Here is a 57,671-nt window from a genome sequence, read left to right as displayed (position 1 = left end):
CTGAAAATCTTGTTTTTCCGATTCAAGATTATACATTAGGTTCTGAAGAAGAACTTTATCAAATTATCCAGTATTATGAATAAGTATTTAAAGAAGACAAAAATCATCGCAACACTCGGTCCGGCTTCATCGTCGAAGGAAGTAATGTTAGGGTTAATGAAAGCAGGTGTTGACATTTTCAGAATCAATTTTTCACACGCTGACTACGACTTAGTTCGTTCAAATATCGACATTATCAGAGAACTCAACAAAGAATACGGCTTCTCCGTCGGAATTTTAGGGGATTTACAGGGCCCTAAATTACGGGTAGGGGTTGTAAAGGAAGGTTCTTACCTTAATCCGGGAGATATCCTTACTTTTACCAACGAAAAGATCGAAGGCGATTCTACAAAGGTGTACATGACGTACCAGCAGTTTCCACAGGACGTAAAAGTCGGGGAAAGAATCCTGATTGATGACGGAAAACTGGTATTGGAAGTAATGGAAACCAACCTTACCGATACCGTAAAAGCAAAAACCATCCAGGGAGGACCGCTGAGTTCTAAAAAAGGAGTTAACCTTCCGAACACCAATGTTTCCCTTCCCGCTTTAACGGAAAAGGACATCCAGGATGCCAACTTCATGCTTGATCAGGAAGTGGACTGGATCGCCCTGTCTTTCGTTCGTCACGCCCAGGATATCATCGATCTTAAAGAACTGATCTCCAAACATCCGAACGGGAAATTGAAAACCCCGATCATCGCAAAAATCGAAAAGCCGGAAGGTGTAAAAAATATCGACGAAATTCTTTTGGAATGCGACGGGCTGATGGTGGCGCGTGGAGATTTAGGTGTTGAGGTTCCGATGGAAGAAGTTCCCGCTATCCAGAAAACCTTGGTAGAAAAGGCAAGATTCTATTCCAAGCCGGTAATTATCGCGACCCAGATGATGGAAACGATGATCAACAGCTTAACACCAACGAGAGCGGAAGTAAACGACGTTGCCAACTCGGTACTGGACGGAGCGGATGCCGTTATGCTTTCCGGGGAAACTTCCGTGGGAAGGTATCCGGTGCAGGTAGTTGAAAACATGGCGAAAATCGTGAAAAATATCGAAACTACCCATTTTTACCAGCATAAGAACGAGCCGATTGAAAAAGACTTCAACTGCATCGACGAAAGGTTCATTACCAACAGGGTGTGTCTTGCAGCTGTAAGAATTGCAAAAACAACCAATGTTTCCGCAATTGTTACATTAACCAGCTCAGGATATACGGCGTTCCAGCTTTCAGCACACCGTCCGAATTCCCACATCATCGTATACAGCGGTAACAAAAGGGTCATCACCATGCTGAACCTTCTCTGGGGTGTTCACGCCTATTACTACGACATGAAGAAGTCCACTGATGAAACGATTATCCAGGTGAATATGCTCACCCACAACTACGGGTATATTGAAGCAGGAGATTTCGTAATCAATATCAATGCGACTCCATCTTACGAAGGAGGAAAAACAAATACGTTAAGACTGACAACGGTTTAATTGAACTAAACCTTTTACAAATACAAAACTCCCGGAAATCCGGGAGTTTTTATGTTTAATAATGATTCTTTAAATTAATTCCCGACGATCGTCTTTGCCGTCACAAATTCCCTCAATGCCAATAAAGAAAGCTCGGTTCCGTACCCCGAAGTCTTGGTTCCGCCAAATGGGAAACGCGGATCGGAGCTGGTCATCCTATTAATGTTTACCGTTCCGGATTCCAGGTTTTCGATAAAAAACAACTGCCGGGTTTTATCTTGGGTCCAGACGGAATTGGAAAGACCGAACGGGATATGGTTGGCCATTTGTAAAGCTTCTTCATCATCCCTGGCGATCATTATCATTCCAAGAGGGCCGAAAAGCTCTTCCTGAAGGATAGGATTGCCTTCTTTTACACGGATCAGACCGGGTTTAAATTCGTTATCGGAAATCCTTTCCAACGGAAGAATAATTTCTGCTCCATGTTCCAAAGCTTTCTCAAACTGCTTTTCCAGGTCATCCGCCAGGTCGGGCCGTGCCATTCCGGCAATTTTCGTTTCCTTATCCATCGGATCCGCCGGAACGAATTTTTTATATTCTTCGATAAATTTCGGAAGGAAGGCGTCTTCTATTTTTTCATCGATGATGAATCTTTTAGCCGCCACACAGGTTTGTCCGCAGTTCTGTAGTCGGGCCAATGCGCCTACTTTTGCAGCTTCATCCAGGTTGGCATCATCCAGCACGATGAAGGCATCACTGCCGCCGAGTTCCAATAAGGACTTTTTGATGTTCTGTCCGGCAATGGAAGCCACTTCGGCTCCGGCCTTCTCGCTTCCGGTAAGGCTTACGCCGGCAACGGCCTTATGCTCAAGCACCTCCTTTACATCCTTATGCCCGATTTCAAGATTCTGGAATACCCCTTCCGGAAAACCGGCTTCCAGAAGAACATCCTCGATCGCATTTCCGCTGCCGAAACAGATGGAAGCATGTTTCAGCACAACGGTATTCCCTGCGAGGATGGCCGGAACGGCAAACCGAAGTACCTGCCAGAATGGGAAATTCCATGGCATAACGCCCAGGATCACCCCTTTCGGAACATAATGAATTTCGGAATAAGCATATTGGGAATCGATGTGTTCAGGTTTTAAAATATTTTCCGCATCAGCGTAATAATTCATCATTAAGGCGCACTTCTCCACCTCAGCCATCGACTGGGCAATGGGTTTGTTCATTTCTTTGGTAATGATCGTACCGAATTTTTCCGCGTTGTTCTTCAGAAGTTCCGCCGCTTTGGAAATAAGTTTTTGTCTGTCTTCGAATGGTACCTTTTTCCATTCTGAAAATGCCTTATCCGCTTTGATAAGTTTATTTTCAATTGATTGTTCCATAATATAATTTCTGTTTTTAAATCCGGTCCTGCCGGATCTAATTATCGCTCCGTTAAAAGCATTTTGTAAGCAACAAACTTTGTTCCTTGGAATTGAATAAAATAGTGATTTTTTCTATCAGACTATTATTTTGCATTGGTTAAACAATAAACCATTCATTCACTAAAGTAGCAGCAAGCCTTGCCGTTCTTTCCTGAATGTCATACACAGGATTTACTTCAGCCACATCCAGCGCCAGCAGTTTTTCACTTTTCAGGATATGCCTGTAAAGATGCATAAATGCCGCATCGGCAAAGATTCCATTATAAGCCGAAGCCGAAACCCCGGGTGCGATCGAAGCATTAAAAACATCCATGCAGACCGTAAGATATACATAATCCACACTGTCCAGAAGATCGTCGATTCTCTGATAAATAGAAGGCAGATTCTCGAAGAAAAGCTCGTCGGCCAGGATGTATTTCATTTTGTAATGATGGGCAGTATCGAATAATTTCAGGGTATTGGAGTTTCGCTGGATCCCGATATGCAGGGAATTAATATCTCCTTCCTGGGCAATCTGCCAGAAACCGGTTCCCGAGCTTGCACCTACTCCGTCTTCAGGCTGCCGGTTATCAAAATGGGCATCGATGTTGATGATCCCTATTTTCTGTTCCGGAAAGGCTGTTTTCAATCCCAGATAATGGGCATACGTTACCTCATGTCCGCCACCCAGCACCACAGACCGTCCGCCTTTCAGCAGGACTTTGGAAACATTCTTTGCCAGTTCGTACTGGGTATCCTCCAGCATTCCGTTTTCACAGGTTATATTTCCGAAATCCAGCAGCGAAAAATCCGGACGGATGACCGGGAAATTAGCCATATTTTTACGGATCATATCCGGAGCGTCTTTTGCGCCCTGCCTGCCTTTATTCCTTCTGACACCTTCGTCCACGGCAAAACCATGTAAAACGAAATCCTTAGTTGAAATAAAATCATAATTGTTTTCTTCTTTTACCCGTTGGAATATCCTGTGATAAAGCAACTCTTCCCCGTCTAATCTTCCCTGCCAGATGGTATTCATATTATTTTATTTTTTTGATGTGGTTAGTCTTTATATCTGTAAATACTTATGAGAAATTTAATAAAAAAATAAATGATGGCTACTGCGCCGCCCAGCCAGATCAGTATAATTAAAACATCCCTGACTTCAGATGACGGATGACCAACTCTTTTTGTGGCAATCTGAACAATCAGCAGGATTGACAAAAAACACCGGACTATCATCAGTGCAACCATCATCATAAAATTACCGGCAATCTTTCTCATCAGATTTGTACCCCGCCAATGTAGATATGTTCGCATTTCAGGCTTCCCTGATGATAAAGGATGTTTTGAAAATTATCGGTTTTAAATGTTATATAGTCGGCTTTAAATCCGGCTTCCAGCTTTCCCCTGTTTTCAAGGCCCAGTGCAAATGCCGAACGGAAGGTGATGCCTGCCAGAACTTCAGCGGTGGTCAGTTTCTCAAAAGTTGCCAGAATCGAAGCCTGGGTAATTAAATTTCCCATCGGTGCCGAACCGGGATTCCAGTCACTGGCAATGGCAACAATGGCTCCTGCATCCAGTAATTTCCTGGCCGGTGTGAATTTTTCGCCTAAACCTAAACTTGCCCCCGGCAAAGCGGTAGCTACCGTTTCCGATTGGGCCAAGAATTCAATGTCTTCATCAATGGTTGCCTCCAGATGATCTGCAGATTTTGCGCCAACTTCCACGGCAATCCTTGAGCTTCCCGGCGTGAACTGGTCGGCATGAACCGTAATGTCAAAACCAAGGTCTTTTGCCTTCAGCAGGAAATTTTTGCTTTCTTCCGGCTGGAAGGCTGATTTCTCGATGAAGATATCCACCCTTTTGGCCAAATCTTCCTCTTTTACTTTCGGGAGAATTTCAGTTAAAATATATTGTAGGTACTCTTGATTGCTTTCTTCGAAATCTCTAGGCTTCAAATGTGCGGAAAGGCAGGTGGGAACCAGGGTTACCCTTGTGCTCTCCTGAGCTTTTTTGATAATGCGGAGCATTTTCAGCTCGTTTTCCACATCCAGTCCATAACCGCTTTTTATTTCGATTGTCGTAATGCCGAGCGCCAGTAAAAAGTCGATTCTTGCCAGCAGGGTTTTCAGCAGTTCTTCTTCCGTTGCTTTCCGGGTATGCTGTACGGAACTCCAGATCCCCCCTCCGCTTTCGGCGATTTCAAGATAGGATTTCCCGGCATTGCGCATGGCAAAATCATTGGCCCGGTTGCCGCCGAAGCAGATATGGGTATGGGAATCCACGAAAGCAGGAATTGCAACCTGCTCGCCAATTATATCTTCCGTTTCCGCTTCCGGATGTTCCGATTTTAAAGCTTTATAATTACCGACTTTCAGTATTTTATCCTGATCTGTTAAAATTCCGCCTTCAGCTATAATTTCAAGCTGATCGTCTGAAAGTTTTCCTCTTAAAGGTAGGTTGGCAAGTGTTACCACCTGCTTAAAAGGGCCTGTTAATTTCATAAATAAGATTAAGGTGAAGGTTGAGGTTTAGATTAAGCCTGCCCCTTATTTAAACTGTTCGTAATTTTATTTAAATCGTGTATTACATCATGAATCAGATTCTCTATCTCTAAACACTCGCTTTCTGAAAAATATTTAACACTGTTTCCGTATATCAAATGACTTTCGGTTTCAAAGCCAGATCCTACTGAAATATCGTAAAATCCGCTTTATCTTTTGCTGTCCTTCTCCCAAAGCCTCCTGTAATGCTCGCAGATATACTTTCGGCAGAGCTTCCTAATGGTGAAGCCGCTCACTTAAAATGAAACATCTTTCAGCAGCATCCATCGCTTGTGCCATATGGCATTCCGGTAAAATCTTTTATCATCTGTTGTTTGTTATTCTTCATCTCAAAAATACTCAAAATATCCCAATCTTGTTAACGCTAAAAAAACATCCTGCCTAATATCCACCTTTGCCTTAGCTCAGCTTCCAACCTCACCCTCAACCCCATCCCGAAATTATTCTTCATCTTAACCTCAATTTTGCTATCTTTACGGTAAATGAAATTGAATTAATGCCTGACTTTTTACATCCAGACAAAGACAATTTTTCCCGTGAAGAACTGGCACAGGAAGAGCAGATCCGTCCCCAGAGCTTCAAGGATTTTGCAGGGCAGCGGAAAACACTGGACAACCTTGAAGTGTTCGTCTCGGCGGCCAAACGGCGCGGCGGTGCACTCGACCATGTCCTGCTGCACGGGCCTCCCGGCCTGGGAAAAACGACCCTGGCCAATATTATTGCGAATGAACTCGGGGTCAACTGCAAGATCACCTCAGGCCCTGTATTGGATAAACCCGGAAGCTTAGCCGGATTGCTTACCAACCTTGAGGAAAACGACGTGCTTTTCATCGACGAGATCCACAGGCTTTCGCCGGTCGTGGAAGAGTACCTGTATTCCGCGATGGAAGATTACAAGATCGATATCATGCTGGAAACCGGGCCGAATGCCAGAAGCGTGCAGATCGGGCTGAACCCTTTTACCCTGGTGGGCGCAACGACCAGAAGCGGAATGCTGACAAAACCGATGCTGGCCCGGTTCGGGATCCAGAGCCGGCTGGAATATTATACGATTGAGCTCTTATCAATGATTATCATCCGGAGCGCCAGGGTCCTGGGTGTAGTTATCTATGAAGATGCCGCCATTGAAATTGCCCGCAGAAGCCGCGGAACCCCGAGGATTGCCAATGCATTGCTACGGAGGGTCCGGGATTTTGCCGAAATTAAAGGAAACGGCGAGATCGAGATCAATATCACCAAATATGCATTGGATTCATTGAATGTAGATGAATACGGCCTTGATGAAATGGACAACAAGATCATGCGGGTGATGATCGAAAATTTCAAAGGAAAACCGGTAGGCATTTCGGCTTTGGCGACTTCAATTGCCGAAAACCCGGAAACCCTGGAGGAAGTCTATGAACCTTTCCTCATCCAAGAAGGATTTATCATCAGGACCCCGAGGGGCCGTGAAGTAACGGAAAAAGCCTACAAGCACCTGAATATTGCCGTCCCCAGAAATCCGGGTGAGCTGTTTTAGAAAATAGGATCATGTATATACCCAAACTATATAAAAGTGAAGACCTGAACCTGATGAAAGATATTATCCGGGAAAATGCATTTGCTTTATTAATTTCCTCCGGAGAAAAAATCCGGGCCACCCATTCGATGATGATCCTGAATGAAGACGACCCGGAAAACAGGTATATCGAAACCCATATTTCCAGGGCCAATCCGCAGGCAAAACTCCTGAAAAACGGAAGTGAAGTGCTTTGTGATTTTCTGGGCGCCCATGCTTATATTTCAAGCAGCTGGTACGACCATATCAATGTTTCCACCTGGAATTATGAAGCCGTGCAGGTTTATGGAAAGGTAGAACTGATGAATCATGATGAACTGTATCATCATCTGGACAAACTTACCGCCAAATACGAAAAAAACCAGCAATGTCCGGTGATGCTGGACGATATGGGAAAAGCATTTGTGGAAAAAGAAATGAAAGGTGCTTTCGGCATGAAGATTTTCCCTACTGAAATTTTCATCGCCCAAAAGCTTTCCCAAAACAGGAAAGAAAATGATTTACGGAACATTACTGATCATCTGGAACAGGGTGGTGAAAATGCAAAGCAGATGGCTGAAAAAATGAAACATTATGAATAATCAATACATTACAGAAACTTAATATTATATGAAACTATATCCGATACAATGTGGGAAATTTAAACTGGACGGCGGTGCTATGTTCGGCGTCGTCCCGAAGAGTCTGTGGGAAAAGACCAATCCTGCAGACGAAAGAAACCTGATTGAGCTGGGAACCCGTTCCCTGCTTATAGAAGACGGAAAAAAACTGATCCTCATCGACTGTGGGCTCGGCAACAAGCAGGACGAAAAGTTCTTCGGCCACTACTCGCTGTGGGGCGATGACACTTTAGACAAAAACCTCAAAAAATACGGTTTTGTAAGGGAAGATATTACCGATGTTTTCCTGACCCACCTTCACTTTGACCATTGCGGCGGTGCCATCGAATGGAATGACGATAAAACCGGCTATCGGCCCGCCTTTAAAAATGCCCATTTCTGGACCAATGAAAACCACTGGCAATGGGCAACCGAACCCAACGCCAGGGAAAAGGCCAGCTTCCTAAAAGAAAATATCCTCCCGATCCAGGAAAGCGGACAGCTTAATTTCTTACCGCTCCCGGCAAACGGAAACTACGGTTTTGCGCCGGATCTTAAGATGGACGTCATCTTTGTTGACGGCCATACGGAGAAACAGATGCTGCCTGTTATTCAATATCAGGAAAAAACAATTGTTTTTGCAGCCGACCTCATTCCTACTGCCGGACATATTCCCCAGGTTTATGTGATGGGATATGATACCCGCCCGCTTCTTACGATGGAAGAAAAAGGAAAGTTCCTGAAGCAGTGTGTGGATAATGAATACCTGTTATTTTTCGAACATGATGCCCATAACGAGCTGGCCAGTCTTAAAATGACTGAAAAAGGCGTAAGGCTTGACGAAACTTTTAGCTTTAATGATGTTTTCGGATATTAATTGTTAGATATGGAAGAACTGCATTCAGAAACTCAGCAAGCGGAACCGGATCCGTTACCGGCGCCCAAGATCATCGGACTCACGGGAGGCATCGGCTCGGGTAAGACCACCGTTGCCCGGTTTATCGAAGAATTCGGGTTTCCCGTTTATTATTCGGATGAAAGGGCAAAAGATATTGTGAATGAGAACGGTGATCTAAGGTCAAAAATCAAAGATCTCCTGGGGAATGGGGCTTATGACGAAAAAGGGCTTTATAACCGGAAATTTGTAGCGGAAAAAATTTTTAACGATAATGATCTGCTGGAAGGTCTGAACGGGATTATTCATCCTGCCGTCCGGAACGACTTTGAAGATTGGGTAAAAGCGCAGAAAAAGTATCTGGTTTTTAAGGAAACCGCCCTGCTGTTTGAGCTTAAGCTTAACCTCCAATGCGACCGATCCGTTCTCGTTACGGCAGAAGACAACATCCGGATGAAAAGGGTGATGGACCGGGACGGCAAAACCTACCGCGAGGTACAGGCCATCATGGAACACCAGATGCCGGAGAAGGACAAGATCAAGCTGGCCGACTGTATCATCTACAACAATACCAATTTGGAAGATCTAAAGGAACATACCGAGAAAGTCATCTTCGACATTGAATAAATCAGACAAAATCCCGTTGGAATTTTCCGGCGGGATTTTTTTATGGGTTGTGAGGCAAGGCTGGAAGATAGATTACGGATGCAGGAATCTTCCTTTGTCAGAAATAGGGTCACAGGTCCTGATGATCAAAATGAATATGAATCAGATACGTCTGAATGCACATTAATTTTAGCAAACCCAAAAGCATCCAATCATCCAATAAAAAAGGCTCCCATTTCTGAGAGCCTTAAATAGATTAATAATTAAATGTTATCCGTTTATTCTTTGATAAATTTCTTCTGGGCAGAAACTGAGGTTCCGTCCTGAATGTCTATCATGTAAACTCCGTTGATCAGAGCATGGACATCAATCTTGTTATTTAAGATAATTCCGCTTGACACCAACTGTCCTGCTGCACTGTAGATCTTATAGTTCGCTTTTTTGCTGATATTTTTCACATACAGTACGGTACTTACCGGATTAGGATAGATCATAATATCCGTCTGGTTTACAGGGTTCGGTACCGGAAGTTTAGAAATCCTTACGGTATAGTCTTCTACCTCACCGTTCGGGAAGTTGGTACAGTTTACCGGAATGGCATCTTTCGACATGGCCACTCTCATCACTACATATTTGTAATCGGTTAAGCTTACAAATGCATCTGCAGGTACGGTAAATGTTCCGCTCACCGTCTGATCCGTATTCGGTCCGGAAACAAAGATTCTCTCATTGATATCAAAGTATCCGTTTCTGTTGAAATCGATCCAGACCGCAACCCCGGCATTTCCTGAAGTTTTATCGATGCTGATCTTATTATCTGCAGATCCCTGGATCAGTTCGATGAACTTGTTGGTTACCCCGGTATAATCGGTATAGTTTGATGCTAATGAAGGGTTGGTCATCACCGGTTTGCCATTTGGCGTCACGGTTACTTTTGAAATGTAGTTCGAACTGGCCGTTGTCGCCTGCATCTGGCAGTATACTACCGTTGGGGTCGTAAACAGATACGGAAGCGTATAGGCGCCCGGTGTTCCGCTACAGATGTTGGCTACCTGCATTTCATATTGCGTCAGCTCCAGCAGACCGGTTAAGGTAATGGTGTTGGTATTGGAAGTTACCGTTGTCCAGCTCGGAATCCCTACTTTTCTGTATCGCAGGATATACGTAGCACCCGGGAAGGCATCCCAAACCACTACTGCCGTTGTCGGTGTAAGATTGGTAATGGTTAATCCAGGCGGCGGCAATTCACAGGTTCTCTGTGTCGTAAACACTTTAGGATTAGACCAGGTATTTACCGTTGTCTCGCCGTTACAGATATTGGCCACCTGTACTTCGTATGTGGTGTACGGGCTTAAACCGGTAAGGGTATACGTATTTAAAGGAGCTGCCGTAACATTGATTGTCGTCCACAGGGTTGTTCCTGCAACTCTGTATCGTACGACATAAGTTGCACTTGGTACAACCGGAGCCCAGGTTACTACCGCAGAGTTTGTTGTCACATTGCTGATGGTCACTGCCGGAGGTGTAGGATCACATCTTGTAGTGAAGGTCTGGGTCGGTGTGTAAGTACCGGCAGTCGTGCCGCAGCTTGCTGCAATCTGGACTTCGTAGGTGGTTGCCGGCGTTAATCCCGTTAAAGCCAAGGGCGGATTACCGCTCAGCGTTGAAACTACAACTTCGGTCCATGTTGTTGTACCCTGAACCCTGTATCTTACGATGAAAGTCAGACCGCCTGTCGGTACTGTCCAGGTAACATTTGCGGAAGTGTGGGTAATGGTATTGAATGCGATATTCGTCGGTGCGGTTGCTGAACAAGGTCTCAGTTTCACCTGATAATCTTCCACTTCCCCGTTTACTGCATTCTGGCACATTACCGGGGCACTTGTACGTTTCAGGACAACCCTCATGGTCGTCGTTAGCGGACCGTTATAGGCATTCGCCGGTACGTTGAATAAGGCGGTTACCGGAGTCGTGGTACTTGCCGCAGAAGTCATGATTTGTTCGGAAGCTTCAAAAACCCCGTTTCTGTTGAAATCAATCCAGGCAGATACGGCATCGCTTTGTCCGCCTGCTTTAGCTACTGAAATCTTATTCCCGTTGGAACCGATTTCCAGATTGATCAGGGTAGCCGGCGTTGTATAGCTGATGTAGTTGGTCTGTACTGAAGTATTGCTCATCGGAGGAATACCCGGGTTCACGGAAGTCATGGTCACATTGGAGATGTAATCCGTTGTTCCCGTACCCGTCATATTACAATAGATGATCGGTGTTGTGGTAAACGGTACCGAAGCAGACCAAGGTCCCTGTGTTCCTCCGCAAATGGTGGACACCTGAACTTCGTAAGCCGTCTGTTCCGTAAGACCGGTCATGTTGTACGTATTGGTGGTAAGGACCGGTGAAGTTGTCCATGCCCCTACAGGGTTGGTGGTTCTCCATCTTACCTGATAGGTAGCACCGGTAGAGGAAATCCAGGATACCGTAGCCGTAGTAGCGGCAATATTGGTTACCGTAATTCCTGTAGGCGCTGCCGTTGTACATGGCTGGATATCCACAAATTTCACCTGGTAATCTTCAACTTCTCCGTTGCTGGTCAGCGGCGAGCAGGCGTTGGTTGGCGTAAGGAAATAAACGATTACCCGCATTTTCACTTTGTTCGTCCCGCTGTACGCCCAGGCAGGTATTGCAAAGGTTGCCGTAACAGGAGTTGTAGAAGAATATCCAAGGTTCATTATTCTTTCACCTGCTCCGGTACCGATCGGATTGTTATCAAATACGCCGTCTCCATTCAGATCAATCCAGGCATAGGTAGAATACGTACCTGAGAGGATGGTTCTGCCTACGGAAAGGATGTTTCCGGTAGAATTACGTGCTAACGTGATAATCTTCGTCACATCGTTGGAATAATCGGTGTAGGTACTGGCCCCTGAGTCATTCGACATCATTGGCGTATTCGGACCTGTAACGGTAATATTATTAATAAACGCGTTTGTTACACTTGTTGTAGTCGGCGTACAGTAAGTAGCTGCCGGTGTCGTAAAGTTTACGGAAGCAGACCATGCACCGGTAGTGCCGCCACAGATGGTGGCTACCTGTACCTCATACGTTGTAGAAGCATTTAAGTTCTGAATCGTATAAGGATTGGTTGCCGGAGCAATAACCGTCCAGGCACCCGTACCCGTTCTGTATCTTAAAGTATAGGTTGCTCCTGTAGCGTTGATCCAGGAAACCATTGCGGTGGCAGCAGTAATATTGGACACAACGATCGGGGAAGGCGGAGCCGTCGTACAAGGTGACAGGTCGATAATCTTCACCGCATAATCTTCAATCTCACCGTTCGCTACCGTAGCACAAGGATCGGTAATCGTAGAAGTTGAGAAGATAACCCTCATGTTAAGCGTCAGAGGTCCGCTGTAAGAAGTTGCAGGAACCGTGAACGTTGCGGTAACAGGAGTCGTGGTAGACGCTGTTGTGTTGATTACTCTTTCTGAAGTTTCAAAAATACCGTTTCTGTTAAAATCGATCCAGGCTCCTACGGCAAGCGAAGAAGTGGTAGTCGTTAACCAGGATTTAGAAACTGAAATATTATTATTGGCTGAACTACGGACAAGCGTAATCAGCTTTGTAGGATCTGAAGAATAGTTGGTATACGTATTCGCTCCTGAATTGTTACTCATGACGTAAGAGTTCGTCGGGCTAACGGTTACATTCGAGATATATCCGTTTGTGTTGGCGGTTGCCGTAATATTACAATAAGTAACTGCCGGCGTGGTAAAGGTATAAGGCGCCGTGTAAGTCCCTGTCGTTCCGGAACACACATAAGCTACCTGAACCTGATACTGGGTCTGTTCAGTTAAATTATTGATGGTATAGGCATTTGACGTCAATGGAACAGTCGTCCAGGTCGTGGATCCGAATGGTCTGTACTGCAGTACATAAGTGGCGCCGGTAGCCGGATCCCACATCACGTAAGCTGAAGTTGCCGTAATGTTGGTAACGGTAAGATTCAACGGAGCGTTGCTTGTACAGGCAATCGGCTGGATCAGTTTTACCGCATAATCCTCCACTTCCCCATCGTTGAAGCTCTGACACATCACCGGAGAAGAAGAATACCTCATGGCCACTCTCATTTTGGTCGTAGCCGGTCCGTTATAGGCCGTAGCCGGAACACTGAAAGTAGCAGAAACCGGAGTCGTGGTGCTGGAAGGAGAATCCATTACCTGTTCCGATGTTTCAAAAACGCCGTTTCTGTTGAAATCGATCCATACGCCAACGGCTTCACTCCAGACTGTGCTCGGGAAGAATTTGGTTACGGAAACGGTATTCCCTGTAGATCCGATCACCAGATTTACCAATGCGCTTGGCGTCGTGGAATAATCGGTATACGTGGACCCTGCAGAGCTGTTGCTCATTACGGCAGCACCTACCGGCGTTACCGTCACATTGGAAATATATTCCGAAGCAAAGTTGCTGGAAGTCATTGTACAGTACGTAAGCCCTAATGTCGTAAAGTTAACCGATGCGGAGAAAGGTCCCTGCACACCGCTACATACGGTAGACACCTGTACTTCATATTGGATGCCGTCATTCAGACCGATAAGGTTTACAGAATTCGCTGCCGCATTAACCGTAATCCAGGTCGTACTTCCTACCGGACGGTATCTTACAATGTAAGTTGAATTAGCAGTAGCCGTCCAGCTTACAGTAGCGGTACTTTGGGTAATGGCAGAAACAGCAATTCCTGTAGGAGCTGCTCCCGTACAGGTTAATAAAGCCGTTACATTGGCACTTCCGATAGCATAGAACACGTTTCCTATTGCACTTACCCTGATTTTCACGGTACCTCCGGCAGTAAGACCTGTTAGGTTCAGTGTCTCGTTCCCGTCATTAGGGGTAGAAGCGGAAGCTACTGTCCAGGTTACTCCGTTATCAATGGTATAATCGATTTTTACATTGGCTACATTGTAAGGCGCTGCCGTTGTATTCACCACGTCCCACGTTACGTTGGTAGGACCGTTGCTGTAAGCTGCCGTATTGGTCACCTTGAACGGTCCGTCATTTCCGACAATAATCTGCTGATTGGCAAACTGGGTCTGCTGCTGGGCAGGATCCGGGTTGTTATCCCGTACCGTTACCCTGAAGTTGGTGGTTCTAGCCAACGTGGAAACAGATTCCCAACCATTGTTTGAGTTATTTAATACCCCTGCCAGTACAGAAGATAATTTAGGGAAATATCTCGTCGGGCTTGTAGTAGGATTAAATGACCTGAAGCTGGCTCCCGTAGCCGTAGTTCCTAAGTTATTTTTATTGATGGTTGTACTTGCATTATCCACTTCTTCCCAGCAATATGTTATAGGGTCGTTTTCAGGATCCGTTGCTGAAGCCGTCAATACGAATGCCGTACCTTTTGGAATATTATAAGTAGATAAAGCTGCAATAACCGGCGGATTGTTCGTAACCGGTGTCTCTACATCACAGGTCTTACTGGCAAGGTTCGTCTGAACCTGAGTAATGCTTACCGCATGGAAATACGGATCAGAATGTGCCTGTACATCGGTATTGGCACCGGTAATCCCGGCATAGCCCATGATTGTTGATCCGGATCCCGGCTCAACATTTACGCCTGTCCCTTCAAGAGCGTGCGAGAAGGTATGGTTACCACCCAGCTGGTGCCCTATTTCGTGGGCTACATAATCGATATCAAAATTATCTCCCTGCGGAATCCCGTCTGCCGGAGAAGTATATCCTGACCCTTTTCCTTTTGGTACAGAAGTACTGGGATCAACGCAGACACATCCGATGCATCCTGCATTCCCACCACCTCCGGAAGCTCCGAACAAATGGCCGATATCGTAATTGGCATTTCCGACATTCGCTGTAAGCGTCTGCTGAAGTTCCAGATTCCAAGCTCCTCCAGCTCCCGTAGCAGCCGGCGAATAAGGATCGGTAGCGGGATTGGTATAGATAACGTTCGTATAATTCTGAAGATTAAGATGCAATGCAAAATCTTTTTCAAATACTCCGTTTACCCGGGTTAAACTCGCATTAATAGCGACCAGTGCGTTAGCAACGGTACCGCCGAAAAACTGAGTATACTCTCCTGTTACAGACATGACCAATCTCATGGTTCTGTACTTCTTGTCAGAAGATTTATTGAAAATCATCGGCTGATTGGCAAATGCCTTTCCGGTAGTGTAAAGATTTTCAATTTCTTTTTTAGACATCCTGTCTTCATTCATGGAACAAAGGAAACCTTCGTTGCTCTTGTCGGTTTTCGGATGCACACCGTAAACCGTTTTGTTCTTATCAGCAGGCTCTATAAATTCATATTTGCCTTCCTTGATGATCATCGACTGAAAATCATCGGCTGACAAACTGAATCTCAGGTATTTGCCCGGATCATCAATCCCTACACCTGCGTAAGATCCTAACTGATACTGATCTGCCAGTTCTTTTACGACCACAGGGAAGCTGTAAACGGCAAATTTTTCAATTTTTCCTTCTAAAGTCGGCAAAGAGATGATAACGGGCTTTGCATTTTTACCCGATTCCTGCGCTTTCGCCAATTGAGACTTCAGTAAAGAAATGTCGAGAGAGTAATAGTTCCTGATTTCAGAACCTACCCTCGTCTTTTCCCCCCGGAACGTTGCAGGACTCCATTGTGCACTGGTAACCGCAAACAGAAAGAGGAAAAAGAAAGAAGTAAAAATTTTCTTCATAACTTTCTCAATATATTCTATTAATTACACAAAGCTAAACATTTTTTATTATTAATTTAAAAATATATTCATTTTTTTCATGCAGATATCATAATAATTCAAATTATTTATTTAAAATGATAACAGTTATACCGTATTTTTCATCAATATTAATATCTCACTTTTTGGAATTATCCGATTCGTTTTAATGATAAAAAAAGGCCTACAGGAAAAATTGTCCTTGTTTACCTCAACAAAAAAATCCTCAGGTTGACCTGAGGATTTTATAAATACATGAAATTATATTTTACTTCTTAATGAATTTGGAATTGAATGCTTCTTTTCCCTTTTCTTCGATGGTAATAACATAACCTCCTTTGATCAGTTCAGAAACATTGATCTGACCGCCGCTGATGTTTCCTTGTTTTACCAATTGGCCGGCAGCACTGTAAATTTTATACATCGCCTTATCGGATACTTTGGTAATATTAAGAACATCAGATACCGGGTTAGGGTAAATCTGAATATCGTTTTTAGGACCGGCTACATCGTTGGTTGACAAAGCAGTTGCAGTAACCACAACATTATAGTCTTCCACTTCTCCGTCATTAAAGTTATTTCCGCAAACATATGTTGCAGGAGCATTTAATCCGGCATTCGCTGCTGCTGCGTATCCAAGTACAACCCTCATTCTTAAAATCTGCCCTTCCACAACGCCTGTCGTAGGAACTGTAAATGTTCCTGAGAATGTAGAAGTATTCGTTACAGGGAAGTTCAATACCCTTTCTGTGGATTCAAATGTTCCGTTTCTGTTGTAATCGATAAATACCATTGCAAAATCATAAGCTGCAATATTACTGTTGATTACCATAGGATAGGCAACTCCTTTTACAAGATTAACCTGAAGTGAAGGATTTGTTGTAAAGTTGGTATAAGTAGCTCCTGTGGAACTATTATTAATATTGGCTACCTGTACTCTCGAAATATAAAGATTCGCAGCTGTAGTTGAAGCGGCTGTACAATAAGGAAGTCCCGGAGTTAAGAAACCGGTTGTAGTAGAGTAAGCCCCAGGTGTTCCTGAACAAACTGCTGCTACCTGAACTTCATAATTTGTAGTATCAGCTAACGAAGCCAATGTAATGGTAGGATTCGTAGAGGTTGTCTGCTGCCATGTTGCCGTTCCAACGATACGGTAACGGATAATATAACTGGCATTTAAAACCGGAGTCCAGCTAACGGTGGCACCGTTGGAAGTAATATTACTTACCGTAACACCAGTAATAGCAGATCCGTCACAAGGAGCAAATGCCGCTACGTTTATTCTGCCGATCGCATAGAATACGTTCCCTATTGAAGAAATTCTCAATTTAATAACCTGCCCGTTCATGGAAGAAGGGAAAGTAAAATTCTCTGTTCCGTCATTAGGGGTAGAGGCAGATAATAAGGTCCAGGTTGTTCCATTATTTGTCGTATAATCAATTTTTACATTGGTTACGTTATAAGGAGCTGCAGTGGTATTGGCAACATCCCAGTTAATTGCAGTTGGAGAACCTACGTTAGCATACAGAGTAGTCACTTTGAAAGGTCCGTCATTTCCTACAATAACCTGTTGGATATTATAATCTGTTTGCTGTTGGGTAGCATTCGGATTGTTATCTCTCACAGTAACGGCAAAGTTTGTTGTTCTTGCCACCTGGGAAACAGATTCCCATGTATTATTGCTGTTATCCAGATATCCGTTCAATACAGATTCTAATTTAGGGAAGTAACGAACAGGGCTGGTTGTAGGATTGAATGATCTGAAAGAAGCACCGGTAGCTGTTGTTCCGATATTCGTTTTGTTAATCACAACATTTGCGTTATCTATTTCTTCCCAACAATAGGTCAACGGATCATTTTCAGCATCGGTTGCACTTGCTGTTAAAACGAATGCAGTTCCTTTAGGAATATTGACGGTTGGCATGTCAGCAATTACCGGCGGGTTATTGCTGATATTCGTTTCTATATCACAGGTTTTTGCAATTAAATTCTGATTTACCTGAAAATTACTTGCAAAATGGAAATAAGGATCTGAATGAGGCTGCACATCGGTAGTAGCACCGGTGATTCCGGCATACCCCATAATGGTAGAACCCGATCCCGGTTCCATATTTGTCCCTGCACTTTCCAAAGAATGGGCAAAGGTATGGTTAGCTCCCAGCTGGTGTCCCATTTCGTGAGCGACGTAATCGATATCAAAATTATCTCCTGAAGGAGGGTTTGCCGTAGAAGGATTTACACTTCCCGTAGCCGGCGAAGTGATTCCGGATCCTTTACCATAGCCTACTACCGGGTCGTAGGTGGTACCGACAGGACTCATACATACGCAACCTATACAGCCTGCATTTCCACCGCCACCTGAAGCTCCGAACAAGTGACCGATATCATAGTTCGCCTGTCCTACGTTCGTTGCCAAGACATCTCTGAGAGAAGTATTCCAGGAAGACGGAGGTTGAGAGGCGCTGGTTACCGTTGCATAAGGATCGGTAGCAGCATCAGTATAAATAAGTCCAGGATAACTTAATACATTTAAATGTAAGGCGAAGTCTTTCTCAAACACACCGTTCACTCTTGTCATTGTAGCATTAATCTGAGTCAATGCTCCTGCAACGCCTCCGAAGAAATTGGTATATTCCGCTGTGGTTGACATAGCCAGCCTCATGGTTCTATACTTTTTATCGTAGCTCTTGTTGAAAGTTGTTGTTTGATTCGCAAATGATGCACCTTTTTTCAGCAATGCATCAATTTGTTTTACAGCAGCAGGATCCTCTCCCGTAGAACATAAAAATCCATTTTCGTTCTTCTGAGATTTAGGATGAACCCCATATACTGTTTTATCAGCATTAGCCGGTTCAATAAATTCGTATTCCCCTCCCTTGATAATCATGGATTGAAAATCATTAGGGGCAACAGAAAATCTCAGGTATTTTGAAGGGTCATTGATTCCTACCCCAACATATGACCCTAATTGATATTGGTCCGCAAGGTCTTTTGCAAAAACAGGAAAACTGTAGACTGCAAATTTTTCAACCTTTCCATCTAATGTCGGTAAAGAGATTTCTACCGCTTTCGCACCTTTTCCCATTTCCTGAGCATTTGCCAGCTGGGATCTTAATGCTGAAATATCCAATGAATAGTAGGCTTTCATATTAGCCTCTTTTCTCACTTTCTCTCCTTTATATGTTGTCGGTGACCATTGTGCACTCACCGTGCCTAACACAAAAAGAGAAAAGAAAGAAGTAAAAAGTTTCTTCATAGCTTTTCAAATTAAATTTACCTGCCAAATATAACTATTTTACGCTAGAAATATTACATTCACACCTTTTTTAACAAAAAAAAATAATTTCAATAACTGCTACTATAAAAAAACAAATAATCCTCAGACAAGTCCGAGGATTATTTGTTTTTTAAAATTCAATTAAATAAATATTAATTTTTAATAAATTTAATACTTTCGGAAGTTTTACCATCCTTAATTGTAATGATATAAGTGCCTTTTACTAATTCAGCAACCCTAACCTGATTATTATTGATATTGCCAGCTTTTACCAATTGCCCTACTGCGTTGTGAATTTCAAAAGTAGCTTTACCAGAAACTTTGGTGATATTAAGTAAATCTGTTGCAGGATTAGGATATATTTGAATATCATTTTTCTTTATTCCATTTTCTTCCTGTGTACCTAATACCAATATTTTAAATGATTTGGATTGTGTAGTACCGAAATCGGTAGCTCCCTCAGAAATTATGGTATTTCCTAATGAATTCTTTACGTTATAGTATCCATAATAAAGGATTCCATCTCCTTCCGAATCATTAATTGTAAAGGTGTAGCAATCCGGAGCTAAACTCCATGTTTGGGTAACTAAAGCCGGTAAAGATTGAATTTGATTTCCAATAGCTACTCCGTCAGAATATGGTCCGCCTGAATATAAAGTGGCTCCTGCGCTATTCTTTAACGTCCATGTTGTTTCTGAACCATAAAAGTCAGGCTGAAGTGTAAACGTAACAGCTGTACTGCCTACTGGTGTAGTTGTATAGTTTCCTGCAGCTGAAAATGCGGTATTGTTACTAGCCCTTGCATCAGTAGTTCCGTTTACAGAAGTAATCTGAGCAGAAATTGTAGAATTTTCTGTAGCAATAATCGAAAAAACAGCATATCTATTTTGCGCCAAATTCCCTGTCCAGTTATATGTTTGTGAAGCACCTCCGTTTACTGTATAGGTAATTACGGCAGAAGTAAGTGCAGAGGTTCCTCTATTATAAAGACTGAAAGGAAATGAAGTGGAAGCCGTGCCACCGCAAGATGAAGAGGCACTGCAAATTTTCTCTGCTTTTAATTCTGCATCGTTAGCGAATAGCGGAATCGGTAAATCCTTCACCGAAGTTTTAAGTTCAACTCTTCTGGGAGAATTATTCATCACAGCAGTCATTCTTGCTTTCTGATCTAAAGTGAAAATATTCATGCAAGTATCATTCGTATAATCCATATAATTTTCTACCATCTCGAAAAGACCTGCTGTACAACTGGCAATAGGGGTAGTACAAGTATAGTTATCCTCGTGAGCTGGAGGTGTATCATTACAATAATCTGTAGCACACACTGTTGCATCATCATCATCTCCCCAAATATGTCTGAGGCCTAAAAAGTGCCCTACTTCATGAGTCATTGTTCTTCCTTTATCATAAGGAGCACCTAGTGTGAAATTTGTTCCATAATCCGAACTTCCAAATGTTCCATAATTAGCAACCACACCGTCGGTATTGGCAGCACCTCCCGCAGGAACGCCTACTACTCCTGAGTTTGAGGGAAATTGTGCATAACCCAGAATGTTAGAACTTGAACCTCCGAATTTAACGCTCCACATATTCATATACTGAGTAGGATTCCAGATGGTTGCCGGTTTTACATTGGCATCAACCTCAGCCGTTGTCCACTGATCCTGACACATATTTACCCGATCAATACCATTGGTAGGATTTCCATTAGGATCAACCTTAGCCAAAGCAAACTGAATCATGACATCAGCTCCTACAGGGTTTGAATTAAAACCTGGAGTTCCCGCCAATTTTCTGAAATCATTATTCATAACAGTAATCTGGGACTGTACCTGCTCGTCAGAAATATTCTGTGCAACACCATATGCCTGACCACTATGAATAACATGTACTACTACAGGAATGGTAACAATCCCGCCGGTCTGCGATTTATTAGTCTTTGAATTTTCAATTAATGGAGCGATCCATGCTTCAAACTGAGCATCTGTCATTCTGTCAGGGTATTGTTTCTGAAGCATCGCTTCATATTCTGTAGAAGCACATCTGATAACCCCGTTCATCTTCTTTAAATCATCTATCGTATATACTTTACCGAAAACCATCTGCTCTTGCCCCTGAACTTTCTTCTTTTGAGCAAAAATGGAACAGCATAATAATACAAACAATAAAAAAGGTACTTTAAAAGTAATTTTACAATTCATTTATTAGGAATATTTTATTATTTTACAAATATATTAATTTATGGCATATTTTTAATATAATATTAATATAAAAAGGCATTTTAATACAAAAATCAAAATGAAAACAAACACTATTTTTCTCTTGATATCCTGTCTATTACATATTAAATGTATTTCACAGAATAATCCTTCAGGCCTGACAAATCACATGCAATTAGGTAAATATAATACAGTAATTGAAAGAGTAGAATTGACAGAACAAACCAGAGGAATCAACAGAAAATTGACTTTTGAGCCTATGTCATCCAGTATTTCTTTAAACGGAAAAATTAATAAAACAGAATTACCACCTGCTAACTGGAAAAATATAACTGAAGAGGCATCATCAATTGATTTGTCGAAAATTTCAACATATGCTTCGCCCACAACCGGAAGATATTCTGACAGTGCCTTATCTTCTGCTATCATCATTACTTCAGGGGGAAAAACCTATGAATCCTCCTCTTTTGATGCAGGAATCCCTCCAAAAGAATTAGAGGGATTATATCGGTTGTTAAGAGGAAAATCTCAAATTATTAAAAAGAAGTAATAAAAGAAAGTTCCTAGAATTTATACGCCAGATTCCAGGCAAAGCCCATTGTAAATTTGGAGGAACTTTTTCCGAAGCCCGGGACGATCATCGGCTGGATCTCCTCCTGTTTTGTGGTGTAGACTAAGTATCGGGGCTGCATGTTGACATCGATATAAAAATTCGTGTCAAACAGCTGAACCCTCCCTCCTAATGTCCCTTCGAGCCAATAGGAAGACTGGGTGGATGATGGAAAAGAGACTGAAGAGCTGCTTCCTCCGAAACCTCTTACCGGCACCGCCATGTATTCCTGGGTATAAAAAGATCCTGCTACTTTTCCTCCTGCATAAAAACCGTTGAATGAATTCTCCGGATCTTTTGCCAGCATATAGAAAGCCCCCAGTTTCAGGAAGGGGCCATTCACTTTTGCGTCATAGCCGTTTTTCTGATAGATATTGGATTCAAAACCGGCTTCGGCAATGGCGTGGATATTTCCTTTTATCCTTGATGACACAAAACCCTGGTACAATTTTCTATCCGAAAAAAAGGAAACCCCCGTATTGAGAAGGTCTCCGCCCACCATAAAATTCGGTTCGTATTTCCATTTTTCTTTTTCAGCTGCTTGGGCCTTATTCTCCTGAGCAAAACCCAGAAAGCCGATAATGCTAAAAAAGAAGGTAAAGATTCGTCTTGTCTTCATTTTCTATAAAATTTTGTCCGGCCTGGATGCCCTTTACCGGAGTCGCCGTGGTTACCGGATCCAGGACGGCATTTAAATTTTCATAATTTATTTTGATACCGCAGCCGGGTGAAACATAACTTGCCTTGGTGGTATAATTTACCCTGACTTTGGATTCAGCACCTTTATTGGCTGTCCTGAAATAGATATCGGTATACGGGGAATTATCCACCCTTAAAGGGATAATCCGGGAAGTAATCTTTGCCTGACCGCCAAGCTGTACCTTTCCGGATCCGTAATCCACCGCAACATACAGGGAGTCCACCGTTTTTTCTTTACCGCTTTCAGCATTCAGGAAAGAGAATTTCATCCGGGGCGTTCCCTCTCCGTTTTCGCAGATGTCGTCATCGCTGCCGCACGAGAACAGCAGGCTGAGAAATCCGAGCGTTATCAGGAATTTAAAATACTTCATGAACCGTAAGATTTGGAATTCAAATTTAAATAAATTATTTCTTAATCAGCAAAGCAATATTCTCCACGTGGTGGGTCTGAGGAAACATATCAACCGGTAAAATTTTTACTACCTCGTACTGCTCCTTCATTAATGCCAGATCCCGTGCCTGCGTTGCTGAATTGCAGCTTACATACACGACTTTTTCCGGTGACAGTTTCAGGATCTGCTCCACTACTTTCTGATGCATTCCGTCTCTCGGCGGATCAGTGATAAGGACATCCGCTTTCGGGTGGCTGGCAAGGAATTCGTCATTGAAAATATCCTTCATATCTCCGCAATAGAACGTCGTGTTGGTGAGACCGTTCAGTTCAGCATGTTCAATCGCTGCGTCGATGGCTTCCTGTACGGATTCGATACCGATTACCTGCTTTGCATTCCGGGCTACGTACTGCGCAATCGTTCCGGTACCGGTATAGAGATCATACACCACTTCATCCCCTTTCAGGTCGGCAAATTCAAGCGTTTTTCTGTATAGTTCCAATGCCTGCTTATAATTGGTCTGGAAGAACGACTTAGGGCCGATCTTGAATTTCAGCCCGTCCATTTCTTCCATTAAGAAGCCTTCGCCGGAATAGACATGGATATCCAGATCGTAAATGGAATCATTCGGCTTCGGATTGATGGCATAGACCAGTGTTTTAATCTGAGGAAACGTTTCCAGCAGGAATTCAAAAAGCTTTTCCCGCTTTTCCTTTTCTTCTTTGTACAGCTGGAAAAGGACCATCCACTCCCCTTTGGAGTTCTGCCTCATCATCAACGTTCTCAGAAAACCTTCGTGATTTTTAACATCAAAAAAGTCCAGTCCGTTTTGTACGGCATATTCTTTTACCGCCAGTCTTATGGTATTGGAAGGTTCTTCCTGCAGGAAACATTCTTTAAGATCAAGGATCTTGCTCCACATTCCCGGAATATGGAATCCCAAAGCATCCCGGTTCCCGAAATTTTCCTCTGAACTGATCTCATATTGCGTGAGCCAACGGGCATTGGAAAATGAAAACTCCATTTTATTACGGTAGAAATACTGTTCTTCAGAACCCAGGATCGGAACGGTCTCGAAATTTTCGATTCCGCCTATTCTTTTGATATTGTTGTAAACTTCTTCCTGTTTAAAAGCCAACTGCTTTTCGTAGCTCATGTTCTGCCACTTGCATCCTCCGCAAACGCCGAAGTGGATGCATTTCGGATCCACCCGGTCCGGTGATTTTTCAAGCAGGTCTACTGCTTCCCCTTCATAATACTTGGATTTTGCCTTTTTTACCCTTACATTCACAAGATCCCCCGGGATGGCTCCCGAAACCAATACTGTTTTTCCTTCTTCCGTACGACCGATGGCAATCCCTTTGGCTCCCGCTGCAACAAGCCTTATGTTTTCAAGAACTATATTTTTATTCTTCTTTCTACTCATTCTGATTTCTATTTTCTGATGAGGAACATTTCTGTTCCGGTCTGCAAAAGTACAAATAAAAAAACCTTATCCGGGGATAAGGTTTCTATCTGTATTGAATTTAAATTATTTTGTCTGGGCCGGCTGTGGATTTGCCTGTTGCTGAGCAGCGGCAGCTGCCGGATCCATTCCCATACCACCCGGTTGTAGCTGAACGTTAGGATTTACCTTTGGAGCCGAAAGTCCGGTCTGCTTATCCAGTACCGTTACCAATTCAGGATCTCCTAAGTTGAAGAATGGTTTGCTGGCAATTTTACCGTCTTTATCCACAATGATAAAGCAAGGCAGTTTAAAACCGTATACCCCGTATTTCTTGGCAATATCAGAATTCAGACCGTTTTCTGCATAGACGTTAGTCCCGGTGATCCCTTTCAATAAAGAACTGCTTGTTTTCACAAACTGATCTTTGGTATCATCCACGTTTACAAAAACGAAGTTCATTTTAGACTTGTAGAAATTCACCACTTCTTTCAGCACGGGAACGGTTGCTTCTCCTATGTAAGGGTTCCATGATGCATAGAACGTTAGCAGATAAGGTTTCCCTTTGTTTTCAGAAAGATTGTATGATTTTCCGTCTGCTTTTACCAATGCTGCTTCAGGCGCTGCCTCACCGATTTTGAAACCGTTAATCGCAAACTGGATTTTCTTTAGATCTTCCTTGATGGTGTTGTCCTTGATGTCCGTATCAATAAGTTTTTTGATTTTCTCTACGGTTTTCTCAGGAGCACCAGGGTGAATATCCGACTGCGCCATTACGAAAGCCAAGAGATAATCTTTAGCCGTCTGTGAAAGGTCCTTTTGGTTTTTATTCAGATATTCTGCAAATAATTCAGAAGTCGTTACATCGGTTTTCCCGGCACTTTTTGCCTGAGCGAATTTCTGGAAATCAGGGCTCATCTTTGTAAGAAGGTATTCTCTGTATAGAGGATGCTCTTTTACAAGGACGTCTTTATTTTCTTCCAGCTTGTTGGAGAAATCCGTGAAGGCTTTTGTTACTTTAAATGAAGGGTTCCCCATTTGTTTATGACTTAGCTCATACTGGTTAAGAATAGTAAGCAAAGTACTGGAAAGGTCATTCTTCTTCCAGGTTACCACTTCGTTGTCCGGACTGAATTTTTTAGCGCTCTCATCAATATTTTTATTGATATCGGCCTGAACTTTTTCAATTCCTTTAAGGAAAGTCTTTTCGTCTTTCGACATCAGTTCATTCATATTTACCGTCTGTGCGTAAGTGGAAAGATATTTCTGAGTCGCTGTGAAGAAATCGTTATTCTTCTTGGCATCTCCGGTAATTACATATTCGGTTGGGAAAGTCATTGCATTTCCTGAAATTTCAAGCTTCTGCCCGCCTTTCAGGTAAATCAGGTTTCTTTTTCCACCATAGGAAACCATATACATTCCGCTTTTCGGAACTTCAAAGTTCCCGGCAAACGTACCGTCTTTGTTGATCCCGATATTAATTAAAGGTAAAGTGGCTACACCCGATGCTTCAATGAACTCGATTCTTTCCAGTGGGGAACCGCCGGTTACTTTTCCTTTTACTTCTACTTTTTTAGAGCAAGACATCGCAAAAACCGCGATGATAAACAATAAAAGATATTTTTTCATTTTGAATTTATAATTAGGCAAAAATAGTTTTTTCGATAAACTAAAAGCAATTTAATATTATTTTTATGAAAGATTTAACTAAAAAAAATCGCCATCCATAACGGAGACGATTTTTTCTGATATCTCTGTTAAATCTATCCTCGGTCAACGAAAGCTGTGATATACTCTCTGTTCATACGCGCAATGTTTTCAAGGGAAATTCCTTTAGGACATTCCACTTCACAGGCACCGGTATTGGAACAGTTTCCGAATCCTTCTTCGTCCATGGCTTTCACCATATTCAGTACTCTTCTTTTTGCTTCGATCCTACCTTGTGGTAAAAGTGCGTACTGTGAAACTTTTGCTCCTACGAACAGCATGGCCGATCCGTTTTTACAGGTCGCTACGCAAGCTCCGCATCCGATGCACGCCGCAGCGTCCATGGCTTTGTCGGCATCATCTTTAGGAACAGGGATCGCGTTGGCATCAAGGGTATTTCCTGATGTGTTTACCGAAATGAATCCTCCGGCGGCCATTACCCTGTCGAAAGCACTTCGGTCTACCATTAAATCTTTAATCACCGGGAAAGCGGCACTTCTCCATGGCTCGATAACAATGGTTTCACCGTCTTTGAACATTCTCATGTGAAGCTGGCAGGTCGTAATCCCTGTATCGGGACCGTGCGCTCTGCCGTTGATGTAAAGGGAACACATTCCGCAGATCCCCTCACGGCAGTCGTGGTCGAAAGCGATGGGCTCTTTTCCTTCGTTGATGATATTTTCGTTCAGAATATCCAGCATTTCAAGGAATGAAGAATCCGTAGAAACGTCTGATATTTTGTAGGTCTCAAACTGACCTTTGGTTTTGCTATTTTTTTGTCTCCAAATTTTTAGGGTAAGATGAAGGCCTTTTTTTGCACTCATAATGATGTATTTATAGGTTGGAGATTATTTGTAACTTCTTGCTTTAACTTCAATGTTTTCATAGATCAACTCTTCTTTGTGCAGAACTTCTGTTGTAATATCATCGGTCTGATATTCCCAGGCTCCTACATATTTAAAGTTAACATCATCTCTTTCTGCTTCCCCTTCAGGCGTAGCATGATCTTCTCTGAAGTGTCCTCCACAAGATTCGTTTCTATGCAAAGCATCGATTGCCATCAATTGTCCCAGCTCGATGAAATCTGCAACTCTGAATGCTTTTTCAAGTTCTGTATTCATTCCATCGGCATCACCGGGAACTTTCACATCGCTCCAGAATTCTTTTTTTACCAGAGCAATTTCAGCAATGGCTTCTTTCAAACCTTCCGGAGTTCTTGCCATTCCTACTTTATTCCACATGATGTGTCCTAATTTTTTGTGGAAATGGTCTACAGAATGGGTTCCTTTATTATTCAGGAAGAACTGTACTTTTTCTTTGATGCCCTTTTCCGCTTCTTCAAATGCAGGCGTTGCGGTAGGAATTGCACCTGTTCTGATGTCTGCAGAAAGATAATCTGCGATCGTGTAAGGAAGTACGAAATATCCGTCTGCCAGTCCCTGCATCAAAGCGGAAGCTCCCAAACGGTTGGCCCCGTGATCCGAGAAGTTGGCTTCACCGATGACAAAACATCCGGGAATGGTAGACTGTAAGTTATAGTCAACCCAAACTCCTCCCATGGTGTAGTGTACGGCAGGATAAATCTTCATCGGTGTTTTATAAGGATCATCAGCGGTGATCTTTTCGTACATAACGAACAAGTTACCGTATTTCTCCTCAATCCAGGATTTCCCTAAGTCATAGATCTGCTGATCCGTAGGATTGTGAATATGTTTTTCGATAGCGGCTTCTTTACCTTTTTTGATAATCTCTGTCGAGAAATCCAGGTAAACCCCTTCTTTGGTATCGTTGTTTTCGATTCCGTAACCGGCATCGCATCTTTCTTTACCGGCTCTCGATGCAACATCTCTAGGGACAAGGTTTCCGAAGGCCGGATATCTTCTTTCCAGATAGTAGTCCCTGTCTTCTTCTTTGATATTTTCAGGTCTCAATTTGCCTTCTCTGATGGCTACAGAATCTTCAATTTTCTTAGGAACCCAGATTCTTCCGGAGTTTCTTAAAGATTCGGACATCAGAGTAAGCTTAGACTGCTGCGTGCCGTGAACCGGAATACAGGTCGGGTGAATCTGTACATAGCAAGGGTTGGCAAAGTAAGCGCCCTTCTTGTGGATTTTCCAGGCTGCAGAAACATTGGATCCCATTGCGTTCGTAGAAAGGAAATAAACGTTTCCGTAACCGCCTGAAGCAATAACTACCGCGTGAGCCGAATGTCTTTCGATCTCACCCGTCACCAGGTTTCTGGCAATAATCCCTCTTGCTTTTCCGTCAACAATTACCAGATCCATCATTTCATGACGGTTGTACATCTTAATCCTTCCTTTACCGATCTGGCGGCTCATCGCAGAATAAGCACCCAACAACAACTGCTGTCCGGTCTGCCCTTTTGCATAAAATGTTCTTTTTACCTGAACCCCACCGAATGAACGGTTATCCAGCTGGCCTCCGTACTCACGTCCGAAAGGTACCCCCTGGGCAACACATTGGTCGATGATGTTTGCAGAAACTTCAGCCAATCGGTATACGTTGGCTTCTCTTGCGCGGTAATCACCACCTTTAATGGTATCGTAGAACAATCTGTAAGTTGAGTCACCGTCACCCTGGTAGTTTTTAGCGGCATTAATTCCCCCCTGAGCGGCGATTGAGTGCGCTCTTCGCGGTGAATCCTGATAACAGAAAGCCTTTACATTGTATCCCTGCTCTGCCAAAGTAGCTGCGGCAGAACCACCTGCCAAACCTGTTCCCACAACAATAATATCAATCTTATCTCTGTTGTTTGGTGCAACAAGGTTCATATGGTCTTTATGATTTTTCCACTTGTCCTTTAACGGACCTCCAGGAATTTTTGAATCTAATTTACTCATAATTTAGTATCTTGATATTATTGAGTTACAAAGTGAAAAATTGCGATAAAAATAAAACCTGCCGGAATAAGAATGGAATACCATTTTCCGATGGCTTTGATGACCGGTGTATACTTCGGATGTCTTGCACCGATCGACTGGAATGAAGACTGGAATCCGTGTGCCAGGTGCAATCCTAATAAAACGAACGAAATTACATACAGAGCGACTCTCCACACATCGGCGAACTTTGCGTGCAGGTCTCCCCAGAAACGGGATTCTTCAACCGGAAGCCCATTAATGTACTTGTAGTTCATTTCATGAAACCAGAAGTCATACATGTGAAGAAAAATAAAGGCCAGAATCACAGCCCCTGAAATAATCATATTTCTGGACATCCAGGTAGAGTTGTGAGAAGGATTATTTGACTCGTATTTGATGGGACGTGCCTTCTGGTTTTTAATTTCCAGGACAAATCCCATTACGAAATGGAACACCACAGCAATGATCAGAACCGGCTGCATTATAAATTGGATCAGAGGATTATACCCCATAAACTGCGAAGCATTGTTATAAGCATCCGCACCAAAAACCGACAAAAGGTTTACAGAAAGGTGCATTATCAGAAATATCAGCAAAAAAATAGCCGACAATGCCATAGCATATTTTCTACCTATCGTAGAACTCGTTAAACCTGCCATATAAGTTTAAATTTGATTTTCCACAAAATTAAGAAATGTTAAGAACATCAAAAAGTGAGAAATCTCACATAAAGCCAGTTTGTAACGTTTCTAAATAAGATCGTAAAATATTATAAATAAAAGAAAAAGAAGAAAATAGGACGGTTAATTAACTTCATAAACGATTCCGTTATACGCTGCTTTCCGGGTATTGCCTGGGAATCTTCTGATTTCCACTTTTACAATGCGTCGGGAAGAGCAGTAGGGATTGATAACATACTGCCTGATTTTCTTCTGATCCGAATCTCCGGCAATCCAGAAACAGGCCTGATTTCCCTGTTTCACGGACAGCAGTTTATGGCCGGAAAATTCATGAATTAAAATTTCCTCCTGCTGCTGCATGTACAGATTGAAACCTATTCTTACCATAAGGAACAGAATAACGGCGATAACCGCTTTCCCTGAATTCTGAACACTTAATCTTTCCACGGCAAACCTCAGAAAATAGATTATCAGAAACAGAAATCCCACTTCTACCCCATTCAGCGGGATATTTTCTAAAAACAGGGAATCGAAATCCGCAAACCAATGGATAATCCTGAGCAGCAACTGAATTATAAGATCATAAACTATAATGATCCAGTCAAAATCAAGATTAACGGCAATCAGAGCGGTCGTCAAAAAAGAAAAAATGATAATCACTTCCGAAAATGGAACGATAAAAAAATTGGCAACAACAGATATGAAAGAAAACTGATGAAAGTAAAACAGCACCAAGGGCAATGTTGCCAATTGGGCGGAAATGGAAATCGAAATGGTATTGAAGATGATTTTCTTAAACCAGGTATCCTGTATCGGAAAATGGCTTAGAATCGGCTGATTCAGCCAGTAAATTCCAAGAACGGCAAGGAAGCTGAGCTGGAATCCTACGTCAAAAATCTGCTGTGTTTCGAAGATCAGAATAATCAATGCTGATAATGACAGCGAATGCAGCAAATCCGTTTTTCGCTGCAGCATCACATAAATAAAATAAATGGTCAGCATCAGGCTTGAACGAACCACCGAACTTCCGAAACCGATAAAAGCGGTGAACAGCCAGATAAACAGCAAACTTGAAACAACAGCAAACTTTCTGAATTTCAATGGCAGTACCTTTACAAAAACAAAGTAGAAGATCCCGAAGATAACTACAATATGGGTCCCCGAAATCGCCAGGAAATGTATCAGGCCGGACCGGCTGAAATCCTGAACCGTCTGCTCATCAATTTCTGTACGGTCTGCGAGAATAATCCCTTTCAGGAATTCTCCGGACGTCGGCGACAATCCTGTTTTATCAATCTGTTGCAGTATTTCCAGTCTTCTCTGGGAACATTTTTCGCTCCAGCTTAAATCGTTCCGTCCGGAAGCAAAAACCTCATCGCTGATATAACACTGGTATTCAATATTTTTCCTTTTCAAATATTTTGAATAATCAAACTGGAAATCATACTGCGGAGTTTTAGGTTTTGAAAGATAAGCCCTGGTTTTGTAGTAATGTTTAAAATCCAATGCCTTTTCTTTCTTCGGAATATAAACCACTGCATTAAAATATTCTTTACCGGTCCGGACGACGGCTTCATACTTCCTGTTTTTCAGGTTGGAATTCAGTTTTTTGGCTATTTTAAAAACAACTTCCTCATTTTTGCCGATCTTTAGATTTTGTGCCGGAGCCGTATTGAAAAAATGCAATACTATTCCGACTGAAAAAAAAGTGACTCCCAAAAGGTATGGCCTGATTTTAAACAACATATACCTGTTGAAAAAGGCAGGGATTAAGAGCAGGAAACCTGTTCCCGAAATCCCGTAAATAACAGTTTTATCCAAATGAAAAAAGTCCTGAAAAAAGATCCCCAGGATGAAGCAGATGGCGAGAATGAGAAACGGCTGTTTATTCAATTCCAAGATTTGTGATATCCAAAAATATCCAATCGTATAAACAAAGACAAATCGAAAGGACAGAATTTTTAAAAACGGACTCTATCCTTTGTGAAAAATAAAAATTGCAGAAAAAATTTCCGCGATTTTTATTTTTGTATTTACTTTTTAAACTTGCAGTATCACTTCCGCCGCCTTATCACTTGCGCCTTTTCCGCCTAATTTTTCCCTCAGCAGCTCATAATCCCGCAAAACTTCAAACCTTTTTTCGGTAGCCAGGATCTTTTTCAGCTCTTCCACCAGGTTGTTCGTATTCAGGTCATTCTGGATCAGTTCCTTTACCACTTCACGGTCTATAATAAGGTTAACCAAAGAGATGTATTTGATATTCTTAACCAGACGTCTGGCAATGGCATAGGAAACTTTGCTTCCCCGGTAGCAGACCACTTCAGGCACATTCAGCAGAGCGGTTTCTAGGGTTGCGGTTCCGGAAGTGACGAGCGCAGCCTTGGAGCACCTCAGCAGGTCGTAGGTTTTATTGGAGACAAAGTGCACATTATCGTCGACGTAATTCTGGTAAAATTCTTTCGGAAGGCTCGGTGCCCCGGCAATTACGAACTGATATTCCTGAAAATAAGGTCTTACGGAAAGCATCATGGCAAGCATCTTTTCAACTTCCTGTTTCCGGGAGCCCGGTAACAGAGCAATGATTTCCTTTTCATTCAGTCCGTTTTCCTTTTTAAAGCTTTCAACATTAAGATCTTCCAGAGTGGAAATGGCATCCAGCAGAGGGTGGCCGACAAAATGGGAATGAACGCCATGTTTTTTATAGAAATCCTCTTCAAAAGGAAGGATCACCATCATTTCGTCCACGTATTTTTTAATGATCTCCACCCTGCCCTCTTTCCAGGCCCAAAGCTGCGGGGAGATATAATACACCACTTTAATCCCAAGCTCTTTGGCAAATTTGGCAATCCTCAGATTAAATCCCGGGTAATCTACCAGGACCAGGACGTCCGGCATGTTTTTGCGGAGGTCTTCCTTACAGAATTTAATATTGTTCAGGATCGTCCGCAGGTTCATCGCAACTTCCAGAAAGCCCATAAAAGCGAGATCGCGGTAATGTTTCACCAGTGTACCGCCCTGCCTGGCCATCAGATCGCCGCCCCAGAACCGGAATTCCGCAGCAGGGTCCTGCTGTTTCAAAGCTTTTATCAAATTGCTTCCGTGCAGGTCTCCGGAAGCCTCACCGGCGATAATATAATACTTCATTCCTCCGAAATCTTTTAAATTTTAAATCCCCTCGAAACCATCTTTGATCTCTTTGTCATGGGAGGTTTCTATCATGGGAATAGAGAACAAATAAGACATGGTAGCATCTTAATTTGTAAATTTGCCCAAAGATAATGATAAAAAATGTCAGAAGAATTTGAAATCAGGAATAAAGTTGCGGAAAGCGGACTGATCAATTTTGATCTTACCGATCTGGTTCCGAAGGGAGAGCGGAAGGGAATCGACCTGAAGGATTTTCTTTTCATGGAAATGATCCTGAAAGAAAAAGACTTCCGGGAAAAGGTAGCGGCAATCGACGTTGAAGCTTACCGGGATGCCTATGTTTACGTATACAATTCGGCGGATGCCATTGTTCCGCTCTGGGCTTATTTTTTAATTACGGCGAGACTCGCCGGTGTTACCAAAAAGATCGTTTTCGGAAACCGTGAAGACCTGGAAGTAATCCTGATGCACAATGCCATCCAGCGGCATGATTTTGAAGAAATGAGAGGCAAAAGGGTGCTGGTAAAAGGATGTACCGATAAAGAAATTCCGGAAAACGCTTATATCGAACTGGTCGAGCAGCTGCAGCCGATCGTTAAGTCACTGATGTTCGGAGAAGCCTGCTCCAATGTTCCGATTCTGAAAAACTAGGCCTGTCCATCAAATCTTATTTTTAAATTTATTCATTCAATTTTAATTAAAAAACCGTTGGGGAATATTTTTTGATAGGGTTTAATCATCACTAAAAAATAAACACAAACTATGGGTCTTATCGATTTACTTACAGGCAACACCGGAAACCAGGTTGCTGAACAGGCAGAAACGAAATTCGGAATCAGCAAGACACAGGTCATTGCTTTACTTGCCGTGGCTGCCCCACTGATTATTTCTTACCTCAGAAAAAAATCACAGGACGCCAACGAGGCTGAAGCCCTGAACAATGCTTTGGATAAAGACCACGACGGAAGTATCCTTAACGATGTTTCACAAGCCGATGCCAGACAGTCTGAAGGCAGTTCCATCTTAAACCACATTTTCGGTGAAGAAAAACCGAATGTAGAAAGCAGGCTTTCGCAGAATACCGGGATTTCGATTGATAAAATTGGACCGATCCTTTCCATGCTGGCTCCGGTTATTATGGGTTACATCGGCAAGGAAAAACAACAGAACAATGTAGGTGCCGGTGGTTTGGGCGATCTGTTGGGTGGCATTTTAGGCAATGCATCCAATGAATCCCGGCAACAGCACTCCAGCCCTTTGAATGATATTCTGGGAAGTGTCTTAGGTGGCGGAAATACGCAGTCTTCCGGAAACCCGCTCAATGATATTATCGGAAGCGTGCTCGGAGGGAATGAGCAGAAGAAACAGCAAGGCGGCGGCGGATTGGGAGATATCCTCGGAGGATTCTTCGGAAAATAATTAATTTAATTTTGTTATATATAAAAAAGACCGGCGAATGATTTTGCCGGTCTTTTGGTTTAATTTTTGGTCTTCTCTTCGGAAGCCGTTACTGATTTTGAAGCTTTTCTGGGTCTTCTTTTCCCGTAGCTTCCATTGTTGATTTTACCTCTTTTGGATTTTTTGTCTCCTTTTCCCATAAGTAATAGATTTTGTTGGTTGATTACGAATTTAGAAAATACAGCTCTAAAATCAAAAGTTCAGGCTGTTAAAATTATTATAAAATCATATCCCGCAAGACATTCCATGCAATTTTCGGTCCTTACTATTCTTTGTCAAACCTTTATTAAGATTTATTTATTTAAAAATAATTCAATAAATTTTTATCGTAAAACAATAAATTTTTATACATTTGCAATAAATAAAATTAACAACAATGAAAATTATCGGGAAAAATTCGCTTTCACAATACATCAGCTACCTTATGCTGGTGTTGTTCATCCTCTTTGCTTTGCAAGGTGTGTATCAGATTTTCGGATGGTCAGTTCTGGCTTACAATTTCAAAACAGGAAACAATATTCTTTCAGACTTGTTCATCTTAGGCACAGATGTCGGTTGGTCCAAAAATCAATGGACGCAGCCGTTATCCGGTATGATGAAATTTAAAATTTTTGTCCCATTTACGGATCAGAATCTTCTTACCGGATTATTCAACATCTTCAGCGTCATTCATTTTGCCTGCAATTCTGTTTTTGTTACCCTGTTCTGTTACACGGGCTACAAATTCCTGAAAGAAATAAGCCAGGAGAATGTCTTCAATGCCCGTGCGCTTTCATGGCTTAAAAAATTCGGCTGGATCAATATTCTGTACGCCGTGGTAAGTATAGCCACCATCCCGTTCAGTTTGAAAACGGTATTTTCCACGACATATTCCGTTATGATATTTCTGTTTTTCGGCATTTTGGTATTATTCATCGTAGAATTCTTCAGGAAAGGTCTTGAACTTCAGGAACAGGTAGATTTAACTATTTAACTTATGCCAATAATAATCAACGTAGACGTCATGCTGGCGAGAAGAAAGATGCAGTCGCAGGAACTTGCCGAGAAAATCGGTATCACCCAGGCCAACCTTTCCATCTTAAAAACCGGGAAGGCCAAAGCCGTAAAGCTTTCCACTTTGGAAGCCATCTGTAAAGCCTTGGACTGCCAGCCCGGGGATATCCTGGAATATGTGAAAGATTAAGAAATTTTATGAAAATAATTCAGAATAATCTGTTAAAATTTCGGATTTTAATACTAAAATACCATAATTCAAAAGTTCATCCTTATCAAATCTCTGTGAGATAAGCTACTTTTGTCCGCAGAAACTAATACCCGTGAAGAAGAATTATTCATCCTTCTTTATTCCCTGAGCCTGTGCTCAGCGCGAAACCACACCAAAACTACTCCGGAGCCTGACCAAAGGTTCCGGAATTTTCATGAAAAGGCGTTTTTTTGTTTTTAAAACCTTCAAAAATCTTATCTTTGCGAACGGAAAATTCAAAGTTCGGATATGAACTTTAAACCTTGAACTTTAAACAATAATTTATGTTTCGATCACACACCAACGGAGAATTGTCTCTGAAGAATCTTAATGAAGAAGTTACGCTTTCGGGATGGGTACAGACCATCCGCGACAAAGGATTTATGATTTGGATAGATCTCCGGGATCGTTACGGAATTACCCAACTGGTTTTCGACCAGGAGCGCTCTTCTGCGGAACTGATGGACAATGCCAAAAAGCTGGGACGCGAATTTGTGATTCAGGTGACGGGAAAAGTAATCGAAAGGGTAAGTAAAAATCCGAATATCCTGACCGGGGAAATTGAAATTTTAGTTGAAAAATTAACGGTTCTGAACGAATCCCAGCTTCCGCCTTTCACGATTGAAGATGAAACGGACGGCGGTGAGGAACTGAGAATGAAATACCGCTACCTGGATATCCGCAGAAATCCGGTAAAAGACAAACTGGTTTTCCGTCACAACATGGCGCAGAAAGTACGGAATTATCTGTCGGACAACGGATTTATCGAGGTGGAAACGCCGGTTCTGATCAAGTCCACTCCGGAAGGGGCAAGGGACTTCGTGGTGCCGAGCAGGATGAACCCCGGGCAGTTCTACGCATTGCCGCAGTCTCCGCAGACCTTCAAGCAATTGCTGATGGTAGGCGGAATGGATAAATATTTCCAGATCGTAAAATGTTTCCGTGACGAGGATTTAAGAGCCGACCGTCAGCCGGAATTCACCCAGATCGATTGTGAAATGGCCTTCGTGGAGCAGGAGGATGTGATGAATGTTTTCGAAGGAATGACGAAAACCTTACTGAAAGACATCACCGGACAGGAATTCGGGGATTTTCCGAGAATGACGTTTGCCGATGCGATGCAGAAATACGGAAACGACAAGCCGGATATCCGTTTCGGAATGGAGTTCGTGGAACTGAACGACCTGGTAAAAGGAAAAGACTTTAAAATATTCGATGAAGCGGAACTGGTTGTCGGAATCAATGTAGAAGGCTGTGCAGATTATACCAGAAAGCAGATTGACGAACTTGTGGATTGGGTAAAGAGACCGCAGATTGGAGCTTCCGGAATGGTTTGGGTTAAATTCCAGAACGACGGCGTGAAGACCTCTTCCGTTAATAAATTCTATAATGAAGAAGATCTATCCAGGATCATCGAAAAATTCGGGGCTAAGGAAGGCGACCTGATGCTGATCCTTTCCGGGAACGGGCATAAGGTAAGAACCCAGCTTTCTGCCTTGAGAATGGAGCTTGGAAACCGGTTAGGCCTGAGAAAAGGAAACGAATTCGCCCCGCTTTGGGTAGTCGACTTCCCGTTACTGGAGTTTGATGAAGAAAGCGGCCGTTACCATGCGATGCACCACCCTTTTACCTCTCCGAAACCGGAAGACATCCACCTGTTGGAAACCGATCCGGGAAAAGCAAGGGCCAACGCTTACGATATGGTCTTGAACGGAAACGAAATCGGCGGAGGTTCCATCAGGATTTTCGACAAAGACCTTCAGTCCAAAATGTTCGACCTGTTAGGGTTCAGCAAAGAAGAAGCGGAAGCCCAGTTCGGATTTTTAATGAATGCCTTCAAATACGGCGCACCGCCTCACGGTGGACTGGCCTTCGGTTTCGACCGTCTGGTAGCGATCCTCGACGGAAACGAGGTGATCCGGGATTACATCGCCTTCCCTAAGAACAATTCGGGACGGGATGTGATGATCGACGCACCGGCTGCCATTGCCAATGAACAGCTGGATGAACTGGAATTGCAATTGAATTTAAAATCATAAATTAGAAGCGGGGAATTTTCTCCGCTTTTTTGTTTAACAAAGAATTTCATCCTATACAATGAAAAAGGATAAACGAGAACCTTGGGAAATTCCGGTCATGATCCTTTGGTATGCCGGATTGTTCAGTTTTTATCATGGAATCGGATATTCCAGAGAAAAAAATGTTTTTGATTTTAAAGGAGGATATTTCGTCATAGGAATTCTAATCCTAGCCCCAATTTATTTATTTATCCGATCAATTAAAGAAAAGGAAAAATCTTTTCCTGTTGAAAACTTTCATAAAGATATTGTAATCAGTGATATCAAAAAATATAAAATCTGTGAAGATATTGATTTAACGGCATCTGTGATTGAAAGCTATGTTTTTGGCGTAGGGAAAGATCAGAATGATTATGTCAATATATTCTATAATAAAAATGATATTGAATTTGTAAAGACTAAAGTGACCATATCCTATTTTAATAAATCTTTACCTGATATTGCCGCTTTCACCAATATTGAAGCGGTAGCATTAAAAGAAATTTTTCAAAAATATTCCTTAACCAAAGTTTATTTTGACAAATATATTCTTACTAATTATTATCTGGATTTAGAATTCTTAATTGATTTAGATATCCAAAAGAATACTGAAAGCCAAAGAGATCTGAAAAAAGATTTCAAACCCATTTAGATACCACAGTTCTTAGAATAACAGTCCCACGGCACAGACCTTGTACGTTTTAAACAAAATAAAGTACAATGAAAGCAATCTGGAACGGCGCCATTGGCTTTGGACTGGTCAATATTCCCGTAAAAATCTATTCCGCTACCGAGACAACCAAACTTGATCTGGACATGCTCGACAAGTCTGATTTCTCCAATATCCGGTTTAAGCGCGTTAATGAAAACACCGGCAAAGAGGTGAAATGGGAAAATATTGTGAAAGGTTATCTGATGGATGACAAATACATCATTCTTGATGAAGAAGACTATGAAGCGGCAAGCCCTGAAAAGTCCAAGATCCTTTCGATCGACCAGTTTGTAAAGGAAGATGAAGTAGACTCGGTTTATTTTGAAAATCCGTATTATCTCGAGCCGCAGAAAAACGGAGAGAATGCGTATCGCCTGCTTCTGAAAGCACTCGCCAAAACCGAAATGGTGGGCGTCGGGACTTTTGTTCTCCGTGAAAGCGAGGCCATCGGCATGATCCGTCCGTACAATGATGAGGTATTGGTGTTAAACCGTCTGCGGTTTGCCCAGGAAATAAGGGATTACAGCGATCTGAAAATCCCTGCTAAAAAACCGCCGAAACCGGCCGAACTGAAAATGGCCGTCAGCCTGATCGAGCAGCTTTCCCAGGAATTTGATCCTGAAATGTACAAAGATACCTATTCCGAATCCCTGATGAAGATCATTAATCAGAAAGCGAAAGGAAAAACCGTCAAAGCCAAAAAGGCAGAACCTGCCAAAGAAGGTAAAGTGATTGACTTAATGGCTCAGTTAAAGGCCAGCTTACAGAATCCCAAATCCAAAAATGCATCCTGATGGCACTTCAAGATTATAATTCAAAACGGAAGTTCGATAAAACCAGCGAACCGGAAGGCAAAACGAAAAAAAGCAAAGACCAACTTGTTTTTGTGATCCAAAGGCATGCGGCATCCCGGCTTCATTATGATTTCCGCCTGGAAATGGACGGCGTCCTGAAAAGCTGGGCCTTACCGAAAGGCCCGTCGCTCGATCCAAAAGATAAACGGCTGGCCATGATGGTAGAAGACCACCCGTATGACTATAAAGATTTCGAAGGCAACATCCCTGAAGGTAACTACGGAGCCGGACAGGTGGAAGTATGGGACAGCGGAACCTATGAGCCTCTGGATAATGATTCAAAGCTTTCGGATGAAAAAGAACTGTTGAAAGAACTTCATAACGGCTCCCTGAAGTTTATCCTGCACGGAAAAAAACTGAAAGGTGAATTTGCTTTGGTTAAAATGAAAAATACCGAAGAAAATTCGTGGCTGCTGATCAAACATAAAGATGATTACGCAGAAAGCGGGTATGATGCCGAAGACCACACTTCGAAAAGTTCTGCAGTGACAAAATTTTTAGAGGAAAAAAAAAGCCCAAAAAGCGGCAAAAAAGCACACTAGCCGCTGAAATAAAGCCTGATTTCCAGCATTTCAATTCTCTGGCCGGCGAAAAGAAGGTGGAAAACTACATTAAGCCGATGCTCGCAAAACTCACTGATGAAGCTTTTAATGATCCCAACTGGCTTTTTGAAATCAAGTGGGACGGTTATCGCGCTGTCGCCGATCTCAGCCAGGACGAACCTCTCTTCTACTCCCGGAACGGGATTTCTTTCCTATCCAAATTTGAAAAAGTATCCCGCGACTTTGAAAACCAGGTTCACCACATGATCCTGGACGGTGAAATTGTAGCATACGATGAGAACGGAAAACCTAATTTCCAATTATTACAGCAAATCGGAGATAACCCTGATTTAGCACTGACTTATCAGGTTTTTGATATCCTGTGGCTGAACGGCCATTCTACGGAAGAACTGCCGCTGATCCAGCGGAAAGAGCTTTTAAAAGAAGCCTTGATCGAAACGGATGTCATCAAATACTGCGATCATATTCCGGAAAAAGGCATTGACTTTTTTAATCAGATGCGGAAGATGAAGCTGGAAGGCATGATTGCCAAGAAGGCGAACAGCCCGTATGTGGAAAACCACCGCACCACCGATTGGCTGAAGATTAAATTTAATACTACCGAAGAAGCCATCATCTGCGGATTTACGGAACCGCGGGGTTCGAGGGAAGGTTTCGGAGCGTTGATTTTAGGAAAATATGTTGATGGAAAGCTGATTTACTGCGGACATACCGGAACCGGATTCAACCGTGAACGGATCCATGAAATCCTGGAGAGACTGGAGAAAATTACGACTAAGAAATCACCTTTCAGCAAAGCCCCGAAAACCAACATGCCCGTTACCTGGACGAAACCTGAAATTGTCTGCGAAATCAAATATTCCGAAATTACCAATGACGGAATTTTCCGCCATCCTGTATTCATGGCCATCCGTGAAGACAAAGAGCCCGAAGAGGTTAAAAGCCCTGCTGACGAATTACAAAAGACTTCAAACATCATCCATATGAAAAGTACCGCCCCTAAAAAAACAAAACCTTCCGAAAACGAAAAAGAAATTACCCTGAACCGCCATAAAGTGAAACTCACCAATCAGGAGAAGATTTATTTTCCGAAGGATGGCATTACCAAAGGCGAGGTCATCGATTATTACCAATCGGTGGCCGGCTATATTTTACCTCACCTTAAAAACCGTCCGCTCTCCTTAAACCGCTTCCCCAACGGAATCGAAGAGCAGAATTTCTATCAGAAAGAGGCCGGCAACAACATCCCGGACTGGATCAAAACCACGCAGGTGTATTCCGAATCCAACGATAAGGATATCGATTATATTTACTGCAATGACAAAGCCACCCTGGCTTATTTAAACAATCTGGGCTGCATCGACATGAATCCGTGGAATGCTTCCCTCCCCGATCTGGAACATCCCGATTTCCTTGTTCTGGATCTTGATCCTTCCAAAAAAAATACGTTTGATGACGTCATTGAGACTGCTCTACAGGTAAATGAAGTCCTGAAATCCGTTAAGACCGAAGGCTACTGCAAAACCTCGGGCAGCACCGGAATCCATGTATACATTCCGATGGGCGGGAATTACGATTTCGATCAGGTAAAAGATTTTGCCCACATCCTGATGAAGCAGGTGCATGACACGCTTCCCGAAATCACCACGTTGGAAAGAAGCCTGCAGAAGCGGGACGACAAAAAAATCTACCTCGATTATTTGCAGAACCGAAGCGGACAGACTTTGGCAAGTGCCTACAGCATCCGTCCTAAAGAAGGCGCTTCCGTTTCCATGCCTCTGGAATGGAATGAACTTAAAAAAGGCTTAAAGCCTACCGATTTCAATATTCACAATGCACTGGAAAGAATCGAAAAGAAAGGGGATTTATTCAAGCCGGTTCTGGGTAAGGGAATTGATATGATGAAAGCTTTGGAGCTGTTAGGAGATAAAGGATAAAATTAATTCTTGAGATTTTCGATAATTTCCAGGCAACGATCAATGCTGTTTTTATCTCTCAGGTGATTGATCAGCAGATAAAGGTTGTTAACGATATCATCAAGAGATAAGGTTAAACCCTCTTTAAAACATTTTTTCTGCATCAGGTGCAATTCCAAATTAATATATAGACATTTTAAATATTCTACTCCGTTAATTTTCGAAAAACACTCGCAGAACACATAGGAAGATTCATATTTTCCTTTCATATCATAATCTGTAAAGTCTAAGAATCTCGCGATGAAATATAGGTGCTGATCCTCAGAATTAAATATTTCTTTCACAAAATCATCGTGCTGCTTTGCTGTATAATTGTCTAGGATATTTTGCAGGAAAGGGCAAAAGTCATATTCGAAATTCTCTGAAGAGCCATGAACATCAATCTCATCAATATAATTCTTTATCTGTAAAATTTCATCTTTCATTTTGAAATTTAAGGCAGTTTCGCCACCAGGCTTTCCGGCAGCAGTTTCAGAATCAGGTAAATGAGTTTCCATTTGAAGTTCGGAACAATGATAAAGGAATTTCCGGCATTAACAATAAATTTTGCCACATAATCCGGCTCCATGATCAGCGATTCATTCAATTGTAAGCCCTCGTTGATTTTGGTGCGGATGTAGCCGATGACCAAAGCGTTGACTTGGATATTTCCTGAGGCCAGTTCCTGTCTTAATCCGGCCAGGTAAGTTGTAAAGGCTGCTTTTGTACTTCCGTAAACAAAATTACTCTTCCTTCCACGAACGCCGGAAAGCGAAGACAGGCCGATGATCCTTTCCAGATTCTTATTTTCCCGGTCGCCGGCAATGATATTCAGAATGGAAACAGCTCCCATATAATTCACCATCATCATCTGCTGCGTACCTTTAAAATCTTTTAAAGCCTTTTCATTATCCACCAAAAACCCTGCGGCATAGATGACAATATGCGGCTTTGCCGGTAATCCGTCATAAAATTTCCTGTGGGAATCAAAATCTACTGCATCGAAAGCCAAAACCGTTACTTTTGAATTCAGGCTGTTTTCCGATACAAATTCATCCAATGACGCCGTATTACGGGATGCGGCTATAACGGAAAAACCCTTTTCAATATATAGTTTGATGGATTGCTTGGCCACATCGGAATTGGCACCGAGGATAAGAACGGTTTTACCTGTGTTTTGAGTCATGGGGCAAAGATAATTTAAACCACTATGAACACAAATATTTACACGAATAAACACAAATAAATTCTGGGTTAACTGATCAACAAAAACTGATACGATTGCATGATATACTGCACGGTTATGAACACAAACCGATTCGTATGGAAAATTAAGGTTCTCAACACCCTATATACTAAAAAATTTCGGCGGGATAAGCACTGCCTGTCCCGCCGAAACGAATATTTTTAATCCTGAAAATTACTTTTTCTCCAGGTCGATTTCTTTTTTCTCGGCTGTTTTTTCAGCGGCAGCTTTGGCTTTCTCTCCGAAACGGGATTCCGTAAATTCTCTGGAAACGGCAGCCTTTTCGAATTTCAGTTTACCTGATAACGTTTCGATCACAAAACCGTCATCCTGAACCTGGGCGATTCTTCCGTGAAGTCCGGAAGTAAGCACCACGCGGGTTCCTACCTTCAGGGTTTCCTGGAAGTTCTTTTCCTGCTTCTGCTTCTTCATCTGCGGTCTGATCATCAGGAAATAAAACCCGACGAACATGGCCCCCATCATGATCAGCATCATGGAATTTCCTCCTCCCGGAGCCGGCGCCTGTAAAAAGATGGATAGTAAATTCATGGTCTTATGGTTGGATGTTTGCAGTAAACGTTAATTTAACCGGCATTTTTTCTACGTTGGCGAAAACATCAGCAAATTTGCTCACATTTCCGTCGAAGTTGGTGGAATCGAAATGCAGGGTAATTTTCCCTTTTTTACCCGGCATGATCGGGTCTTTCGTAAAATCAGGTACCGTACATCCGCATCCCGGTTTTACTTCAGAAATAATCAATGGGTTGCTTCCCGTATTGGTCACCTCATAAACGTGCTGAACCTTATCCCCTTTTTTAACTTTTCCAAAATCGAAGCTGCTTTCGGAAAGGGCTATGGTAGTCAGCGGCTGTTTGGAAGCAGCAGCAGTCTGTTCAGCAGCAGGAGCTACGGCAGCAGAATCTCCCATAGGAGCCGGCGCAGCGGTAGTGGCAGAATCCATAGTGGTGGTTGCCGGCTCTGACCCTGTAGCCGTTTCTTTATTTTCCTTTTTGCAGGAAACCATACCGAAGCCAATGACAGACAAAGCGATGATTGATAATGTCTTTTTCATATTATATTAAAATATTTAAATTCTGTTTAAATCTTTACAATATTTATCAAGGATTCCGTTAACAAAAATATTGGAACGGTCGGTTGCAAATACTTTTGCAATCTCGATGTATTCATTGATAATTACTCTTGAAGGGGTAAAAGGGAAGTTGTCCAGCTCCGCGATAGCCGTCGATAAGATCACTTTATCCATCAGTGAAACCCTTTCCAGATCCCAGTTTTCGAGTCGCTCTTCCAGTTTCTTTTCGTTGTTTTCCCAGCTGTCCAAAGTATTTCTCAGCAATTTAACGGCAAACGTTTTATCCTCGTCGTCTTTAATCATTTTAATTAAAGTACGGCTTTCATCCTCTTCTTTCAGGAAACCGATGGTTTTCTGTACCATGGAATTGGCAATATGGATATCATCATACCAGGAAAGTTCCTTATCTCCGAGGTAATCATGGAAGTCATCATTTTCAGCAATATACCTTAGAAACAATTTTCCGATAAACTTCTGATCTTCCTCGAAAGAATATCCTTCCTGCTTCATAAAATCCTGATACCGCTTTCCTGCAGCCATTCTCTGGAAAGTTTTCACCAACAGATCATCGTGCAGATCCCATTTCAGCTGCTTGTGCTGTCCTGTGAAAAATAACCGTTCCGGATTTTCCTCCAATTTAATTAAAACCTTATTGTTGATGAATTTTTGGTTAGGATTAATATCGGCATCGGTTTTCAGATATTTGTTCTTTCCGATTTCGATCTGGTTTTCAGCCAGTTCTTTCAGGGAAACCAGGAAATTCAATTCATAGATATAGAGATGATAGATCTTCTCTATTCCGGCAAACATGTTTTTCTCTAACACATCAAACTTCACGGGATTCTGGTAATAAGAATACACAGTCTGTACTACTTTTTCACGGATTTGTCGTCTTCCTAACATTCAAAGAGCTTTTTTATGGGTGCAAAGATACAAAATTTAAAATTTATGAAATTCGTAGTCTGACGACATTTTCGTAAATTTGTGAAACTTTATGAAAGCGCTAAAAACATTAAACCCTTATTTCCTGAAGCACAAACTGCTGTTGTTTTGGGGAGTTTTATTTATCATTGCCAGCAACTTTTTCAACATTTATAAGGTACAGTTCGTCGGGAAATCCGTGGATGAGCTTACGAAAAACGGAAATCTGGGCTTCAACCGTCAGGTTCTCATCTATGTGGCCATTATTGTCGGCTGCTCCCTGCTGACCGGTTTTTTTACCTTCATGATGCGGCAGACCATTATCGTGGCATCCAGAAGAATAGAATACGATCTGAAAAACAGGATTTACCGGCATTACCAGGATTTATCGTTAACCGACTATAAGCAGACGACCATCGGAGACCTGATGAACCGGCTGAGTGAAGACGTAGTAGCGGTAAGGATGTATCTGGGCCCCGGCGTTATGTATGTGGCCAACCTCATCGTCCTGGTTGTGATTACTGCGATCTACATGCTGAAAACGGATGTTTCGATGACCCTCTGGACTTTGCTGCCCCTTCCGATCTTATCTTTTGCCATCTACAGGGTAAGTTCGATCATTAACAGAAAGTCGAAGATCATGCAGAAAAGCCAGTCGGGGATTTCCACTTTTGTACAGGACAGTTTCTCAGGAATCCGGGTGGTGAAATTTTTTGCCAGGGAAAATTACATTAAGAAAAACTACGGGGCAAAAGTTACCGATTACCAGAACAAGGCATTGGACCTTGCAAAAACCGAAGCCTATTTCTTTACCATTATTCTCTTTGTTATCGGTCTGCTGAATGTAGCCATCATCTGGGTCGGCGGACAGAAATATATTGCCGGGGAACTGAGCATCGGTAAAATTGCCGACTTTTTCATGTACATTAACACCCTGATCTTTCCGTTCTCAATGGTAGGCTGGGTAACTTCCGTCAATCAGCGGGCGGAAGCTTCCATGCAGCGGATCAATGAATTTATGGATAAAAAATCCGAGATCGTGAATACCAATTTTGAAAAATACGGCATTCAGGGAGATATTGAATTCAGAAACGTGTCTTATGTTTATCCTAATACCGGAATCAAAGCATTGGATAATTTAAGCTTTAAACTTAAAGCCGGGGAATCCATGGCGATTATGGGGAAAACCGGAAGCGGAAAATCGACCATCGCCCTTCTCCTTTGCAGGCTGATCGATCCTACGGAAGGCGAAATCCTTATCGACGGTAAGAACCTGAAAGATCATAACCTGGAAAACTACAGGAATTACATCGGGTATATCCCGCAGGAAAGCTACCTTTTTTCCGATTCCATAGAAAACAATATCGGCTTCGCCATCGATCATCCTTCCCATGAAAAGGTTGTGGAATATGCAAAAATTGCGGACGTTGATAAAAATATCACCGGATTCAAAGAGCAGTACAATACCATGGTCGGGGAACGCGGCGTTATGCTTTCGGGCGGACAGAAACAGAGGATATGTATCGCTAGGGCATTGATCAAAGACCCGAATATTATCATTTTCGATGATTCCCTTTCCGCACTCGATACGGAAACGGAACAGAATATTCTTGAAAATATCGACCGTAAAATCCGCAACGCTACTTCCATAATCATCACACACAGAGAGTCTAGCGCCCAGAGGGCTGATAAAATCCTTAACCTGACCGAAATTAACAATTCCATAACTGCATAGCTTATTCATTCACAAATGTTAAATAAATCATAAAAAAAATTTTGTGATTAAAAGAAAACTTTTATATTTGTTCCTAACAAGATTAAAAAATATCTAACAATGAGTGAATACAAGGAACGCCATGAAAATGAAATTTTCACAAAGGTGTTAAAAGCAGGAAGAAGAACTTATTTCTTTGATGTGCGCGAGACGAAAGCAGGAGATTATTATCTTACGATTACCGAAAGCAAAAAGAATTTCGGAGAGAATGGAGAAGCAACATTTGAGAAGCACAAAATTTATCTTTACAAAGAGGATTTTAAAAGTTTTCAGGAGATGTTTAATGAATCCACAGATTTCATCATTAACGAGAAGGGTGAGGATGTAATATCGGAAAAGCATGACAAAGACTTCAAAAGCAGATCCTACACGATCGATTCTGACGACGAAGTTTAAAAAGAATAATTCTAAAAACACAAGCATCTGGAAAAGGATGCTTTTTTTATGTCCCGGAAAAGACCGTTATCAAAAAAGGTACACCTAAAGTGCACCTTCTGTAATTATGATCGGTCAGAATTATATTAAAAATACCTTTTAATCTGTGATAAGATGGTAGGGTCCTGTATTTCATTATCTTTGGCCAGCAGCAGGACTTTGGATAATACCTCGGCAGATTTCGGGTCGTCATCGGCAAAAGGAAGGAAGAGCCTTCCCCGGCGCTGTGAATGGACGGGAAGAATGGATAGGTATTTCCCGGGGACCTGATGCACCACTGCGCTTCCCAGATGAACGCTGTATTCCGCCATCTCACCTTTTACCAGAACATGCGAGCCTTCAATCCTCACGTTATCCAGTTTAAATAACCCTGCCGTCTCTTTCATCAGGACCGCCCGCATTTCGATTGATGAATGGCTGGCTTCCGGATCTACCCCACCCACATGAGCCACGGAAACCACCAGATCGATGTCCCGCATCACTTCAGAAAACAACCGGGGGTTGATCTCTTCAAACGGGATGTTTTTGTAATCTTTCAAAGAATGAAATTCTATGGTTTCTAAGGTCGGGTTTTCAATATCAGCCGGTGAGAACCAGTCTGCCGTCGCATAGAGCTTTACCTGGAAGCCTTCTTTATGATAAACCTTCTGCAGGCCTTCCTCATAATCCACTTTCCAGCCTCTTGTTTTCAGCAGTGCCAATGCCTGCTTCGGCTGGATCTGATGCCCGGCATAACGGTGGGATACCGATTTTTCCTGCAATTCATCCGGCGTCGGAACATAGAGTTCCCGGAAAATCTGCTTGAACGGCTGAACTGTTTTTTCCTTAAAACAGTAATGCTGGAAGTCGCTCCAGACGGCGTGCTGATGAAGATCTGTACAGTGTGCGATCCTCAGGGTACTGCTTTCATCCAGTTCATGAATCTGCCCTTGGGCATCCACAAGGCTGCCCTCACGGAAGAATCCTATTTTATGATCGTTTGAAATAAACACCAGTTTTTCAAGATGCCTTATAATAACCGGATGTTCGAAGAGGTTTCTGATTTCAGCATATAGAAATTCATCCCCGCGGATCATTGCTTCTTCTAACCCTCTTCTGGAACGGCTCCATTGTTCACGCATGATCTTGCGGCTGTTGGCCAGTTCGGTGACCGCTTTTTCCTTTTTAATTTTCGGGGGGATCGTCTTTAATTGCTTATCTTCCCTGAAAACCGCCAGTTCCGCTTTTCCGTCGTCCTCGATGATCAGCCCAACAGTTACACCGTCGATGGTAACCTGGGTTTCCTTTGACAAAAGATTCTGAATCTGCCGGATTTCCATAGCCCAGGTCAGACGGATCGGATCCGGGTATCCTGCGTTTCTGGCTAAATTCTCCAGTGCCACACGAATGGCCAGGGCTTCACTCGCCTGCTTCATCGATCCGAATTCCTTACTTTCTTTTTTGAACTGCTGGAGGTATTCATACCGGTTCAAGATGTCTTTCTCCCGATTGGTCCTGCTTAAAGGAATCAATCCGTACACCCTGAGATAATCCTGGTCCCGTTTATCTTTTACTTTGGCAATGACTTGTTTTATTTTTAAATTCCCCGTCAGGGTATCGGAATACAGCCTTGCCCTGCGGTGCCCGTTTCCGTCGGAAATGTATTTTGCAGAATCATACAGCATTTCCCAGCGTGCTTTCCCCAATTCCTTATAGGCTTTTGTAAACCAGTCTTTATCTACGGCACCCTCTTTAAACTCCTGGATATCTACCGAGGAATACTTGGCCACCTCGCTTTCAAGCCCCGAGTTCTGTGCTTCATAAGCTCCTGTTTTGGTATGGGCATGCATCCACCAGATGGCAGAATCCAGACCTTTCCAGCCTAAATAACTGCTGATCAGCTTCTGCCATTGCGGCGCGTATACGGCAGCCTGAATCAGACGGAGCCCGGGAATCTCTTCTTTTTTGATCATTCCATTAAAAGACTCCTGAGTATCGGTATCCAGCGGATAGCATTTAGCCAGCAGATAAGAAAAAAGCTTTTGTTTGGTCATGCTTTCGTTTCCGTAGCTGTAGATGTAGTTGGCATATAGATTCGTTTTGCCCAAACCCTTCAGGATCTGTACAAACCGCTTCGCACCATAAATGGATTGGAATTTCTCAACAAAATGAGAAACCGGCGTACCGGCATCACCACGGATCAATTCGATATCAAGGAACTTATCCTGTATCTCTTTAACAACAGGTTTCAGGAATGGAAATTTTTCATCGTATTTTTTGCCGTGATTATAAGACGGGAGCACCGTAAGTTCCTTTATCGCATGATCTGCGGTTAAAACGCCTTCGTACAAATCATTCCTGGTAATCAGGCCTAGCTCATAGGCCTTTGCGAAAAGAGAGACATCCGGAACAGTATGCGGGATATTTTCCCTGAGTCCGTTAAACTGCATCCATCGATGGAGGTTCCATACTTTCACAAACTGTTCGTCGCTCAACTGCCGGAGTGGGATGGCCTGTAAAAATACCGTAAAAAAATGCTGCTGCTGCCAGCCGTCGCCACTGCGCCCGTAATAATATTCATTCTGTTTTGATTTATAACTGATGATTTCTTCAGGAAGACGGGCAAACAAGATACTGCAGGCACCGATCAGGAAGTCAGCTTTTTCTTCAAAAACAAATTTTTGCTGCAAAGAGTACAGTATGGTAACCAGCGGATTATTCCATGAGTACGTATTCTCCATTGGATTAGGCATGATATCTTTGTAGTAGAAGACATACTTTTCTAAAAAATCCCTGAATTTTTTCCGGTCACAGCTTTCGGCAAGGGTTAACAGGAACAAATCCCGGGGCTGTAATCCTGAATCTTTATACCACTGTTCCCATACCTCATGCAAAGGATAATTCTCTGCCAGCTGGAAACCCGTAAAACCGTCTGTATTCTTTCTGATCTGACGGAAATTGTTGCCGATCAGTTCCGTGACCATCGCTCCTTCCCAGCTTTCCGTTTCATATTCAATGTCTTTGTAGCTGAGGAACAGATCGTTTAATTCAAGCAATTCTTTCTTAATGTGATCCAGTGGCCGGGTAAATCCGTACGGATCCTTCGCCGTAGCTTTCGCATAGACGGAACCGGCTTCCACCTCCGGTAATTTATATTCCGATACTTCGGCAGGATTATAAAAACCATACCCGTTTTCTGCTGAAAGAACTTTCCTGTCTGCGGACGGACTGAGCTGATCCAGCAACCCCTGCTCCCGTTCTGAAATTTTTACCTTTTCCGAATATTGCTGAAGCCAACGGTTGATCTGTTCCGGCATCCTGCTATTTTTCCTGAGCTGAAGCATGATGTCCAATGCAGCCGTTCTCTGCTCGATATCCCCTCCGGTAAGCATTTCACTGATCAGAGGAATGAGTACCGGATTTTCCTGTCTGATCATCAGTTCGATCAGCTTCTGACGAAGGGTGCCGCCTTTCCTTTTGAAGAGGTCATAAAAAGTCATCGCTTCATCCTGATCCAGAGGATTCTGCTGGAGGACATTGATCCCCGAAGCCACTAAAGATTCTCCACGCTCCCTGATGATTTTAAAGGCAAACTCTTTCTGGAATGGAGTCACCTTTTTATCCTTCTGTTCAAAATTATATGAATACGAGTAGCAGTAAAAGTCCTTCAGAATGTTTCTGGTGAGCTGTTCCCTTAAAGTCAGATCGAACTGATCGAAATAAGACAGCACCAGATCGAGTTTTTTACCGTCTTCTCCCACCAGATAGAACATGGAGGCATACAGATCACTTTTTCTGAAGACCGCATTCTGCCATGAGAAAACCTTTCCTTCAAATTTTGTTTCTTTAGCTGCTATTTTTTGGGTCAGTTCATGAAGCTTTTCAAACAACCCCGGATAATCCGGATTGCCGATATAGAATTTCGATTTTACGTTTGCTGCCAGCAGATTGCTCATGGTGCTTCCGGCAAATGCCAGAACCTGAGGATCCCCCTGCTGTACTGCTTTATAAAAAACAGGCATCTGGATATAAGGATCTCGGGTTTCTATAGCGAATTTTACGGCCAGGCATTTTTTTTCCACATTTCCTTTATCAAGCAGTTCATGTAAATAAGGAACGGTCTGCTCCACATCCCAGACCCCTTGTACCCACAATGCCATATATACCTCATTGTTGTTCTTGCTGAGTACCGCTGCGGGAATCTCATCCGGATTTCTGAAATACCGGTTGGCCAGTGAAACCATATTCTTCACTACCGTTTCTTTTTCAGACTCCCAGCCTAAGCCCGTCCAGGTTCCGATTGCCCGTACCACCGATGAAAACCGCGTCAGTTTATTGTCCTCGATCACCTTCACCATATACTGTAATGCCTGGGTATCGGTTTCATCAAGAGCTTCCAGAATGGTCTGCCGCAGCCCTTCCTGCCTTTGTGCAGCCAGCAGGAGCTTTTCCACAAGTTCCCAGCACCTTTGCTGCTCACTGTTCAGCAGCGCACGGATGATGCCTGAGGACACTTTTCCTTCCGGATGCTTGTTGAAAATAATATCTTCCATCAGCTGATAGATTTCTTCATTTCCCGTGTCAATGGCTGCCGACCATAGGTAGAACCGGCTCCCGTTACCGGACAGCTGGCTATCGTAAATAATCTGCTCTTCCAGGGACAGGTCATAATACTGCGTACCGGAATCATAGCTGTAGAGACTGGGCGGCTCCAATAGGTTCCTTATTAAATTGATTTGATTGAGCAGCGTGAACCGCTCATTATCGGGAGCACGGAAAGAGCGGCGTTCATACCCCGTCTGGTACATTTTGTGAGGCATTCTGTTCCAGGCATATTTCGCAAGTTCTGCATGGTCACCAAAGAAATACACCAATAAACCGAAATACTCTTTATCTTCCCAGATATTGTGCGTGCTGTACTTTTTTATTTCTTCGATTTCAGGGGAACCCAGGGTAATTTCTCCGTAACTGTCCTTTTTTTTAAGAAGCCACAAGCCAAATTCCGCGATCTCTTTTTTCAGTTTGGGTTTGGAAAAGAGTTTGGATAATATTCCTTTTTCAGCCTGATCTTTCAGTCCGCTTTTTAAATTCCTGTGATAATCGACGATTTTCTTCGATTTTAATTTTTCGCTGATTTCCATAGTTTCTGTGATTTAGGGTGTGATAAATTACCAGTAGCTTCCAGCCAGGAATGTCAGTCTGATGAATGTGAAAACTGGCTGTGTACTTAGGTCGATGATTTGTTTAAGATTTTCAAGCCGGGTTTCGCCGCAAAAAACGGCAAACATTCCGTCTTCGAAAGCCTGAATGGCATTTTCCCGGGCTTTTTCCAGATCGGCTCTTTTTTCATTGTAGATGCTGCCGAACCCTGCCTTACCGGTATCGGTTAAAATATTCAGGTAATTTTCAAGCGGTGCCTGGATTTGGTCCTGATCCTCCGTTTCAAAGGATTTTGCATTGAATGCTCCGACCTGCTGCTGAACGATCAACTTTAAAAGCTGCTCTAGGGAAATTGAATTTCCATCGTAATCAATTTCGAGATGCTGTTCCGAAAGCACCGGATGCTTTCTGCCCAGTTGCTTTACCGTTACCTTTATTTCCATATATTCTGAGATTGTATTCTTAAAAATAGGAAAATATTTTTTGCTGTGGGCTCTTCTGTTTTCAATGGTTTCTAAGCATAAACGGAATTCATAGCCCCGATTGCAGTGAAAATCCTTTTTTGAAAAAAAAGATTGCAACGGAAAGCGGGAAAAAGCTCCAAAAATAAAATAAGAATAAAATCAATAAGCAGAAACAGGTGATTTGTGATTCAAGCGATTCTTTTACCAGGTCTGACAATAAAAAAAGTACACTTAAAAAAATGTACTTTTTTTTGCTGCCCGGATCATCCGGTACTTTGTTCGATTTAATTTTTAATGATTTTTTTTACCCTGCTGCCTTTATCCGTAATTACTTTAATCTGGTAGGCCGCTGCCTGAAAATCGGATATATTAATCTGAATATCTTTTTTATCAACTTTTACGGACCTCAAAACCCTTCCTGCCATATCATAGATTTCAACCGATTTTATACCGGATTTCCGATTTCTGATATTAACGACCGAATGGGCAGGATTAGGAAAAATATCCACCTCATTATCCTCTGCTTCTGTTTCTGATAGCCCAAGCTCCGGAGAAAAAGGAATAAGCGAGACATTATCAATAAAATAATAGACACCAGGACCGTTGAAATTTTGCACCTGTACATTATTTAATCCTCCGAGATACAGGTATTTTAAGTTGGGATTGTTACCGGTCGTAAATGTAAAGGTGATGGTTTCCCATGTGGTAATGGAAGAATTTCCTGTAAACGCCGGATTTGTTAAAAAAACCTGATCCGGAGTGATATAAGAAGCGGGAATGATCCCTGCTGTGGTTAAATTTAAATCGGTATCGCTGATAAATGCCTGAAATTTAATGGCATTGAACTGATAATTGTAAGCCTTTGATACATCGAAAGACAATTGATATTGGGTATTCGGAAGCAAGGCGGTTATCAGCTCGGTTTTTAGGGATTCACTGTAAATATTCTCCAGTACATTGGGTCTGTTTGCATCTATCAACATGCCGCCATAAGCATGATGCCCGGGAATTTTATCCGTTTGATAACCAAAAAGGTTGGAAGGAATAAGGACCTGCATGTTGGTAGCATCTGTATTAAAATAATCAGGAGACGGGAAATAGGCGGGCGATTGCCAACCGCATGATTTGTAGATCTGGCTGGTACCGGTAGGCGCATAGGTATGTTCTTCAAAATCGCCATTCCGCACTAAATTGGGTTGCATGCTACCGGTGCAGGTATTAAAGACATTCGCATAAATATAAGTAATATTTCCCCGTTGGCCGGTTACCTGATCAAAAGGTACATACCGTAACAAATGCACACCCGGAACATAAGACTTGAGGGTAAAAGAAGTATTGGATATTACTGAGATAACGGCATCCGGATCATAGAGATCCTGAACAAATTCAAATCTCAAATCGGATGGTGAGCCCGCTGTATAATCATTACTCAAAATTCCATTCACCGTAATATCCGTGCCTGCATTGCCCTGAAAAGTATACGCTCCGCCTGAGAAGCCATCATTTACTCCTCCGACCGGTATCCCTGCACAGCTTGCTGCCCCATAGTTTTTGTACGTGAAATTACCCGGGCTTCCAAAAGTACCCTGCAGGCTGTAGCCAATATCGCATAATACCTGCCTCTCCTCATTTGTCAGCGTTCGTTTTGCAAAAACGTTTGAAGCACGATCGCTCATCATAAAATACTGGTCATTGGAGTTTCCATTGTAGCAGGCGTCTTCAAAATGACTCAGACTGCCTCCGTATTCAAAGCAGGCCGGCGTATAGACCGGTACAGTGACACTACCTGCATATTTCATAGAAGTAGAGCAATTATATGAACCGCTGTTCCCATTATATACCGGTGGAAATGAAGTACAGCCCGGAAACAGGACAGTTCCGGTAATAGCCGGGTTATAAATAAACCGGTACATCTGTCCGGCAGTAGCAGGAACATTAATTATTAAAGGTAAATCCGAACCTGTTTTCAGGTTTTTATCATACCTGGTAAAATAATTTCCCGGATTATTATAGAAAGTACTGGTATTGTTATCTTTCATAAAGCTTACAAATCCCAGAGCATGCGTAACTTCATGAATTATTGTTGAATAAAAATCCAGCGCATTGGAAGGATAAGAAGTGGCCGCATTATATTTATTGTAATCCAAATTCCAGCTCACGGTACCTGAAAAATTGAAAGAGGCCCATCCATGATAAAAATTTCCCGTACTATTGGTGTTGATAAGAGGCAGAATGGTATTGGCATACGAATCAACTCCGGTATGGATGGTTTTCCAGATTTCGTTATCAAGGATTCCGCCAAAATCGATATTCTGATTACTCATTCCTGCTGAAAATGTCGGAAAACTGTAATAAGCACTTGCAGAACTTCCTTTGCCTGATGCCAGACCGACAGCAGCAGGACTGCGTATCCAGAACTTCACTTTGTTCCCGGTGGTCTTTAAAGGGGTATTGATAAAATCCGAAAGGTCCTGAAACGCCTGGAGGATAATGGTCCTTCTCTGATCATGCAAGGGATTTCCCACAATTTCCATTCCGCATCCGTTTTCAAAATAAAGTTCGAAAATACCGGATGTAAAAAACGGTGTATTTAATACTGTCTTACCATTTTTTGTAGAATGGGTTTTCGGTATTTCGATTTCAGACAATCGGGATATTCTACTTCCGGTATCAAAAACCTGATCAAATATCCCATTTGGAGTGTAAAAAATTTCAGAAGCCGATTCCCTGTTTTGGGCAAAAGCCAGACCACTCATCAAGATTATAAAATAAGTGAACTTACGGATTTTATAAAAATGAGCATGAAGTGATTTTTCAATGCGTAGATAATTCTTCATAAATGTTTAATGATTTTAATGGTTTTGTTTTTACAAATCTAGGGAATAATTTCAAAGGCAGAACTGGTACCTGACATTTAGATGTAAAAACTGATGCCGCACAGGGAGAAACTTTCAAACACTACCGGCGCTAAGAACAGATTATATTGCACCCGACTGTTTTCGGCCACAATGGTGTATAAGTTGGTTCAGCATGACACATTACATTCAGCAATTGATCATTGTGAATATTATCATCATCCCGAAATTATAAATTCTGGAAATGACGATATCGTTTAATGGAGCAAGATGAAAGTCGCTATTATCTTTCAAGTCAATAAAACTTTTTGCTTAGTCCCCAGCTTTGCGCGTGATCAGAAATTATCAATAATATAGAAGTTAAATAAAAGAGATCTTGAACGGTGATCACAGGATATTTCGATCTGAAACCGGAATAAAATAAAAAAGTACACTTTTGAAAAGTGTACTTTTAATTGGGTGAATGAGGGGTCTCGAACCCCCGACCTTCGGAACCACAATCCGACGCTCTAACCAACTGAGCTACAATCACCGTTTTGTGAGTGCAAATATAGGAAAGATTTTTTAATTACCAAACTATTCCGTCAAAATTTTTCAAAGCAATCAGCTTCTCAGACGTAAATCCCTCAGCATAAGTCACTCCTGAAAGTCTTCCTAAATCCTGTGCACGATAGGTGAGACTTTCAAAAAAGTCTTTTGAGGTAATCGGCGTTTGAGGTTCTTTGGAAGCGGGATCATAAAATTGGGTTTTGAAAGCCATACAGGCTGCAATTTTTTTATCCAGATGCTCCGAAATATCGATAACGAACTCAGGCTCGATATTTTTCCACTGAATATAATGAAAAATATGTTTGGGTCTCCATACTTCCTGATTTTCCCCTTCGAGAACAGTTTCTATTTTCCGTAAGCCGGCTAAAAAGCACGCATCCGATACTAATTTCGCTCCTTTTGCATGATCCGGGTGCCTGTCATCAATGGCGTTGGCCAAGACGATTTCCGGCCTGTATTTGCGGACCATTTTTACGATCCTCATCTGGTATTCTTCAGTATTTTCTAAAAATCCGTCTTTCATCCCGAGATTTTCCCTGGCTGAAACGCCAAGGATTTTGACAGAATCGTCAGCTTCAGCCTTCCGGGTTTCTTCGGTACCCCGCGTTCCGAGTTCTCCTTTTGTAAGATCCACAATCACACAGGTTTTTCCTTCCGATACCATTTTGGCAATCGTTCCGCCACATCCCAGTTCAACATCATCCGGGTGTGCCCCAAATGCAAGTATATCTGTTTTCATATTTTCAAAGATAAGATTAATAATAAAAACTTCCCAAACATTAAGGATGGGAAGTCTATTATCTCTAATTTAAAATTAAATTATTTATTGATCTCTGCATTCAGTTTTACAGCATCCTGATAAGTAGGATCCAGCTGAACTGATTTTGCAACATATTCTTTAGCCTTTGCAGGATCTGAATCTTTGTTCATGTACGCTACTGCGAAGTAAGCATATGCTAAAGTCTGCTTGTTAGCTTCCTGATCAGCCGGTTTTACCGTACTGATGAATTTTTCGTAAGCCATCTTTGCTGCATCGTTGTTTCCCGCCTGCTGGTAAGAATACCCTAAGCTGTAGTATCCAGGTGCCCAATCCGGTAGAAGGGCATTCATTTTCTGCCATGTCATGATCGCTCCGTTCCAGTTTTTAGCATCCTGGTAAGCTGTTGCCAATTTAAACAGAGAATCTGAATCCTGCGCATTGGCAGCCACTTTTTGCTTTAACCCTTCAATTACAGGATTTGTCGGACCGGCATCTACATCAGCCTGGGAAGCTCCGCCTCCTCCGGCAATTTTCACCAGTTCCATATCCCATTTCAGCGTCTCGTCCTTAGCTGCTTTTGCAATTGCCACTTTTTGCTGAGCCTCCGTCATCAAAGCTGTTTTCTTAGCTGCATCTGTCTCCGTTTTAGCCAGACCTGCAGCGATAAGTCC

44 protein-coding genes and 1 tRNA gene (2 of these 45 cut by a window edge) are annotated in these 57,671 nt (G+C 42.5%); 18 read left to right on the top strand and 27 right to left on the bottom strand.

Going from position 1 to position 57,671, the window contains the following annotated elements:
• Window positions 1-83, top strand: the 3' end of a protein-coding gene (locus CHA01nite_RS13210; protein WP_146942112.1) for an IPExxxVDY family protein. It extends 391 nt beyond the left edge of the window; only the last 83 of its 474 coding nucleotides appear in the window; its start codon lies off the left edge, out of view; it ends in the stop codon at window positions 81-83.
• Window positions 76-1,521 (top strand): pyruvate kinase, encoded by a 1,446-nt coding sequence (gene pyk, locus CHA01nite_RS13205; RefSeq protein ID WP_146942110.1) that lies wholly within the window; start codon window positions 76-78, stop codon window positions 1,519-1,521. The genes CHA01nite_RS13210 and pyk overlap by 8 nt, the downstream gene beginning before the upstream one ends.
• A 74-nt stretch (window positions 1,522-1,595) precedes the next feature.
• Here the strand turns inward: pyk and CHA01nite_RS13200 are convergent, their stop codons facing one another.
• From CHA01nite_RS13200 to hutI, 3 genes are all read right to left on the bottom strand, one after another.
• On the bottom strand, window positions 1,596-2,888 hold the full coding sequence (locus CHA01nite_RS13200; protein WP_146942108.1) for an NAD-dependent succinate-semialdehyde dehydrogenase: 1,293 nt from the start codon (window positions 2,886-2,888) through the stop codon (window positions 1,596-1,598).
• A 139-nt stretch (window positions 2,889-3,027) separates the two neighbouring features.
• A complete protein-coding gene (gene hutG, locus CHA01nite_RS13195; protein WP_146942106.1) occupies window positions 3,028-3,948 on the bottom strand; it encodes a formimidoylglutamase in 921 nt (306 codons plus the stop codon).
• A 244-nt stretch (window positions 3,949-4,192) separates the two neighbouring features.
• Window positions 4,193-5,416, bottom strand: coding sequence for an imidazolonepropionase (hutI, locus tag CHA01nite_RS13190; RefSeq protein WP_146942104.1), 1,224 nt, complete (start codon window positions 5,414-5,416; stop codon window positions 4,193-4,195).
• 556 nt (window positions 5,417-5,972) lie between these two features.
• Here hutI and ruvB point away from each other — a divergent pair.
• The 4 genes from ruvB to coaE are packed head-to-tail and all read left to right on the top strand — an operon-like array spanning window position 5,973 to window position 9,155.
• A complete protein-coding gene (gene ruvB / locus CHA01nite_RS13185; RefSeq protein ID WP_146942102.1) occupies window positions 5,973-6,995 on the top strand; it encodes a Holliday junction branch migration DNA helicase RuvB in 1,023 nt (340 codons plus the stop codon).
• 11 nt (window positions 6,996-7,006) lie between these two features.
• Window positions 7,007-7,615, top strand: coding sequence for an FMN-binding negative transcriptional regulator (locus CHA01nite_RS13180; protein ID WP_146942100.1), 609 nt, complete (start codon window positions 7,007-7,009; stop codon window positions 7,613-7,615).
• Between the two features lie 28 nt (window positions 7,616-7,643).
• A complete protein-coding gene (locus tag CHA01nite_RS13175; protein WP_146942098.1) occupies window positions 7,644-8,510 on the top strand; it encodes an MBL fold metallo-hydrolase in 867 nt (288 codons plus the stop codon).
• 9 nt (window positions 8,511-8,519) lie between these two features.
• Window positions 8,520-9,155, top strand: a complete 636-nt coding sequence (gene coaE, locus CHA01nite_RS13170) for a dephospho-CoA kinase (RefSeq protein WP_146942096.1) — start codon at window positions 8,520-8,522, stop codon at window positions 9,153-9,155.
• A 257-nt stretch (window positions 9,156-9,412) separates the two neighbouring features.
• Here the strand turns inward: coaE and CHA01nite_RS13165 are convergent, their stop codons facing one another.
• The 3 genes from CHA01nite_RS13165 to CHA01nite_RS13155 form a co-directional block, all read right to left on the bottom strand.
• A complete protein-coding gene (locus CHA01nite_RS13165; protein WP_146942094.1) occupies window positions 9,413-15,850 on the bottom strand; it encodes a GEVED domain-containing protein in 6,438 nt (2,145 codons plus the stop codon).
• A gap of 286 nt (window positions 15,851-16,136) precedes the next feature.
• The gene (locus CHA01nite_RS13160) at window positions 16,137-19,124 is read right to left on the bottom strand and encodes a reprolysin-like metallopeptidase (RefSeq protein ID WP_146942092.1); all 2,988 of its coding nucleotides are present in this window, start codon (window positions 19,122-19,124) and stop codon (window positions 16,137-16,139) included.
• Between the two features lie 173 nt (window positions 19,125-19,297).
• The gene (locus tag CHA01nite_RS13155; protein WP_146942090.1) at window positions 19,298-21,346 is read right to left on the bottom strand and encodes a M43 family zinc metalloprotease; all 2,049 of its coding nucleotides are present in this window, start codon (window positions 21,344-21,346) and stop codon (window positions 19,298-19,300) included.
• A gap of 97 nt (window positions 21,347-21,443) precedes the next feature.
• Between CHA01nite_RS13155 and CHA01nite_RS13150 the strand changes: the two genes are divergently transcribed.
• Window positions 21,444-21,914, top strand: coding sequence for a hypothetical protein (locus tag CHA01nite_RS13150; RefSeq protein WP_146942088.1), 471 nt, complete (start codon window positions 21,444-21,446; stop codon window positions 21,912-21,914).
• A gap of 13 nt (window positions 21,915-21,927) precedes the next feature.
• Here CHA01nite_RS13150 and CHA01nite_RS13145 read toward each other — a convergent pair whose 3' ends face one another.
• The 9 genes from CHA01nite_RS13145 to lpxB all read right to left on the bottom strand — a co-directional run bounded on the left by CHA01nite_RS13145 (window position 21,928) and on the right by lpxB (window position 32,922).
• Complete coding sequence (locus CHA01nite_RS13145) at window positions 21,928-22,593, bottom strand: DUF6048 family protein (protein WP_146942086.1); 666 nt, start codon at window positions 22,591-22,593, stop codon at window positions 21,928-21,930.
• Entirely contained in the window at window positions 22,559-23,044 is a 486-nt protein-coding gene (locus tag CHA01nite_RS13140; RefSeq protein WP_146942084.1) for a DUF6452 family protein, read from the bottom strand. The genes CHA01nite_RS13145 and CHA01nite_RS13140 overlap by 35 nt, the downstream gene beginning before the upstream one ends.
• Window positions 23,045-23,078: 34 nt before the next feature.
• Window positions 23,079-24,491 (bottom strand): 23S rRNA (uracil(1939)-C(5))-methyltransferase RlmD, encoded by a 1,413-nt coding sequence (gene rlmD, locus CHA01nite_RS13135; protein WP_146942082.1) that lies wholly within the window; start codon window positions 24,489-24,491, stop codon window positions 23,079-23,081.
• Window positions 24,492-24,596: 105 nt separating this feature from the next.
• Entirely contained in the window at window positions 24,597-26,138 is a 1,542-nt protein-coding gene (locus tag CHA01nite_RS13130; protein WP_146942080.1) for a TlpA family protein disulfide reductase, read from the bottom strand.
• Window positions 26,139-26,272: 134 nt separating this feature from the next.
• Window positions 26,273-27,040, bottom strand: coding sequence for a succinate dehydrogenase/fumarate reductase iron-sulfur subunit (locus CHA01nite_RS13125; RefSeq protein ID WP_146942078.1), 768 nt, complete (start codon window positions 27,038-27,040; stop codon window positions 26,273-26,275).
• 24 nt (window positions 27,041-27,064) lie between these two features.
• Window positions 27,065-29,077: a fumarate reductase/succinate dehydrogenase flavoprotein subunit gene (locus tag CHA01nite_RS13120; RefSeq protein ID WP_146942076.1), complete on the bottom strand. Its 2,013-nt coding sequence runs from the start codon at window positions 29,075-29,077 to the stop codon at window positions 27,065-27,067.
• A gap of 17 nt (window positions 29,078-29,094) precedes the next feature.
• Window positions 29,095-29,757: a succinate dehydrogenase cytochrome b subunit gene (locus CHA01nite_RS13115; protein ID WP_146942074.1), complete on the bottom strand. Its 663-nt coding sequence runs from the start codon at window positions 29,755-29,757 to the stop codon at window positions 29,095-29,097.
• Between the two features lie 144 nt (window positions 29,758-29,901).
• Entirely contained in the window at window positions 29,902-31,677 is a 1,776-nt protein-coding gene (locus CHA01nite_RS13110) for a ComEC/Rec2 family competence protein (RefSeq protein WP_228458413.1), read from the bottom strand.
• Window positions 31,678-31,818: 141 nt separating this feature from the next.
• Window positions 31,819-32,922 carry a lipid-A-disaccharide synthase gene (lpxB, locus tag CHA01nite_RS13105; RefSeq protein ID WP_146942072.1) on the bottom strand — a complete coding sequence of 368 codons (1,104 nt, stop codon included), beginning with the start codon at window positions 32,920-32,922 and terminating at the stop codon, window positions 31,819-31,821.
• A 144-nt stretch (window positions 32,923-33,066) separates the two neighbouring features.
• On the opposite strand from lpxB, the gene CHA01nite_RS13100 reads away from it, so the two are divergent.
• Together CHA01nite_RS13100 and CHA01nite_RS13095 are read left to right on the top strand one after the other, a co-directional pair.
• Entirely contained in the window at window positions 33,067-33,576 is a 510-nt protein-coding gene (locus CHA01nite_RS13100; RefSeq protein ID WP_146942069.1) for a DUF2480 family protein, read from the top strand.
• Window positions 33,577-33,687: 111 nt separating this feature from the next.
• Complete coding sequence (locus CHA01nite_RS13095) at window positions 33,688-34,344, top strand: DUF937 domain-containing protein (RefSeq protein ID WP_146942068.1); 657 nt, start codon at window positions 33,688-33,690, stop codon at window positions 34,342-34,344.
• Window positions 34,345-34,403: 59 nt separating this feature from the next.
• Here CHA01nite_RS13095 and CHA01nite_RS13090 read toward each other — a convergent pair whose 3' ends face one another.
• Window positions 34,404-34,523, bottom strand: a complete 120-nt coding sequence (locus CHA01nite_RS13090; protein ID WP_146942066.1) for a 30S ribosomal protein THX — start codon at window positions 34,521-34,523, stop codon at window positions 34,404-34,406.
• 236 nt (window positions 34,524-34,759) lie between these two features.
• Here CHA01nite_RS13090 and CHA01nite_RS13085 point away from each other — a divergent pair, with 236 nt between their 5' ends.
• The 7 genes from CHA01nite_RS13085 (at window position 34,760) to ligD (ending at window position 41,749) form a co-directional block, all read left to right on the top strand.
• Window positions 34,760-35,356 carry a DUF2975 domain-containing protein gene (locus CHA01nite_RS13085; protein ID WP_146942063.1) on the top strand — a complete coding sequence of 199 codons (597 nt, stop codon included), beginning with the start codon at window positions 34,760-34,762 and terminating at the stop codon, window positions 35,354-35,356.
• Window positions 35,357-35,359: 3 nt separating this feature from the next.
• A complete protein-coding gene (locus CHA01nite_RS13080; RefSeq protein WP_146942061.1) occupies window positions 35,360-35,566 on the top strand; it encodes a helix-turn-helix domain-containing protein in 207 nt (68 codons plus the stop codon).
• Between the two features lie 344 nt (window positions 35,567-35,910).
• A complete protein-coding gene (gene aspS, locus CHA01nite_RS13075; protein WP_146942059.1) occupies window positions 35,911-37,665 on the top strand; it encodes an aspartate--tRNA ligase in 1,755 nt (584 codons plus the stop codon).
• Between the two features lie 58 nt (window positions 37,666-37,723).
• Window positions 37,724-38,335, top strand: coding sequence for a hypothetical protein (locus CHA01nite_RS13070; protein ID WP_146942057.1), 612 nt, complete (start codon window positions 37,724-37,726; stop codon window positions 38,333-38,335).
• Window positions 38,336-38,403: 68 nt separating this feature from the next.
• Window positions 38,404-39,189, top strand: a complete 786-nt coding sequence (ku, locus tag CHA01nite_RS13065; RefSeq protein WP_146942054.1) for a non-homologous end joining protein Ku — start codon at window positions 38,404-38,406, stop codon at window positions 39,187-39,189.
• A complete protein-coding gene (locus tag CHA01nite_RS13060; protein WP_146942052.1) occupies window positions 39,189-39,791 on the top strand; it encodes a DNA polymerase ligase N-terminal domain-containing protein in 603 nt (200 codons plus the stop codon). Before ku ends, CHA01nite_RS13060 begins: the two co-directional genes overlap by 1 nt.
• Window positions 39,792-39,847: 56 nt before the next feature.
• A complete protein-coding gene (gene ligD / locus CHA01nite_RS13055) occupies window positions 39,848-41,749 on the top strand; it encodes a DNA ligase D (RefSeq protein ID WP_228458412.1) in 1,902 nt (633 codons plus the stop codon).
• Between the two features lie 2 nt (window positions 41,750-41,751).
• On the opposite strand, the gene CHA01nite_RS13050 is transcribed toward ligD, so the two are convergent.
• The 5 genes from CHA01nite_RS13050 to CHA01nite_RS13030 all read right to left on the bottom strand — a co-directional run bounded on the left by CHA01nite_RS13050 (window position 41,752) and on the right by CHA01nite_RS13030 (window position 45,006).
• Window positions 41,752-42,213, bottom strand: coding sequence for a hypothetical protein (locus tag CHA01nite_RS13050; RefSeq protein ID WP_146942050.1), 462 nt, complete (start codon window positions 42,211-42,213; stop codon window positions 41,752-41,754).
• 8 nt (window positions 42,214-42,221) lie between these two features.
• Window positions 42,222-42,953, bottom strand: coding sequence for an SDR family NAD(P)-dependent oxidoreductase (locus tag CHA01nite_RS13045; protein ID WP_146942048.1), 732 nt, complete (start codon window positions 42,951-42,953; stop codon window positions 42,222-42,224).
• Window positions 42,954-43,187: 234 nt separating this feature from the next.
• The gene (yajC, locus tag CHA01nite_RS13040; protein ID WP_146942046.1) at window positions 43,188-43,562 is read right to left on the bottom strand and encodes a preprotein translocase subunit YajC; all 375 of its coding nucleotides are present in this window, start codon (window positions 43,560-43,562) and stop codon (window positions 43,188-43,190) included.
• A gap of 4 nt (window positions 43,563-43,566) precedes the next feature.
• Window positions 43,567-44,085, bottom strand: coding sequence for a DUF1573 domain-containing protein (locus CHA01nite_RS13035; RefSeq protein ID WP_146942044.1), 519 nt, complete (start codon window positions 44,083-44,085; stop codon window positions 43,567-43,569).
• Between the two features lie 15 nt (window positions 44,086-44,100).
• A complete protein-coding gene (locus CHA01nite_RS13030; RefSeq protein WP_146942042.1) occupies window positions 44,101-45,006 on the bottom strand; it encodes a transcription antitermination protein NusB in 906 nt (301 codons plus the stop codon).
• Window positions 45,007-45,097: 91 nt separating this feature from the next.
• On the opposite strand from CHA01nite_RS13030, the gene CHA01nite_RS13025 reads away from it, so the two are divergent.
• Both CHA01nite_RS13025 and CHA01nite_RS13020 read left to right on the top strand, forming a co-directional pair.
• Window positions 45,098-46,759 carry an ABC transporter ATP-binding protein gene (locus CHA01nite_RS13025; protein ID WP_146942040.1) on the top strand — a complete coding sequence of 554 codons (1,662 nt, stop codon included), beginning with the start codon at window positions 45,098-45,100 and terminating at the stop codon, window positions 46,757-46,759.
• 99 nt (window positions 46,760-46,858) lie between these two features.
• Window positions 46,859-47,194, top strand: a complete 336-nt coding sequence (locus CHA01nite_RS13020) for a DUF3276 family protein (RefSeq protein ID WP_002976288.1) — start codon at window positions 46,859-46,861, stop codon at window positions 47,192-47,194.
• A gap of 125 nt (window positions 47,195-47,319) precedes the next feature.
• On the opposite strand, the gene CHA01nite_RS13015 is transcribed toward CHA01nite_RS13020, so the two are convergent.
• The 6 genes from CHA01nite_RS13015 to CHA01nite_RS12990 all read right to left on the bottom strand — a co-directional run.
• Window positions 47,320-52,353 carry a DUF4132 domain-containing protein gene (locus CHA01nite_RS13015; RefSeq protein ID WP_146942038.1) on the bottom strand — a complete coding sequence of 1,678 codons (5,034 nt, stop codon included), beginning with the start codon at window positions 52,351-52,353 and terminating at the stop codon, window positions 47,320-47,322.
• A gap of 27 nt (window positions 52,354-52,380) precedes the next feature.
• Window positions 52,381-52,815 (bottom strand): hypothetical protein, encoded by a 435-nt coding sequence (locus tag CHA01nite_RS13010; protein ID WP_146942036.1) that lies wholly within the window; start codon window positions 52,813-52,815, stop codon window positions 52,381-52,383.
• A 305-nt stretch (window positions 52,816-53,120) separates the two neighbouring features.
• Window positions 53,121-55,673 (bottom strand): T9SS type A sorting domain-containing protein, encoded by a 2,553-nt coding sequence (locus CHA01nite_RS13005; protein ID WP_146942034.1) that lies wholly within the window; start codon window positions 55,671-55,673, stop codon window positions 53,121-53,123.
• 475 nt (window positions 55,674-56,148) lie between these two features.
• A tRNA-His gene (locus CHA01nite_RS13000) sits at window positions 56,149-56,224 on the bottom strand.
• A gap of 35 nt (window positions 56,225-56,259) precedes the next feature.
• Complete coding sequence (gene bshB1 / locus CHA01nite_RS12995) at window positions 56,260-56,979, bottom strand: bacillithiol biosynthesis deacetylase BshB1 (protein WP_146942032.1); 720 nt, start codon at window positions 56,977-56,979, stop codon at window positions 56,260-56,262.
• A gap of 80 nt (window positions 56,980-57,059) precedes the next feature.
• Window positions 57,060-57,671, bottom strand: partial view of a tetratricopeptide repeat protein gene (locus tag CHA01nite_RS12990; RefSeq protein ID WP_146942030.1) — the 3' end only. It continues 1,041 nt past the right edge of the window; the window shows 612 of its 1,653 coding nt (coding positions 1,042-1,653); the start codon falls outside the window, past its right edge — the gene reads right to left on this strand; the stop codon is at window positions 57,060-57,062.

This window comes from Chryseobacterium hagamense, assembly GCF_007991455.1.
Classification (GTDB): domain Bacteria; phylum Bacteroidota; class Bacteroidia; order Flavobacteriales; family Weeksellaceae; genus Chryseobacterium; species Chryseobacterium hagamense.
Note: the sequence above shows the minus strand (reverse complement) of the source record. Positions and strands in the feature narration are given on the sequence as shown.

Coding starts and splice junctions, on each gene's coding strand:
- pyk (WP_146942110.1), top strand. CDS start 76: ATGAATAAGTATTTAAAGAAGACAAAAATCATCGCAACACTCGGTCCG.
- CHA01nite_RS13200 (WP_146942108.1), bottom strand. CDS start 2,888: ATGGAACAATCAATTGAAAATAAACTTATCAAAGCGGATAAGGCATTT.
- hutG (WP_146942106.1), bottom strand. CDS start 3,948: ATGAATACCATCTGGCAGGGAAGATTAGACGGGGAAGAGTTGCTTTAT.
- hutI (WP_146942104.1), bottom strand. CDS start 5,416: ATGAAATTAACAGGCCCTTTTAAGCAGGTGGTAACACTTGCCAACCTA.
- ruvB (WP_146942102.1), top strand. CDS start 5,973: ATGCCTGACTTTTTACATCCAGACAAAGACAATTTTTCCCGTGAAGAA.
- CHA01nite_RS13180 (WP_146942100.1), top strand. CDS start 7,007: ATGTATATACCCAAACTATATAAAAGTGAAGACCTGAACCTGATGAAA.
- CHA01nite_RS13175 (WP_146942098.1), top strand. CDS start 7,644: ATGAAACTATATCCGATACAATGTGGGAAATTTAAACTGGACGGCGGT.
- coaE (WP_146942096.1), top strand. CDS start 8,520: ATGGAAGAACTGCATTCAGAAACTCAGCAAGCGGAACCGGATCCGTTA.
- CHA01nite_RS13165 (WP_146942094.1), bottom strand. CDS start 15,850: ATGAAGAAAATTTTTACTTCTTTCTTTTTCCTCTTTCTGTTTGCGGTT.
- CHA01nite_RS13160 (WP_146942092.1), bottom strand. CDS start 19,124: ATGAAGAAACTTTTTACTTCTTTCTTTTCTCTTTTTGTGTTAGGCACG.
- CHA01nite_RS13155 (WP_146942090.1), bottom strand. CDS start 21,346: ATGAATTGTAAAATTACTTTTAAAGTACCTTTTTTATTGTTTGTATTA.
- CHA01nite_RS13150 (WP_146942088.1), top strand. CDS start 21,444: ATGAAAACAAACACTATTTTTCTCTTGATATCCTGTCTATTACATATT.
- CHA01nite_RS13145 (WP_146942086.1), bottom strand. CDS start 22,593: ATGAAGACAAGACGAATCTTTACCTTCTTTTTTAGCATTATCGGCTTT.
- CHA01nite_RS13140 (WP_146942084.1), bottom strand. CDS start 23,044: ATGAAGTATTTTAAATTCCTGATAACGCTCGGATTTCTCAGCCTGCTG.
- rlmD (WP_146942082.1), bottom strand. CDS start 24,491: ATGAGTAGAAAGAAGAATAAAAATATAGTTCTTGAAAACATAAGGCTT.
- CHA01nite_RS13130 (WP_146942080.1), bottom strand. CDS start 26,138: ATGAAAAAATATCTTTTATTGTTTATCATCGCGGTTTTTGCGATGTCT.
- CHA01nite_RS13125 (WP_146942078.1), bottom strand. CDS start 27,040: ATGAGTGCAAAAAAAGGCCTTCATCTTACCCTAAAAATTTGGAGACAA.
- CHA01nite_RS13120 (WP_146942076.1), bottom strand. CDS start 29,077: ATGAGTAAATTAGATTCAAAAATTCCTGGAGGTCCGTTAAAGGACAAG.
- CHA01nite_RS13115 (WP_146942074.1), bottom strand. CDS start 29,757: ATGGCAGGTTTAACGAGTTCTACGATAGGTAGAAAATATGCTATGGCA.
- lpxB (WP_146942072.1), bottom strand. CDS start 32,922: ATGAAGTATTATATTATCGCCGGTGAGGCTTCCGGAGACCTGCACGGA.
- CHA01nite_RS13100 (WP_146942069.1), top strand. CDS start 33,067: ATGTCAGAAGAATTTGAAATCAGGAATAAAGTTGCGGAAAGCGGACTG.
- CHA01nite_RS13095 (WP_146942068.1), top strand. CDS start 33,688: ATGGGTCTTATCGATTTACTTACAGGCAACACCGGAAACCAGGTTGCT.
- CHA01nite_RS13090 (WP_146942066.1), bottom strand. CDS start 34,523: ATGGGAAAAGGAGACAAAAAATCCAAAAGAGGTAAAATCAACAATGGA.
- CHA01nite_RS13085 (WP_146942063.1), top strand. CDS start 34,760: ATGAAAATTATCGGGAAAAATTCGCTTTCACAATACATCAGCTACCTT.
- CHA01nite_RS13080 (WP_146942061.1), top strand. CDS start 35,360: ATGCCAATAATAATCAACGTAGACGTCATGCTGGCGAGAAGAAAGATG.
- aspS (WP_146942059.1), top strand. CDS start 35,911: ATGTTTCGATCACACACCAACGGAGAATTGTCTCTGAAGAATCTTAAT.
- CHA01nite_RS13070 (WP_146942057.1), top strand. CDS start 37,724: ATGAAAAAGGATAAACGAGAACCTTGGGAAATTCCGGTCATGATCCTT.
- ku (WP_146942054.1), top strand. CDS start 38,404: ATGAAAGCAATCTGGAACGGCGCCATTGGCTTTGGACTGGTCAATATT.
- CHA01nite_RS13060 (WP_146942052.1), top strand. CDS start 39,189: ATGGCACTTCAAGATTATAATTCAAAACGGAAGTTCGATAAAACCAGC.
- CHA01nite_RS13050 (WP_146942050.1), bottom strand. CDS start 42,213: ATGAAAGATGAAATTTTACAGATAAAGAATTATATTGATGAGATTGAT.
- CHA01nite_RS13045 (WP_146942048.1), bottom strand. CDS start 42,953: ATGACTCAAAACACAGGTAAAACCGTTCTTATCCTCGGTGCCAATTCC.
- yajC (WP_146942046.1), bottom strand. CDS start 43,562: ATGAATTTACTATCCATCTTTTTACAGGCGCCGGCTCCGGGAGGAGGA.
- CHA01nite_RS13035 (WP_146942044.1), bottom strand. CDS start 44,085: ATGAAAAAGACATTATCAATCATCGCTTTGTCTGTCATTGGCTTCGGT.
- CHA01nite_RS13030 (WP_146942042.1), bottom strand. CDS start 45,006: ATGTTAGGAAGACGACAAATCCGTGAAAAAGTAGTACAGACTGTGTAT.
- CHA01nite_RS13025 (WP_146942040.1), top strand. CDS start 45,098: ATGAAAGCGCTAAAAACATTAAACCCTTATTTCCTGAAGCACAAACTG.
- CHA01nite_RS13020 (WP_002976288.1), top strand. CDS start 46,859: ATGAGTGAATACAAGGAACGCCATGAAAATGAAATTTTCACAAAGGTG.
- CHA01nite_RS13015 (WP_146942038.1), bottom strand. CDS start 52,353: ATGGAAATCAGCGAAAAATTAAAATCGAAGAAAATCGTCGATTATCAC.
- CHA01nite_RS13010 (WP_146942036.1), bottom strand. CDS start 52,815: ATGGAAATAAAGGTAACGGTAAAGCAACTGGGCAGAAAGCATCCGGTG.
- CHA01nite_RS13005 (WP_146942034.1), bottom strand. CDS start 55,673: ATGAAGAATTATCTACGCATTGAAAAATCACTTCATGCTCATTTTTAT.
- bshB1 (WP_146942032.1), bottom strand. CDS start 56,979: ATGAAAACAGATATACTTGCATTTGGGGCACACCCGGATGATGTTGAA.